The organism is Natrinema limicola JCM 13563, from assembly GCF_000337475.1.
Classification (GTDB): Archaea; Halobacteriota; Halobacteria; order Halobacteriales; family Natrialbaceae; genus Natrinema; species Natrinema limicola.
On record NZ_AOIT01000010.1, the window covers coordinates 1 to 57,671 of the forward strand.

The following is a 57,671-nucleotide window of genomic DNA, read 5'->3' on the forward strand; positions in this document are numbered from 1 at the left end:
GCAGCAGCGAACATCGCTGGTCGCGTTGACCCGTGGGGAGAGAGCGTTCCTTGGAAACCGGAACGCGATGACTCGCCACGGGATGGGAGCCGTTGTGACACGGCCACAGGACACCGCACGCCGAGTCGGCAACCCCGACAGACGACGCTTGCGCTCTTTGAGTCCTGAAATCTCCCTCGACGCGAGGCTTCCCTTGTAGGAAGCCCCGTCCTTTAGGACGGGCGAGGATGTCACNCGCTTGCGCTCTTTGAGTCCTGAAATCTCCCTCGACGCGAGGCTTCCCTTGTAGGAAGCCCCGTCCTTTAGGACGGGCGAGGATGTCACCATATGGGTTTGAATCCGTGGGAGCACATCCCGATCGTTCGCCGCCGCTATGCGCTTCGTTTTCTCGCTGCACTCGCGGTTATCCTCCTCATCATGGGTGCGTTCGGCGGCACGATCTATGCACAGACTGGTGACGAACTCGAGTCGGATGTCGAGTCACAACTCGTCACCAGCGCCGAAACGGATGCCGACCGAATCGACATCTGGTTTCGATCGACCGAGCGCTATCTGAGCTCGCTGCCCCGCTCGTCGGCGTTTCGCAGCGATGACCGGGTGGCGATCAGCGACTCGTTACACCGGATGAACGATCGCACCGCGTTCGAAGGCGCGTACTACGTCGATGCCGAGACGGGTGCCATCCACGCGAACGCAGGCACGAACACGGTCATCACTGACGACGGTCGCGTCACCGAGGCGGTCGACGCCCAGCTTTCGACCGTGCTGAAAGACGACTCCCAGGTCGTCTTCTCCGAGGCGTTCGAAACCGAGGCTGGCCGGCCGGCGGTGCTCGCCGTCAGCGGCGTCCCCGGCGAGTCAGACCACGTCGTCGTCGGGCTCGTCGACCTCGAGTCGCTGTCCCGGTACATGATCGGGGCCGACGACCACGACGACGTGGTCGTCGTCGACCGCTCGGGGACGATCGTCCTCGCCGAGGAACGATCGCTGCTGTTGCAAGACGACGTACTCGAGCCCGAAACCGTCGCGAACGGCACGGGGACGACGTCGATCGACGCCGGGTCAGCAGACAGCGAGACCGTCGTCGGCTACGCCCCACTCGAGCACGACGGGTGGACGCTGACGACCCGCGTCCCAGCGGCCGATGCCTACGCGCTCCAGTCGACGATCTCCAGCTGGCTCCTCGCGATGCTCGCGGTTACATTCGGGGGCATGCTCGTACTCGGTGCGACGGTCGGCCGGAACACGGCTCGCTCGCTGCGCGATCTCTCGGAACGGGCCGCGGCCATCGAGGATGGGAACCTCGACGACCCGCTCGAGTCGACCCGCTCGGACGAACTCGGCGAGTTGCATCGGTCGATCGATCAGATGCGCCAGTCGCTGCGCGATCGGCTCGAGGAGGCCGAGGCCGCCCGGGCCGAGGCCGAACGGGAACGCTCGGAATCCGAGCGCTTCTCCCGGAAACTCGAGCAAACGGCCGACGAGTACGGGACGACGATGCGTGCCTGTGCCGACGGCGACCTGACGCGACGCCTCGATCTCGACGCCGACAGCGAGGCGATGGCGACGGTCGCGGCGGCGTTCAACGACATGATGGACGATCTCGAGGCAACGGTGGCCGCGACGCGGGCCTTCTCCGACGCGGTCGACGAGGCCGCCGACTCGACGGCCAACGGCGTCGTGGAGGTCCAGTCGGCCTCCGAACAGGTGACGAGCTCGGTCCAGCAGATCGCCGACGGTGCCGAGCGCCAGAGCGACCACCTCGCGACGATCAGCGACGAGGTCGACGAACTCTCGACGACCACCCAGCAGATCGCGGCGACCTCCTCGCAGGTCGCGACGCTGGCCGAGCAGACCGCGACGACGAGTGCCGACGCCCGCGAGTCGGCCCGGCGGGCGATCGCCGGTATGAACGCCATCGAGGAGGAGGCCAGCGACGCCGTCGCGGAAGTCGCCCGCCTCGAGGAGGAGATCGCGGCGATCGACGACCTCCTCGAGTTCATTGCCGACGTTACCCAGGAGACGAACATGCTCGCGCTCAACGCCAGCATCGAGGCCGCCCGCTCGAGTTCGGACGACGCCCAGTTTACCGCGGTTGCAGACCAGGTCAAGTCCCTCGCCGCGGACACCCAGGAGGCCGCAACCGATATCGAAGCGCGCCTTGAGCAGGTCAGCGAGCAGACCGCCCAGGTCGCAGCCGTCGTCCGACAGACCGACGAGCGGATCGCCGACCACCGCAGCGCAGTCGAGACGACGGTCGCCTCGCTGGAGGAGATTTCGGCGTTCGCCGAAGAGACCAACGAGGGCGTCCAGGAGATTTCGGCGGCGACCCAACAGCAGGCCGGCGCGACCCAGGGGATCGTGACGATGACCGACGACGTCACGGCGATCAGCGAGGAGACCAGCGCCGAAGCGGAGACGGTTGCCGCGGCTGCCGAAGAACAGACCTCCTCGCTCGTCGAGGTCTCACACACCGCCACGTCGCTGTCCGAGCAGGCACGGGAACTATCCGACGCGCTGTCGGCGTTCGAGGTCGACGCCGAACTAGCTGGTCCCGACGCGATCGAGTCGGAAACGATGGCTCCGAACGCCGAACTCCCGGCCGCTGACGACTACGTGGTCGACTCGACCGTCTCGGACGATGCGTCGCCCGACGTCGATGGAGACACAGTTGCTGCCGATGAGGACGAACCGACATCTCCGTCTCGAGAATTCGACTGGACGACTCCACAATAGCCGCGTCGAAGCGTCGTTCGTCTCTCGGCTCCGATTTCGAGCGCAGTCATCGGCTGCGGAGATTGCATGCCTTCTCGACTCTCGTCTTACTGATCGCCGGCTAGTGGGATACGTCCAGTATGTGCCTGCACGAACCCGGAAGCGACGGAGATTCCCGTCGTCGGCAGCAGGGCTGGCGACTGTAGACGAGCAGCGTTACTCGAGCAACTGGATCTCGTCATCGCCGTTCGGAACCGCACAGATGAACGCGCCTGGCTCGTCGCCGTCGTTGCGGTACCAGTGGACCGTGCCCGCCGGAATGAGCAACGAGTCGCCGGCTTCGACCTCGTAGGTTTCGTCACCGATACCTACCGTGTACGCGCCCGCGAGGACGTACTGTTCGTGTTCGACCTCGTTGGTGTGCTTCGGGACCTCCCCGCCGGCCTCGAGGACGAACCGCCGGATCGCGAAGTGGGGCGCGCCGTGGTCGTCGTTGAGCAGGACGCCTTTCTCGAGGCCGTCGGCGGCATCGACCGGGTCGTATTCGATCTCGTCGCTCCGTCGCAGGACTGGCTCGGTCATACCTCGAGTCGGTGCCGGAGCCACAAAATTCTCCGGGATCGGCCGCTGGCTGCGCTCTCGCTACAGCAGACGTCGCAGCCTTGCAAAGAGATACCACAGGCCGCCAATGATGCCACACAAGAAGACGAGGTTGAACAACAGAACGGCGTATTCAGTGGGGCCCACCGTCGTCAGGATCGTCAGAGACGACCTGTCGCTGGACTCACCAAGTATCGTGTCGATATTCTAACCGCTAGGTACTCTCGTGGTGTATCGTGAGTATCGACAACGCTGTCGCTCAGGGGTGTAAAATACTGCAGTCAAGAGTCGATACTGTACGAATCCGCCTTACAGGCGCTCGACGTTCGTCGCGCGCGGGCCCTTGGGGGCCTGCTCGATGTCGAACTCGAGTTCCTGACCTTCTTCCAGGTCCGGGCCGCCGATGTCTTCCATGTGGAAGAAAACGTCGTCGTCCGCGTCCTCAGTCTCGATGAATCCGTAGCCGCCAGTGTCGTTGAAGAAATCAACGGTTCCTTTCGCCATTGCTTCTAAAGAGAACGGCCGGGTACTGATAAACCCTCCGAATCGGATCATATTTCGAAATTAGTTGTTACAGTCCCTCTTGGCCGTATTTCGACGATTTTCGACCGTTGATACGGACTGCTGTCGGTCAGTGCCGGTGCACCCGCGACCGTCCTGCGGGCCCACCGGGACATCGGTATAGCAGCCTGTCTCAGACGTTCTCGCCGTCTTCGAGTCGCTGGACCGAGACCGAGATAAAATACACCAGCATAAACACGAAAAACCCGCCCGCGAGCCCAACGAGTTCGACAGTGCCCACGCCGTCGGGGTCGATAATGGCAACCGCCGCCATCCCCAACACGAATACTGCGATGACGAAGATACCGACGCCGTAGTAGAAGCCGAGATCGGATTCGAGATACTGTCGCATGTGGTGTCGTTTCGACGCGATCAGCAAAACGGTACCGACGCTCGGTTCAGGGGAGACGCCGAAGTGTGGTGTCGTCGCCCGCTGTGATGCCTGCTTACGCGAGCAGCCGACGAACCGCGTCGGCGTACTCGTCGGGGATCTGCTCGGCGATCACGTCCGTCTCGGTCTCGCCGTCGTAGTTGACGAGATACGTGCGGCCGCCGTCGTCGCCGTAGATTCCCTGGAAGTCGTAGACGAAACCGTAGACGGCGATGTCGTCGGGGACGTCCGCGGCCTCGCGAAGGAACTGGACCTGTGTGTCGACGTTGTACTCGACGAGTTGGTTGATGACCGTCTCGTCGTCAGCGTCGGTGTCGACCTGCCCGCTCTCGATGGCCTCCTCGACGACCGGCACGAGCAGGTCGACCCATTTGTCGACCCCCTGCGGGCCGGGCATGTCGCTACCGGTCGCAACGTTGTAGGCGGCGGTGACGGCCCCACAGCCGGTGTGGCCGACAACGGCTGCGACCTCGGTGCCGGCGTGTGCGATCGGGTACAGCAGCCCGCCGTTGACGATCTGGTCGCCGTCGACTTCGTCCCAGACCTGGTTGCCGATGTTACTGGGTGTAAAGACTGTCCCGGGCTCGTTAGCGTCCCACATATCGACCTGCGGGACACGTGAGTCCGAGCAGCAAATCGAGACGACGTCAGGCTGTTGTCCGTCCTGTACGTCGGCGAAGTGGTCGTCGGCGAGACCGGCAACGTGGCGCTGGTTCCCGGCAAGCAAGTCTTCGAGGACGTCTTGATCCGTGCCCATATGAGACACAGGCGCAATGGTCATCAAAACGGTTACGTTCCATTCCGCCCCAACTGTCAACCCTTCAATCTGTAGACAGTCTTGAACAGATCGATGTCGATCCCCACGACGACAGTGAGCGCGGCGAGCGACACCAACGGGATGATCCTCTCATACGGTCTGCTGTAACGATGTACCGGTGCAACCGCAGTGCGGGTCGCGGGTGCACCGGAAATGACTGACAGTAGTCCGTATCATAGCTCGCTGGTACGATCCGAACCAGATCCAAGTCGTCGAGGAAGCCATCTCGGACGCTGTCGACGATCAACACCAGGGGGGTAACAGTGAACCCTGCTGCCAGCACCCCAGCAGCGTCTCGAGGCAGTAAAACATCGCGCCGAAGCAGACCAGCGGGCGGCTAATGAACTGGTTCATGACGGTTAGATCGTCGAAGTCCAGTGCGACCAGCCCACCGATGATCCCGAAGCTGGCGACCAGCGCCGTAATGACGATCAGCGTGACAAGCAGGTAGAGTGGGTGCTCGACGGAGATCGCCGTGAATAGTGGGAAATTTAGAGAGGGTGTTGTCTACGTATCATGCTCGCAGCGTAGACGACTTGCTAATCAGTGATTCCAACCCCTCGCTTGAATAATAACAGATTGATGAAAAGAACGACTACAGTCGCAGCTGTAAGCACGACGAGAGACGTATTCGGGTTTATCTCACTCATTCCCAGCATTCCGTATCGGACCCCATTGACCATGTAGACCATTGGGTTGAGCAGTGAGGCGGTGTAGGCCAGCCCGTCGAGCTGGTCTAATGAATAGAACACTCCTCCAAAGAACACCAGCGGTCGGAGCAGGAACTGGTTCATGACCGTCAGATGGTCAAAGTCTTCTGCGAACAGCCCACCGATAACTCCAAGCCCGGCAAAGAGGGTCGTCGTTACGACACCGAAACTAACCAGGTAGAGCGGGTGAGCGAACGGAATTGACGTAAAGAGAAAGCCAACACCGATGATCAGGCCACCAATGATGAAGCCGCGAAGTGCGCTTGCTAGCACGTATCCGGCAACCGTATAACTGTGTGACAGGGGAGATGTTATGACTTCGTGGATGTACTCGTTCCACCTCCCGTGGAAAATACTGAACGACGCGTTCTCGAAGGCATTCGATATGGCACCCAGTACGACCAGCCCGGGCAAAACGAACTGGATATAGGTCACATCACTGATCGTCCCGATTCTACTTCCGAGGATCACCCCAAAGACGGAGAAATAGAGCACGTTTGTTATCAATGGGGGGAGGAACGTGTTGTACGGACGTCTAACGAATCGGAGTACTTCGCGTCTGATTAGCGACTGTAGCTGTCTACTGGCAACGCTCATGCTTGATCACCTTTGAAGAAATCTTGAATGTTCTGTTTTTCTTATATACTCGTTCCAGCGACCGTGACAGATCGAGAACGCAGCGTTCTCGAGGTCGTTCGAACACCTCGCGTCGGAAAGGCACGCGGAAGCCGACCGCGGACATCAGGCGACTCCCTCCTGTTCTCGCTTCGGCGGGGTGTCCGTCTCGCTCGTTTCGGACTCGTCACCGTCGCTCGCGCTCTCGGCCGTCGAGCGGGTCACGGAGCGGTCCTCGCGCTCGGTCAGGTCGACGAAGATCTCCTCGAGCGAGGTCCGGGTGATCTCGAGGTCGGCGATCTCGTAGCCTCGCGCTTCGAGGTCGTTGAGCAAGCGCGGGGCGATCGAGCCGCCGTCGTCGACACGGACCTCGAGTCGATCCCCGGAGAGCGTCGTCTCGTGTGCGTAGGGGCCGAGTTCGGGTGCGCTGGCTGGCGTGGACTCGAGGCCGACGGCGATCGTGTCGGTTCCGCGTCCTTTCAGTTCGTCCGGGGTCGCGACGGTCACTTTCCGACCCTCGTTCATGATTGCGACGCGGTCACAGAGGCGTTCGGCCTCCTCGATGTAGTGGGTGGTCAGCAGGATCGTCGTCCCCTCCTCGTTGAGTTCGGTCACGAGCTCCCAGAGGTCGTGGCGAAGCTGGACGTCGACGCCGGCGGTCGGCTCGTCTAGAATCAGCAGATCGGGGTCGGTAACGAGGGCTCGAGCGAGCAACAGGCGTCGTTTCATCCCGCCGGAGAGCCAGTCGAAGCGCTCGTTTCGCTTGTCGTAGATCCCGACGCGTTTGAGCACTTCGTCGGCCCGGTCGGCGGCCTCGTCCGCGGGAACGCCGTGATAGCCGGCTTTGTGCTCCAAGACTTCGCGGATCGGGAAAAACCGGTCGACGTTGAACTCCTGTGGAGCAACCCCGATCGCGTCGCGGGCTTGCTGGTAATCGTCTTCGACGTCGTAGCCGAAAACGCGTGCCTCGCCGCCGGTCTTGCGAACCAGTCCGACCAGCGTGTTGATAAAGGTCGTTTTCCCTGCACCGTTCGGACCGAGCAGGCCGAAGAACTCGCCTTCCTCGACGGTCAGCGACAGTTCCTGGAGGGCGCGTAGCTCTCCGTACTCTTTAACGAGATCGACGGTCTCGATGGCCGGTGGCATCGATACAGGGTCAGCCCTGGTTACGGTTAAACCGTTTGTTCGCAGCGTTCCCCACTGTAACGGTGTGTTTCAGCCCCTCACGATCGGTGGCGAATCGGTTCGCCCGACGGTCTCAGTTCGCCGTTCGCGGCCGACCGGAGAAGGCGGATGCACCGCTTTGCTGAGCAATATCGAGCGCGGTCATCACGTCGGTTCGCGAGATCAGCCCAACGAGATCGTCGTCTTCGACGACGAGCAGGCGGCCGATATCGTGTTTCTGCATCCGCTCGATTGCCGTCATCGCGTCCGAATCTGGCGTGATCGTCTCCAGGTCCGTCGTCATCACGTCCTCGACGGTGTATGCATCGCGCTCGACCGGCTCGACTGCACGGGCGTCGCTCAGGGTCACGAGACCGACGAGGCGCTCGCCATCGAACGCATCGTTCTCGACGACCGGGTACCCCGTATGGCGCTCGGTGAACATTCGCTGGATTAACTCCGCGACAGTCGTCTCGGGATCGACTGTGTGGAGGTCACTCACCGGCGTCATGATATCGCTGACGGTGATGTCCTGAAAAGCGGCTTTCATCGTCACCTGCTGGGCCTCGCTCGAGGCGGCGATGAACACGAAGAAGGCGACGCCGATGAGGATGATGTTGAACGAGAGGAGACCGAACAGGCCCATGGCGATGGCAAACAGCTTGCCGATGCTGGCGGCTTGCTGGGTTGCCCGCGCGTATGGTTGATTGCGGGCCAGCAGCGCTCGCAGCACTCGGCCGCCATCCATCGGGAACGCGGGCAGCATGTTGAAGATCGCGAGTGCGACGTTGAGGATAGCCAGATACCCCAAGACGAATCGCGCACCGCTGAGACTTGCAGGGATCACGGAGAAGAGTGCGTAGGAGCCGATACCGAGCAGGACGCTGACGATCGGGCCAGCGATGGCGATGGTGAGTTCCTGTCGCCAGTTCTCGGGCATTTCCGAGAAGGCGGCGATGCCACCGAACAGCCAGAGCGTGATCGAGTCGATCGGAAATCCGAACCGCTGGGCGGTCAACGAGTGTCCGAGTTCGTGGAGGATGACGCCGATGAATAGGCCGACCGCCGCAGTCAGCCCGAGGATCCATGGCATCAAGCCGCCGCTAATCGCACCGATATTGATTCCTGCGGTGAGCCCGTCGTTGAGCAATCCCGCGACCTCTTCGATCTGTGACCCGATGAGGTACGCGAACAGCGGGAGCACTAGCAGGAACGTCAGATCTAGCTTGATCGGAATGCCGAACAAGGATCCGATCCGGAAGCTTCTCATACAATCCCCTTGCGGCGGCGAACCCTTAAACACGCCGTCGAACCGACAGCACAGCCGCTATCTGCAGCGCGGTGCTCGCATGATCAGATTCACTCGAGTCGAATTGAACCACTCACTATGACACAACCATCCATGATACTAGTGACCACGAACCTTTGATGAGTATAATCCTCCTAGTATCTACTAACCACTATATACTCTCTACCCCATAGACTTATACGGGAGTTCATGGATTCTGTTGGTACGATGATGGAACTGACCCACGACACCGCTCACCCGGCTGGCCTCCCGTCCGAACTCGACTCCGCGCAGGCGAAACTCGTCTACTTCTATCTCGAGGCATCCGAAGGTGCGACCGCGACCGACCTCCACCAGTCGCTGGGGCTGCCGAAACTGGCGATTCTGAGCGTCCTCAACTCGCTTGCGAGTCAGGGACTCGTCGAACAGACCGATGCCACCTACGTCGCGACCGACTCGACCCGTCGGAACAACTGAGACTACCGGCCAAACCGGTTCATACGCCGCTTGCAGGGAGAGATGCGATCCGGTGGTCGGTAGTTTCATCGCTTCGTTCTCTCGCTGGCTGCTGACCTGCCCAGCGACATGGTTCGCGGGGTCGCCGGCATTCAGGAGGGACGCGACAGCGGACCTGATTTGCGGACAGTCTCGGAACGGCCGACGCGGCGCTTCGAAGCCTTTATCCGCGCGGTGGGCTTCCGTTTTCACAAGTAACCACAACCATGTCAGACAAGCCTGCCTCCATGTACCGGGAGATCAGTAAGCCGGCCTATACGCGCCGCGAATACATCACTGGCATCCCGGGCTCGAAGATCGCACAGCACAAGATGGGCGACACCTCGGCGGACGCCGAAGACTACCCCGTCCAGATCAGCCTCATCACCGAAGAAGAGGTCCAGATCCGCCACGGGAGCCTCGAGGCGTCGCGCCTCTCCGCGAACCGTCATATGCTCAAGAACGCTGGCGAGGGCAACTACACGATGATCCTGCGCAAGTTCCCCCACCACGTCATTCGGGAGAACAAGCAGGCGACGGGTGCGGGTGCAGACCGTGTTTCCGACGGGATGCGTCAGGCATTCGGGAAGATCGTCGGCACCGCCGCCCGCATCGACGCCGGCGAGCGCATCTTCACGATCTGGTGTGACGTCGACGACGCTGACTTCGCCAAGGACGCGCTTCGGCGTGCCTACAACAAGATCTCGCCGCCGTGCCGTGTCGTCGTCGAGAAGGGCGAAGAGAAGCTGATCGCGTAAAACCACCTTTTACACTGTCGTTCGGAAGACGCAACGCGTCTTCCGTGACTGAGCGGATCTGAGATCCGCGATGTCCGCGAAACCTTCGGTTTCGCTTGATGACGAAACGCCTTCGGCGTTTCGGACCACGTTCGTTTCACGTCGGCAGCAGCGTTGCTGCTGCACGACGCGCTGTCACTCGGTAAAAGCTGGACCAAAAGCACTCCTCTCTCCGCTCTCTCGCTCCTGAGCGTCGCTCGTTCACATCGGTCGTCGGCCCGCTCGCTCACTGATTCACGGCCGTCGGCCGTTCGTCTTTGCGCGGCGCGTAGCGCCGCGCCTTCGGTCGCTCGCGGTGAGTTTCGGTGAGCGGCCTGCCCTCCCCCGGGTTGTGCGTCTCTCGCAGTGCTCGAGTCGCACTCCCGGCCACCGCAGCTCGAGTTCGAGAGTCTCGTCTCGAGCACCTTTTTGCCGATCTACTCCCGAATATGCCTATGATCGATCTCGCGGTCGCCAACGACCAGGAGACGTTCCGGCGGATGCGGGAGCCACTGGCCGAGCGAGATATAGATGTTCACCACGTGCCCGTGCGCGAGCGTACGGTCGCGCTCGGCGACCCGCCGTGGGACCCCGACGACTACGACGTCGGCTTCGTCTATCCCGGCCGACTCATGGAAGGGGGGGTTGCTGACGCGTTGCTCGAGATTCCGTGGCTCAACGACCACGAGGCCGTGTTGACCTCGCGGAACAAAGCCGAGGTGTTGGCCCGGCTCGAGCGAGTCGGGCTCCCGGTTCCTGACTCCGTCTACGTCTCGAACGACGTCTCGGAGACCGAACTGATCGAGGTCTTCGAGCGCTTCGAGCCGCCGGTCGTGGTCAAGCCGAACTCGACGACACGAGGCGTCGGCGTCGCGAAGGCCCACGACCTCGATTCGTTTCTGGGGATCTGTGACTACCTCTCGCTGGTCCACGACTATCGGGCGACTGGCGACCGGTCGTTTCTGGTTCAGGAGTATCTGCCCGCGGCGACCGACTATCGCGTGATGGTCCTCGAGGGCGAGTACGTCGGCGCGGTCGAGCGCCAGCTATCCGATGTGGCAGTGAGCGATGGCCAGTGGAAGCACAACGTCCATCGCGGGGCGACGGCGACCGGTGTTGACCTCCCCGAGGCGTGGCGCGAGCTCGCCGAATCAGTTGCTGACGAACTCGCGATTCCGTTTCTGGGGGTCGATCTGCTCGAGACAGGCGATCGGTTGGTGGTCAACGAGACGAACGCCCGGCCGACGATCGACGAGAAAACGAAGTACGACGCGGGGTTTTACGACCGGCTGGCGGCTGCGATTCGCAGCGTTGCTAATCGAGCGTGAAATCGAAATCAAAACTGCGACCGCGACGGCTCGGTTACTCGAGGCTGATATCCGAGGAACTCTCCGCGCGATCGAAGACGACCTCGAGGACGCCGTTGTTGTAGGTCGCGGCGGCGGTGTGTTCGTTGACGCGGGTCGGCAGGGAGACGCGTTCGTCGTACTGGCGGTGTTCGCTTTCGGCGGAGATGGTCAGGGTCTTGCCGTCACACTCGAGGTCGATGTTGTCCTTTTCGACGCCTGGCAGGTCGGCGACGACGCGGATTTCTTCGTCGGTCTCGTGGATGTCGACGTGAGTGTCCATGCCGAAGCCGCTGTCAGGGTCTCGCGCGGAGTCGAAATCCATGTTGGCGTTCGTGCTGTTCATCATTTCGTTCATCATTCGTTCGATCTCGCGAAACAGGTCGTCGAAGGGTTCGTCGCGGTCGTCTCGGCGCATGGGGATGCCTAGGGTATCGGATGGCAAAAACTTTCTGTCGTTACTATAACTCTGTCCGTTGATTCGAGAGCAAACGGCGTCTATAGTCCGATGCCGAGCGTCTCGTTGGTCCGCTCGATGCTCTCTTCGGCGTCGGCGCTGCCGGTGACGGCACGGATCGCGTCGACGTTCTCGGGGACGACGTCGCTTTCCTGGTGGATTCCCTGGAAGAGATACAGGTCGTTCCCGACGGTCGAGATCGACTCCTCCCAGATGCAGTTCTCCCAGAGGTCGCCGCGGGGTCGACCCGCGTCGAGGGCATACTCCTTGAGTTTCCCGCTGCCGTCGATATTCATCCGCTCGGGGATCAGGAACAGCCGCGACTCGTCGGCGAACAGCTCGCGGACGTCGTCGGCGTCGACTTCCTCCTCGAGCGTGACATTGAGGCTGTGCATGTGCATCTGCGTCGCGGGTACCTTCATCCCGAGCGTGTCGATATCGAGGTCGGGGAAGATGGTCTCGACGTCGGGACCGTGGTGAGAGGGGATCGTAACCGGGTTCGGCAGGATGTCGTTGATCGGGCCGCGGTCGGTCTGGCCGGGGTCGCCGCCACGCCGGACCAGCGTCGCACGGACCTTTTCGACGCCGTAAGCCTCTCGCAGCGGCGAGATGACCCGCGAGAGCCCGGTCGTGTTACAGGAGACGACGCGGACGTGATCGGCGTCGGCGGCGTCGGCGAAGTTCGAGCGTGCGTTGAAACTCACGTCGACGAGGTCAGCGTCCTCGCCACCCTGATAGAGCGCCGGGGTGTCGTATTCCTCGTACAGTTCCTTGTTCTGGGCCCCGATCCCCGACGGCGTGGCGTCGACGACGACGTCGGCCTCGTCGACGAGGTCCTCGACTGGCCCTGCGATCTCGAGCCCAGCCTCATCGAACAGGTGTTCGCGCTCCTCGACGGCTGCATAGAGCGGGAATCCCTTGTCGATCGCTGTTTCGGCCTCGAAGTTCGGACGCGTCTTCGCGACGCCGAGTACCTCCATGTCGGGTTGTTCGCGGACGGCGTCCGCGACGCGTTTGCCGATCGTACCGTAGCCGTTGATGGCGACCTGTAGCATATACCCGGGAGTGGACCACCGAGCGGGATAATCGTTTCGAGGACTCGCGGTCGATTCTTACTCGAATCGAAGTTCTCAATCGCTCTCGAGCCCGATCTCGGGAGCCGTTCACACTGCTCGAGACGCCGCGAGCGCGATTGAGATGGACTCCTGTCAGTCCATTCTGGTGGGACTGCGACCGCTCTGTGGTCCCTCCGGAACATGGCAGAGCAGACCGTATGAGGGCAAGACATATCGGCCCGCTCGCCACACACGCACGTATGACAGCACTTCGAACCGCGGCGGAGACGGCCGTCCGCCAGTGTCTGGGTCTCGAGGCGGGAGAGTCGTGTGCCATCATCACCGACGACGAACGGGTTCCGATCGGGGAAGCGCTCTACGACGTTGCGAGCGAGGTCATCGACGATGCCGTGATCGTCCGCTATCCGCCGGGTGAAACCCACGGTAGCGAACCGCCCGAACCGGTGGCAGCGGCGATGGCCGGCGCTGACGTCGTGCTCGCGCCGACGACAAAGAGCCTGAGCCACACCCGCGCTCGAACCGATGCCAACGAGGCCGGGGCGCGGGTCGCGACGCTGCCCGGCATCACGGAGGACGTCTTCACGACCGGGCTGGACGCCGATTACGACTCGATCGCTGCCCACTGCGAGGCGGTCCGCGAGCAGGTTGCCGACGCCGACGAGATCCGTGTCACGACCGACGCCGGCACCGACATCACCTTCGGCGTCGGTGACCGCGAGTGGCTCGCCGACACCGGGATCGTCCACGAACCCGGTGAGATGTCGAACCTGCCGGCCGGCGAGGTGTTCATCAGCCCCACGACCGCGGATGGCACGTTCGTCGTCGACGGGACGATGCGACCACACGGGTTGCTCGAGGACGGCCACCGGCTCACCTTCGAGGTCGAGGACGGCCTCGTCACCCACATCTCGGACGACGAGATCCGCGAGACGGTCGGGAACGCGGCAGACGAGGTCGGCGACGCCGCCTACAACCTCGCGGAGCTGGGCATCGGGACCAACGTCGCCGTCACGGAACTCGTCGGTTCAGTCCTGTTAGACGAGAAAGCCGGCGGCACGGTTCATATCGCGATCGGCGACGATGCGGGCATCGGCGGCGACACGGACGCGCCGATCCACCTCGACGGCATCATTCGCGAGCCGACCGTTCTCGCGGATGGCGAGCCCATCGACCTGCCGGTTGCAGCCGACTGATACGATCGGCCTCGCAAGTCGTCTCGTTCGGTAAGTGGATTCCACACGAGTACGAAATCACGGATCGAAACGGCGCTCACATCGGGACCATCGACGGCAAACTCCGCTCACTGCGGGACCGCTACGAGATTACTATCGACGACGCCAGTTCCGTCCCGAAAGAGTCCGTCGTGGCTGCTGCGATGGTCATCGACGCGATTCAGGACAACTATAGTAGCCACTGAAAGTCAATGCACACTCGATCGCACGACGGCTGTGCGATCGGTGTGTAAATCGTTTCAGTTGTTACTATAGTGACACGGCGACGACGACGGCTTCAATCGCCTTTTCAGTGCGTAGCCTCTATGACGGGCTATGAGCGATATACCGGATCGGGTTCCGACCCCCTGTCCTTCCTGCTCGCCGGACCTCGAGACGGTCCACGAGGTACTCACGACGGGCGGCGGCACCCTGACCGTTCGTTGCAGCGAGTGTGGTCACGTCCACAAGATCCAACCCGACACCGAACGCGAGGTCACCCTCGACGTGGTCGTCTCCCAGGGTGGCGAGTCGTTCACCGCGAACGTCACCGCCCCCGAAGACGAGACCGTCGAAGTCGGCGACGAGTTCATTCTCGAAACCGAGGAAGTGCTCTCGACCGTTCGCGTCACGAGCGTTGAACTCGACGGCCAGAAGCGGGTCGACGAGGCACCTGCTGACGAGATCGAGACCGTCTGGACGCGCGAGGTCGACAACGTGGCGGTCAACGTCACCGTCCACCCACAGGACGGCTCGCGCGACGACAGCCGGAGTATTACGGTCCACGTCCCCGGCGATTACGAGTTCGAGGTCGGCACGGTCGAGACCTTCGGCGACGACGAGTTCGAGATCGACGCCTTCGTCGTCCGCGACGACGCGTCGGGCTACCGGCGGGACCGCTTCGAGGAGCCAGGCGATACCGCCTTCGCGAAGGATATCAAGCGCGTCTACGCCTACGACGAGCAAAGCAGCGCCTGGTCGGCCTGGTAAGACCAGCCCGACGTGAGGGCCCACGAGCCCCTGAACGCTCTATTCACGGTTGGGACACGACGGTTCTCGAGCAGCTCTTTGATCCCGTTTCGTCTTCGACAGTGACGAGATCCTCTACGAGCGGGGTACCAAGCCTGTTATGCCGCACGTCGATGCGATGAACCGGCTGGGGAGCTCACGTGAGCGAATCGACCACAGTATGATCGATTCGTTGAGATGTATGCGATCACCGAGGCCGCACAAGCGCGCCATTGATTACTGCCGATCCGATAGCTAGCCCATGGACCTCGCGGTACTGCGAGAGGACATGGTCGACGGCCTCGAGGCCGCGCCAAAGAACGTTCTCACGGACGAAACCGTCTCCGTCGCGATGCGTGACGTTTCTCGCCACGCCTTTCTCGACGATGAACAGACGGCCTACGCGGACCGCGAGCACGAAGCGCTTGGGACCCGTGTTCTCTCGCCCAGCACGGCCGCTCGCTTGCTGCAGGCGCTGGCACTCGAGGACGACGAGACGGTGTTGATCGTCGGCGTCGGCGTCGGCTATACGGCCGCCGTCGCAGCCGAAATCGTCGGCGAGACCAACGTCCACGCCGTTGATATCTCCCGCCCGCTGGTCGCCGAAGCGCGCCGAAACCTTGCGGCGGCCGGCTACGATGGCGTTCTCGTCGACTGCCGCGACGGCGCAAACGGCCTTCCCGAGTACGCGCCGTTCGACCGAATTCTCCTCGAGGCGGCCGTCGTCGACCCGCCACGTGCGCTCCGCGAGCAACTCGCCGAGGACGGGCAGCTGGTCTTCCCGCGTGGCACGCAGCGACAGCGACTTGCGGTCATCTCGGCCGCTGGTGAGCTCGAGCAACTCGATCCCATCACTCTCGAGCCGCTGCTCGTCGAGGGTGAGCAGTCGGGGGCAGTCGAGCGAAACCGGATGGCCCGCGAGGACCGCGAACGAGCGCAGCGACGCGCCGAATCACGTCGCGGCTGGGAACAAGACTGGATCGAGTGGGACGAGACACTCGGGACGCAGTCACAGCGACCTCGAACTCGATAGCACGGCTGTTCGCTCAGGCCGGCAACTCTCCTGTATCACGCATCGTTCGAGTGCGAGAGTGACAACTGAGCCTCAAAAGCGAGTCAAAAGGGGGTGAGAACGGGGATAGCAACAGTCTGTCTCTGATCGCCGGCTGTCGATATAGACTGGTCGGATTAAATATGACTTCTAATCACATATCTCGTTAGACTATCCACTAACTGAATCGAAGAACCGCTCGAGGCAGGATTTCTCGACGTCAGGATACTCGCGACACAGCAAGCTGGCTACTCGCGATGTTGAATTTCGAGAAAGCGCCCGAGGCGGGATTTGAACCCGCGTCACAACCGTGACAGGGTTGTATGATAGGCCACTACACCACCCGGGCTTGCAATGCTTTCTTTCCCGGTGATAGTATTAAGGGTTGTGTTCTCGACTCGCTCTTCTGCTCTGTTAACATAACGTCAGGCCTCGCCTCGAGTTCGACCGCTGACCATTGTTCAATTATGCTGAGAGTATACACGCCACAATATCCACCAGAAATTACTGGTAACGGAACACAACTGCGATGGGCACTCCAGTCTGCTCACAAACGAGCTCGTTTCCTTTCCTCTCCCTCGAACGATTGCCACTCCGGATACTGCTCGAGTATGACTGTTTGGCAGACAACAAACCCAGTTGCTCAGGAGTTTGAATTTCTCGAAGCCAGGATACTCGCAACACAGCAAGCTGACTGCTCGTGACGTTGAATTTTGAGAAAGCGCCCGAGGCGGGATTTGAACCAGAGCCAGACGTGCTCGCTCACTCCGTTCGCTGTGCGCGACTGGCAGGATTCAAATCCAGATTCGCCGTTCTTCGATTTCGGATGGTTGCGACACAGCAAAGCTGGTCGCTCATGGAATAGAAATCGAAGAAGCGCCCGAGGCGGGATTTGAACCCGCGTCACGACCGTGACAGGGTCGTATGATGGGCCACTACACCACCCGGGCTTGCAATGCTTTCTTTCCCGGTGATAGTATTAAGGCTTTTCAATCGGATGCCGTATGGTACGGCCCGCCGCGCCACGATTTCGGCCACTCCGACACACATTCATGTCATAAACTCACACGACCCATAAGGAATATAACTGAGAACCGGATACATTCGAGTGTGATCGACGATTCCGGTCTGGTTCGTCTGGCCGGGTAGCCCTGCTTGTGCCTCGAGTTAGTAACGGTTAAATGCCTCCCACCGCTACTTGCCTGTAGTATCTCGTGACAGCCGCTTCTCTCCAGATAGCCGACACGCACACGCACACCCACACATGGTAGACGTAAGCCAACACGAACTGGTTCCGGAGCACACCGTCCTCGAGGAGGACACACTCGAGGAGGTGCTCTCCGAATACAACATCGATCGTACAGACTTACCGAAGATCAAGCGCAACGACCCTGCCCTTCCGGACGAGGCCGAGGTCGGCGACGTGATCAAAATCGTCCGAGACTCACGAACAACCGATCAGGCAGTGGTATACCGACTTGTGGTAGAATAAATGGCAATGGAACTAGATCGCGACGAACGTCGAGAGATCTCGCGCGAATACTTCTCGAAGGAACGGATCGCCGAACACCACTATCGCTCGTTTAACGCCTTCCTCAACCGAGGCATGCAGGAGGTCGTCGACGAGAAGGCGACGATCGACACGGACATCGGCGACAAGGAAGGCGAAGAGCCGGTCCACGTCGAACTGGGCGACGTCCGCGTCGTTACCCCCCGCGTTCGCGAGGCCGACGGCTCCGAGGAGTTGCTCTATCCCCAGGAGGCTCGCCTTCGCAACATCACCTACTCCGCGCCGGTGTTCATGGAGATGTCCATCGTCAAAGGCGAGGAGGGCGACCAGCGGGTCGTCGACTCGACGGAGACGAAGATCGGTCGGATGCCGATCATGGTCGGCTCCGAGAAGTGTAACATCGCCGGCTTCTCCGACGAGGAACTCATCGAGATCGGCGAGGACCCCGCAGACCCCGGCGGTTACTTCATCGTTAACGGCTCCGAGCGAGTGCTCATGACCAGCGAGGACCTCGCTCCGAACAAGATCCTTGCCGAGTACGACACCAAGTACGGCGACGAGATTCAGGTCGCCAAGACGTTCTCGCAGCGCCGTGGCTACCGCGCGCTGGTCCTGTGTGAGCGGACGCGTGACGGCCTGCTCGAGGTCTCGTTCCCCTCGGTGTCGGGTTCGATTAACTTCGTGACGCTCGTGCGTGCGCTTGGTCTCGAGTCGGACGAGGAGATCGTCCACAAGGTCTCGAACGACCCCGAGGTCGTCAAGTACATGCTCGAGAATCTGGAGGAAGCAACGGTCCAGAGCGAGGAGGAAGCCATCGAAGCGCTCGGGAAACGGGTCGCCTCCGGGCAGGGCAAAAACTACCAGCTCAAGCGGGCCAACTACGTCATCGACCGGTATCTCCTGCCACATCTCCACGAGGACGGTGTCGAGGAAGAGGACGTCCGGATCAACAAGGCCCATTACCTCTGTCGGATGGCCGAAGCCTGTTTCGAGCTCGCACTCGGACGGCGCGAATCCGACGACAAGGACCATTACGCGAACAAGCGCCTGAAGGTCTCCGGCGACCTGATGAAAGACCTGTTCCGGACCGCGCTGAACAAGCTGGCACGGGACGTGAAATACCAGCTCGAGCGCGCGAACATGCGTAACCGACAGCTCTCGGTGAACACGGTCGTTCGCTCGGACGTGCTGACCGAGCGACTCGAGCACCCGATCGCGACGGGGAACTGGGTTGGCGGCCGCTCCGGCGTCTCCCAGCTCGTCGACCGAACTGACTTCATGGGCGTGCTCTCTCACCTCCGACGGCTGCGCAGCCCGCTGTCGCGCTCGCAGCCCCACTTCGAGGCGCGGGACTTACACGCGACCCAGTGGGGTCGCATCGGCCCCTCCGAAACGCCGGAGGGACCCAACTGTGGGCTGGTGAAGAACTTCGCCCAGTCGATGGAACTCTCTCAGAACGTCGAGGACGAACAGGAGCTCAAACGCGAACTGGCATCGATGGGGGTCGAGGGTATTCCCGGCCTCGAGGGAATCGAACGGACGACTGCAGCAGGGGACGATTAAATCATGAGCAGCCAACAACGAGAGGCGAAAGTCTACGTCAACGGGTCGCTGGTGGGGACCCACCCAGATCCACACGAACTAGCCGAACAGATCCGCGAAGCGCGACGTATCGGCGATGTCTCCGAGATGGTCAACGTCTCGGTCAAAGAGCGCACTCGCGAAGTAATCGTTAACGCCGACGCCGGCCGCGCACGCCGGCCGCTTCTGGTCGTCGAGGACGGCGAACCCCGCATCTCCGAACAGGAGATCGAGGCGCTCAAAGACGGTGACCTCGAGTTCGAGGACCTCGTCGATCACGGCTATATCGAGTTCATCGACGCCGAGGAAGAAGAGGACATCCTCGTGGCTGTCGACGAGGACGATCTCACCGAGAAACACACCCACCTCGAGATCGACCCGTCGCTGATCTTCTCGATCGGTGCGGGGATGATTCCGTATCCCGAACACAACGCCAGTCCCCGCATTACGATGGGGGCAGGGATGATCAAGCAGTCGCTCGGGCTGCCCAGCGCGAACTACCGGATTCGCCCGGACACGCGCCAGCACTTGCTGCACTACCCGCAGCTCTCGATGGTCAAGACCCAGACCACCGAGCAGATCGGCTACGACGAGCGGCCGGCTGCACAGAACTTCGTCGTCGCCGTGATGAGCTACGAAGGGTTCAACATCGAGGACGCGCTGGTCATGAACAAAGCCAGCGTCGAACGCGCGCTCGCACGCTCGCACTTCTTCCGCACCTATGAAGGCGAGGAACGCCGCTACCCTGGTGGCCAGGAAGACCGCTTCGAGATTCCGAGCCAGGACGTCCGCGGTGCCCGTGGCGAGGAAGCCTACGCCCATCTTGACGAGGACGGCCTCGTCAACCCCGAGACGAAAGTCGACGAGAACTCCGTGCTGCTCGGGAAGACCTCGCCGCCGCGATTCTTAGAGGAGCCCGACGACATGGGCGGGCTTTCGCCACAGAAACGGCGTGAGACCTCCGTCACCATGCGCTCCGGTGAATCGGGCATCGTCGACACCGTCACGCTCATGGAGGGCGAGGACGGCTCGAAGCTCTCGAAGGTCTCTGTCCGCGACGAGCGGATCCCCGAACTCGGGGACAAGTTCGCGTCGCGACACGGCCAGAAGGGGGTCGTCGGCCACCTCGCACCCCAGGAGGACATGCCGTTTACCGAGGAGGGCGTGGTGCCGGACCTCGTGCTCAACCCCCACGCGCTGCCGTCGCGGATGACCGTCGGTCACATTCTCGAGATGATCGGCGGCAAGCTCGGCGCGATGGAGGGCCGGCGCGTCGACGGGACGCCGTTCCTCGGCGAGGACAAAGACGAGCTTCGTGAGGGACTCGAGGACGCCGGCTTCGATTCGGCTGGCAAGGAGACCATGTACTCCGGCGTTACCGGCGAGAAGATCGAGGCTGAGATCTTCGTCGGCGTTATTTTCTACCAGAAGCTCTACCACATGGTCTCGAACAAACTGCACGCCCGCTCGCGCGGGCCGGTGCAGGTGCTGACTCGCCAGCCGACGGAAGGTCGTGCCCGCGAGGGTGGCCTCCGAATCGGGGAGATGGAACGCGACGTGTTCATCGGCCACGGGGCGGCCATGACGCTGAAGGAACGACTCTTAGACGAGTCCGACCGCGAGTTCATCCACATCTGTGCGAACTGTGGCATGAGCGCGGTCGAAAACGTCGAACAACGGCGTGTCTACTGTCCGAACTGCGACGAGGAGACCGATATCCACGAGATCGAGATGAGCTACGCGTTCAAGCTCCTCTTAGACGAGATGAAAGCGCTGGGTATCGCACCGCGACTCGAACTGGAGGACGCCGTCTAAACCATGCAAGATACGACACCCAAAGACATCGGGCAACTCTCCTTCGGGCTCATGGAGCCCGAGGAGTATCGGGAGATGAGCGCGACGAAGATCATCACGGCCGACACCTACGACGACGACGGCTTCCCCATCGACATGGGGCTGATGGACCCGCGGCTGGGCGTCATCGACCCCGGCCTCGAGTGTAAGACTTGCGGGAAGCACTCGGGTTCCTGTAACGGCCACTTCGGCCACATCGAACTGGCCGCGCCGGTCATCCACGTCGGCTTCACGAAGCTCATTCGGCGACTCCTGCGAGGGACCTGTCGGGAGTGTTCCCGGCTGCTGTTGACCGAAGACGAGCGCGACGAGTTCCGCGACCAGCTCGACGAGTCCCGAAAGCTGAGTCGCGACCTCAATGACGTGACGAAGGCCGCGATCCGGCAGGCACGCAAGAAGGATCGCTGTCCGTTCTGTGGCGAGATCCAGTACGACATCGACCACGAGAAGCCGACCACCTACTACGAGGTCCAGCAGGTGCTGACCAGCGAGTACTCCCAGCGCATCGCCGGCGCGATGCAGGGCGACGAAGAGGCAGGCGTCGAGCGAACGACGCCGGACGAACTCGCCGAGAAGACCGAGATCGAACTCACCCGGGTCAACGAGATCCTCTCGGGTTCGTTCCGCCCGCGTGAGAGTCAGCGCAAGGCCATCGAGAAGGCCCTGGATATCGACCTGACCGAGGAGGACACGAACAAGCTGATGCCCAGCGACATCCGGGACTGGTTCGAGAACATTCCGGACGAGGACATCGAGGTCCTGGGCATCAACCCCGAACGCTCCCGTCCGGAGTGGATGATCCTCACCGTCCTCCCCGTCCCGCCGGTCACTGCACGGCCGTCGATCACGCTCGACAACGGCCAGCGCTCCGAGGACGACCTGACCCACAAGCTGGTCGACATTATCCGGATCAACCAGCGGTTCATGGAGAACCGCGAAGCCGGTGCGCCCCAGCTGATCATCGAGGACCTCTGGGAACTCCTGCAGTACCACGTCACGACGTTCATGGACAACGAGATCTCGGGCACGCCGCCGGCACGGCACCGCTCCGGCCGGCCGCTCAAGACCCTCTCCCAGCGCCTGAAAGGTAAGGAGGGTCGCTTCCGTGGCTCGCTGTCCGGGAAGCGTGTGAACTTCTCCGCGCGTACTGTGATCTCGCCGGACCCGACGCTGTCGCTCAACGAGGTCGGTGTCCCGGATCGGGTCGCCAAGGAGATGACCCAGACGATGAACGTCACCGAGCGCAACCTCGAGGATGCCCGCCGGTTCGTCTCGAACGGCCCCGAGGCTCACCCTGGTGCGAACTACGTCCGTCGACCGGACGGCCGCCGGCTGAAGGTGACCGAGAAGAACTGCGAGCAACTCGCCGAGAAGGTCGAACCCGGCTGGGAGGTCAATCGGCACATGATCGACGGCGACATCGTCATCTTCAACCGGCAACCGTCGCTCCACCGGATGTCGATCATGGCCCACGAGGTCGTGGTTATGCCGTACAAGACGTTCCGCCTGAACACCGTCGTCTGTCCGCCGTACAACGCCGACTTCGACGGCGACGAGATGAACATGCACGCGCTCCAAAACGAGGAGGCTCGTGCCGAAGCGCGCGTGCTCATGCGGGTGCAAGAGCAGATCCTGAGCCCTCGCTTCGGCGAGAACATCATCGGCGCCATCCAGGACCACATCAGCGGGATGTACCTGCTGACCGCGGACAACCCACGGTTCAACGAGACCCAGGCGCTCGACTTGCTGCGGGCGACCCGGATCGACGAACTGCCCGAACCCAGCGGCGTCGACGACGAGGGCAAGCCGTTCTGGACCGGCTACGACGTCTTCTCCGAGTTACTGCCCGACGATCTGAACCTCGAGTTTACCGGCACCGTCGGCGACGAGGTCGTCATCGAGGACGGCCAGTTGCTTCAGGGGACCATCGCCGAGGACGAGGTCGGCGAGTTCGGCGGCGAGATCGTCGACACGATCACGAAGATCTACGGCAACACGCGCGCCCGGATCTTCGTCAACGAGGTCTCGACGCTGGCGATGCGTGCGATCATGCACTTCGGGTTCTCGATCGGGATCGACGACGAGACCATCCCGGAGGAAGCCGAGAAACGCATTGACGAGACTATCGCGGACGCCAACGATCGCGTCGAGGAACTGATCGAGGCCTACGAGAACAACGAACTCGAGAGTCTCCCCGGCCGGACGATCGACGAGACCCTCGAGATGAAGATCATGCAGACGCTCTCGCGTGCCCGTGACAACGCCGGGAACATCGCCGACGAGCACTTCGACGATGAGAACCCGGCCGTCGTCATGGCCAACTCCGGTGCGCGTGGGTCGATGCTCAACCTGACACAGATGGCCGGCGCGGTCGGCCAGCAGGCAGTTCGCGGCGAGCGCATCAACCGCGGCTACGAGGATCGGACCCTCAGTCACTACGAACCCAACGACCTCTCGGCGGAGGCCCACGGATTCGTCGAGAACTCCTATACGAGCGGCCTGACCCCGCGGGAATTCTTCTTCCACGCGATGGGTGGCCGCGAGGGGCTGGTCGACACGGCAGTCCGGACCTCCAAGTCCGGCTACCTGCAGCGCCGGTTGATCAACGCCCTCTCCGAGCTCGAGACCCAGTACGACGGCACCGTCCGGGACACCTCGGACACGATCGTCCAGTTCGAGTTCGGTGAAGACGGCACCTCGCCGGTCAAGGTCTCCTCCGGCGAGGAGAACAACATCGACGTCGACCAGATCGCCAGCCGCGTGCTCGACTCCGAGTTCGAGTCCGAAGCCGAAAAACAGGAGTTCCTCGGCTCGCGGCCGCGGCCGACCAACCTCTCGGAACACGCAGACGATCGCCTTGCCGAGGGTACGGAGGTGACCTCCGATGACTGAAGTCGACTACGACGTCGACGACGACACCATCGCGGTCGTCGAGGACACCGATCTGCCACGGCGACTCAAAGACGAGGTCTACGAGACGCTCGAGGCTCGCGAGGACGCGACGGTTGAAGATGCCGACGAACTCGCGAAGGCCGTCGAGACTCGCTACCTCGATACCCGTGTCGATCCGCTCGATCCCGTCGGCACCGTCAGCGCCCAGTCGATCGGCGAACCAGGGACTCAGCTGACGATGAACACGTTCCACTACGCGGGGGTCGCCGAGATCGACGTGACCCAGGGGCTGCCCCGGCTGATCGAGCTGGTCGACGCTCGAAAGACCCCGGACACGCCGATGATGACCGTCCACCTCGAGGGCGACTACGCTACCGAGCGCGAGCGCGCCCACGAGGTTGTCTGGAAGATCGAAGCCACCAAGATCCTCGCGCTGGGTGACGTCTCGACGAACGTTGCGGACATGCGCGTCCAGATCTCGCTCAACGAGGACACGCTGAAAGAGCGGCTGATCACGCCCGAGGAAGTCGCCGAGATCATCGAGGATTCGCTGGGTGTCAAGACGATCCAACAAGGAACCCAGATCGAGTTTGGCCCGGAGGAACCTTCGTATCGGGATCTCCTCCAGCTTGTCGAGGAGCTGCGCGATATCACGTTCAAGGGCATCGAGGACATCTCCCGGGTCGTCATCCGCCGTGAGGAGATGGACGACGGCAGCGAAGAGTTCGTCCTCTACACCGAAGGGTCGGCCTTCGGTGACGTCTTAGAGATCGAGGGCGTCGACGCTTCGCGGACGACGTGTAACAACATCCACGAGATCCGGCGCAACCTCGGCATCGAGGCAGCCCGCGAAGCCATCATCGAGGAGACGAACAACACGCTGGCCGAACAGGGGTTAGACGACGTCAACGTCCGCCACCTGATGCTCGTCGCGGACATCATGACCAACCGCGGCGAGATCGAGTCGATCGGTCGCCACGGCATCTCGGGCTCGAAGGACTCGGTGCTCGCTCGTGCGGCGTTCGAGGTTACGGTCAACCACCTGCTCAACGCTGCGATCCACGGCGAGATCGACGAGTTAGACGGCGTGACGGAGAACGTCATCGTCGGGAAGCCGATCAAACTCGGAACCGGCGATGTCGACCTCCGGATGGGGTCGACCACCTCCGGGAGCAGTCAGGCCGACTGATCGATGGGAGTTACGCTCGCCGACGACGCCCGGCAGTATCTCGCCGCATTCGAGGACGTCACCGGTGTCGCCGGCCGCGACTGTCTCGTCACCGACGGCGGTGACAGGCTCCTGATCGTCGTCGAACGCGGCGGCATGGGCGAAGCGATCGGCCCTGACGGCCGGACGATCCAGCAGTTTGAGGATCGCGTCGACGCGCAGGTACGACTCGTCGAAGACGCGGCCGATCCCGAGACGTTCGTCGCGAACGCGCTTGCGCCGGCAGCCGTCTACAACGTCACGATCAGCGAGAACAACGACACTGTCGCCTACGTTGAAGTCGCCGAAGCCGACCACGGGGTCGCGATCGGAACCAACGGGCGGACAATCGAGGCCGCCCGCACCCTTGCAAAGCGCCACTTCGGGATCGACGACGTGCAGTTGCTGTAGGCACGCGCTTGGGTCCGTCGGTCCACAGATTCCACTCATTCTGCGTGTCGATCGGACGTCTCCGACCGTCGGCCAACCGTCGTCTCGTGTTCTTCAACGCGGGTGAATTCCGATTCGTTCAGCGACTGGATCACCACTGGATTGACCTCGATCGTCGCCGACGGCTGGTGGCTCACGTCGGAAAGCTGTGACCACAGCGACAGTAGCTCGTCGACTGGTTCGTCGACGATCGAAATCGAAAGCGGTTGCTCCTGGCCGAGCGGGGCGGGAGCGTCGGCAGGCTCGATCCGACTGTTGTCGTGAAACAGCTGGAGGGCTGCGCCGAGACGCTGTTGACGTTTGAAGGGGTTCGTCTGCCTCTCGCCGTCGTCACTCCCGCCGCCGACAGCGTATGCGGTCACGAGATAGCGTACTGAAAGCGCCAGCGGCCGGTCCTGTCGCGCCGTCCCGGAGATCGTTCGGCTGCCCGATCCCATCGCCGTGTCCGTCTCGATCTGATATGGATACAGCGTGAGATCGACGCTCGAGAGGGAGTCGACATCGGCAGGGGAGGCCACTTCGACTCGATTCGAATCGATGGGACTCCGTTCGTCGGCGTTCGCTTTTATGAGTTCGATCAACACGTTGCTGACGTCTGCAATGGCGCTGTATGTCATCGTTCTGTGGAGCCGAAATTGCGACCGGTGTTCATTCCGCTTTTTTCTGTTTTGTGACGTCGACTGACGCGGCACGACGACCGGTTCGTTCCCGTCCTCATCCAGCGCGGCGCTTCTGGTGGAGCCGTTCTTTCGCTTCTCGCTCAGTTGGGCCCTGTAAGTACTCGAGGTAGGGTTCGAAATCCTGCTCGCGGACCCGGCTGTTGCGATTCCGTTTGTATCGCTCGAGCGCCTCGACGACGTGGCGCATGGTGATCGTCTCGTTTCCCTGACCGGCGACGTAGATGGCGATATGCATGGCGAGTTTCTCGATGGTGCCGCCGCTGTAGTCGAACCCGGCGAGCCACTCCCAGTCGATCCCCTCGAGGGGGCAGTCATCGGGGAAGACGCCTTTCCAGATCTCCTTGCGCGTGTCCGCGTCGGGTTCGTCGAACCGGATCGAGTGGGTAATCCGGCGAGTGAAGGCCGTATCGATGTTCTGGGCGTAATTCGTCGTCAGGAAGATGACGCCGTCGTAGGTTTCGACCCGCTGGAGCAGGTAGTTCACTTCGGCGTTGGCGTAGCGGTCGGTCGCGTCGGAGACTTCCGCGCGGTCGCCGAAGAGTGCGTCGGCCTCGTCGAACAGCAAGATCGCGTTCGATTGTTCGGCAGCCTGAAAGAGCTGTTCTAAGTTTTCCTCGGTCTCGCCGATGTACTTGCTGACCATGGATGAGAGATCGATCTTGTAGATGTCCATCCCGACGGCGTTGGCAAGTACCTCCGCTGCGAGGGTCTTTCCAGTGCCGGGACGGCCTCTGAATAGCGAGACGATGCCCGCATTGCCGGTCTGGTCCCTGAATCCCCAGTCGTCGTAGAGCAACCCGCGATTCGTGATATGGGTCTCGAGGGTTCGCAGCTGCCGTTCGGTGCGGTCGTCGACCTCGATGTCGGCCCGGGTCTTCGTGGGGTCGACGTGCTCGGCGAGCTCGTCGAGGTCGTCCGACGACTGGGCGCGACAGCCCGCCCGAACGTCCGCGAGCGTGCGGTCGTCACCATCGGCAAGTGCGTCGGCGGTCGCAAGCGCCGCCTCGAGTTGCCCCGGGGTGAGATCAAACGTGCTGGCCATGGTTTCGGGCTCGAGGTCGTCCGGGAGGTCGTCAGCGCGGTCCTCCCAGAACTGCCGACGGCGCGCGATCGAGGGGCGGTCGAACTCGTAGATGGCGTCGACGCTGGCGCGGCGGCTCTCGGTGGGCACCCACGTGCGCTCGCCCGTGAGGAACAGATCGTTGTCGAACTCGCGAAAGCGGGCGAGGACGCCCTCGAGGGAGTGGTCTGTTTCCCGGTCGGCGACGGTGGCGTCGGCGTTGCGGAGCTGGACGGGAACGTCGAGAATCGTCGCTTCGCGTACGAGCGCCTCGAGAGCGTCGGCAGCCAGGATGGCCCGGAGGTCGGCCTGCAGATAGCGATCGCCCGTACAGCAGGCTTCGACGGCGCGGTCGACGCCGGAGCCGGGCGGGCCATAGAAGTAGACACGGCGGCCGGTTCCGGTCTCGTCTTCGGGGAGCGACGCCAGTTCCGCCCGGAGCGTGTCGTCGATCGGCACCTCCGCGAGCGTCGCGTCGGCGGTCGTTTCGGTCAGCGGCTCCTCGAGTTCGATCGGACTGTGGTCCGCGACGGTCGCCTCGAGATGCGGGTCGATACCGTCGTGACCGAGCAGATACGCATAGATGCGGTCATCGACACGGAGCTCGCGCTCGAGTTTCGATCTCGAGTCGGTCACGTCGTCGACGACGATGAGGCCGTTTGCTCGCAGTGGCGACTGCTCGCCGACGAGCGCGGTTGCAGTGACGAACTCGGCGTTCGTCCGCGAAAACAGGTCTGCCACGAGTGCAACGGTTGGGCGCGGGTTCGTGCGGTCGTTCGTGGCTCTCGAAAACAGGTCTGCGGTCGTCGGATCGACATCGGGAAGAAGGGCGATGAGGAGGATCTCACGATGGAGGTCGTCGAGTTCGAATCCGTCGACCAGCGTCTCGAGCCGACGTTTGCCATCGTCTTCGAGCGCCTCACGCCTGGTGTGTCCGCTGTCGTCATCGAGTGTATCGAAGCCGCTCTGATCGACACTGGGAATCGAATACGTGAGTGCAGTCGGATCGGCTGTGCCACGTCGGTCGTCGCGTCCGTTCGCGACAGAAGCAGTCGTGCCAGGCGTGGTGTCGGATCGACTCTCGAGGTACCGCTCGAGAATGCCGTGAATCCGGTCCAATTCAGCGAGTAGATGCTCGCTCGTAGCGGTGTCGCTCATCGGCGTGAACTCCTCCCCTGCATTTGCGTGACTAGCTGTTATCGGCCGTTTGAACACGGACTATATTTATCTTTTCTAATTAGTGTACGATAATTATATGTGTATTGCAGGGAAGAATCAGGGTAGAGACGGAATGGGATACACGGGTATACGAGCGAACTCGGAGTCGAGGGCGGAACAGACCGACGGCTCCGCGAGTTATCGGTCCCGATCGCCGATATCGGATTCGAGAGCGCAGTCGAACGCGAGGTCGACTGGCACGTCGCCGACGCCGGCTCGAGCGGACATCGAGAGTCGGTACGGCCTCGAGTTGTATGCGCCCGGGCAGGAAGTCCAGCTCCAGCGGTTGGAGCAGGCCTGCGGTCCCGCGGAGGTCCAGAGTTGGGTCGACGAGGGAATGCCGGTCGAACTCATGGGAAAGCCGGTGGATATGGACGCGTTCCGGGAACGCCAGGCCGAGCGACCGGCGGCGGTGCCACGAGATATCGAACGCCGGAACGCGGCGTCGGTCCAGCGCAGCCGCGAGGCACAGTACGACACCGACCGAGCCGGGGACGCTGGTGTGCCCGCGTCAGTACGAGACGTACTGAGCACGCCGGGCCAGCCGCTGGACGGCGGCATCCAGCGCGCGATGGAAGAGCGGATGGGCGATTCCCTCGGCGACGTACGGGTTCACACCGGTGCAACCGCCGCCAGAGCCTGCGAGGACATCAACGCGCGGGCGTTTACGGTTGGCAATCACATCGCGTTCAACCACGGCGAGTACGATCCCGAATCGCCAGCGGGACAGCACCTCCTCGCCCACGAACTCGCACACGTCCGCCAGCAAACCGGGGCTGCGATCAGCATGATGCCCCAGGAAGACAGTGGCCTCGAGATCGATCCTGATCCGCGACTCGAGCGGGAAGCTGAAGACGCAGCACAGCAGGCGATGGCCGACGGCCCGGTAACGATCAACCGACTGGGGACAGCGGTGCAGATCCAGCGGCTGCCCGAGGCCGAGCAACTCGAGCAGGCTCGCCAACAGGCGTCCGACCGTTTTGGATCTGCGGACGAGACGAGCGTTCCAGCCGATCCCGAGGTGTTGGCCACGGAGGTCGAACGGCTCAAATCGAATCAAGCGGAGATGATGGCTGCCTTCGTCGAGGCACGCCCCGGCGCAGCCGACTCGAGTCCCGATGTCGCCGGTGCCGTAGGCAAAGGACTGGCCGGCGGCGTCACCGGAGCGCTCGTCGGATCGGTCCTCGGTCCTGGCGGCACTGTAGCTGGCTTCGCCGTTGGACTCACCAGCAGCGTCGCCACCGATGTCTCCAAAGAAAGCATGGACTGGCTGATGGACAACAGTCCCGGCAGTTCCGCACTCGAACTCGAAGCTCGAATCGAGTCACTCGAAGAACGGCTCGCCGAACTGCGGGACGAACAGTATAGCCATGAGCGTCTCAAAGGCGTTGCTAATTCCCGAGGTGATTGAATATGGACGGAATGATTACCGGAGAAACCCAAGAACTGATCGGTCTTAGCATCATCGACAATAATGATGCAGAGCACCTTATCGAAATGAAGTTTGACGGTAATATAACTGGCCATCAATGTGAAGCGTACGCTGACGACCCAGCCAACAGGACCGATGAAGAAAACGAACACAACAATCAGGCTCGGCGCTTCGCGAAGTACTACGTCTATGCCGAACGCGGCTACGACACGGTCGCACACGTCAACCATCCCGATTACATCGAAGCCGTCCGCCAGGCGATCGTCTCGTTGTCGGACGCGCAGTTCGAGCAGTTTTTCAGCCCAATTCACCAGCAACTGCGCAGCCATCACGATTCGACCGTCGAGCGCCCACGGTCGCTTCCCTCGGCCGTTCGATATCCCGATGACGTGATTTACAAGCAGGACCTCTACCTGGGGATCGATCCTCGAGAGAGCGACTTCGCTGACGAGGCGCGGGCGATTGCTGCCGACCGCGGGCTCGACCTCGAGGCTGGCATGACGTCTCGAGCGCTCACGGACGTTTCAGCGAGCGAACTCGAGAAGTGGCAGTCGTTCGCCGACGAGTTGGCCGACACAATCGACCCGGAAGCCGTCGATGCCGAGTTAGGACTCGAGGACGGCGCCGTCTCGGGGATCCACGTCTCCTATCCCGACGAATACGGCGAACTCGTCACTGAGTCCGCCGAGGATCCGCTGGAACGCCAACCCGACGCTCGCCTCGAATTGCTGACTGCTGATCCTGGCACTCTCGAGGAGTTCAACCCGTATCTCGACCACCACCTCCGGTGCCAGATCCGCGATTGTCTCGTCGGAATGGGGCTAACCCCACCGGCGAAGTATCGTGTTCTCGGCCCCGGCAAGTTCATCTACACCCGTCGATACAATCACTACAACATGTATCCCGAACTCCACAGCACTCGATCCAATTCAGCGCGACTGTTCGGCTACGACAGCTAGCAGTTCCCGACAACCAATGGATGGCCTCATTCCAGGAAGATCTGTCATCCGACACCGCTCTCTTGAGGAGTGGATGGACGCCGATTTCTCGGACGTGTGCATTCACACGGGTGGGCGGACAGCGAAAGCCACCGAGGAAATCGACGCGAAGGTCTTTTGCTGTGGCAACGGGGTCGTGTGCAACAGCGGCGCGTGCGATTCCAAGTCGCCCGAAGGTCAGCACCTGCTGGCTCACGAACTCGCACACGTCACACAACAGAACAGCGATGCGCCGACCAGTATGATCCTCAAAGAGGAGGTTAACCTCGAGACTGACCTCGATTCACATCTGGGACTCGAGAGTGACGAGGTGGCCGAAGAGGCACTGTCGGATGGGCCGGTGACGATCACCCGGATGGGGGCGGAGATGCACATTCAGCGGTCGGCGCTGGGTAAACTGAACCCGTTTAGTAATACGGACGAGCAGGACAGTGGGGAGTTGGTTCTTGACGAGGTGAAAGCCGAACCGGAGGCGCTGGCCGAGGAAGTTCGCCAGATCAAGGTCAATCAGGCAACGTTGTTTAACGAAGTCCGTAACGAACAGGGTCTCCTTGATGCTGTCGGTGAAGCGACTGGGAAAGGGATCGTCGGAGGTGGAATCGGACTGGCAGTCACCGCTGCAACTGCCAACCCAGTGTTCGGTGCGATGGCCGGTGGTGCCTTCTCTGATGTTGCCAAAACGCTCTATGGCAACGTCTACGAACGCGGCCGTGATTCCATCTCCGAAGTCGAACTCGATACCCTTGCTGAGAAAGTCAAACAGCGGATCAAAGGCACCGAATACGGCGGCGAAGCAAAATTTGAGGAATAAAAATGAAGGCGAAATTCATCGGAGAAGATGAAATAGATATTGGGATGAAAGTTTCAGACAATGCTGGATTTGAACACCACATAGAAATGCATAAGGAAAATGGTGAAATTTATGCCCATAAATGTGACGAATATTCAGACAAACCGGTAGATCGAACGACGGAAGAAAACGAACACAGCAATCAGGCGCGCCGCTTTGCGAAATACCAGGTCTATCGCAAACGGGGCTACGACACGCTTGACACATACCGAAACCCTGACCGAATCGCCATGGTGATGCTCACGATTGCAAGTCTTACTCCCAAACAGGTTCAACAATACTTCACAGATCCCCGCCAGCAGTTGCAGAGTCACATTGAGACTACCGATCCAGTCATCGTCGAACCACGTGGCGCTCGGAAGGCTGATTTACGACGCGTCGGTCAAGACATATATCTTAACGACGAGGAAGACTTCCTCTCATCTATTGAAAAATTGACCGAGACGGATCTCTACCAGAAACTCGAGACAGCGGCAACGACGGGGACCAGCGATGAGGCCCAACTCGAGGAATTACAGACCTCTCTCGCCGAGATGGATGTCGACTTTACCGATTGCGCTGCGCATCTCGGTGACGGCCTCATCGACGCAGTCGGTCCTGTCACCGTCCGCTGGGAGGTATCCCAAGAGAGCGAGAAGACGTTCAGTGCTCGTCCAAGTCAACCACTACCGGATCGGGAACCAGACGCCCGCCCGCAAATGATCGCGGACTTCTACGAGTTCGATACGATCGAGGGCTTTCAGGCGGATCTCGTTCACCATCTGCGGTGTCAGGTTCGAGATTGCTACGTCGAGATGGGTATCGCACCACCGACGCCCTTCCGCGTGCTCGGCCCCGGTTTCTACGAGAATATCGGCTGGTACAGACATCACGATTTCTATCCTGAGTATTACAATTATCACGCCGATATCGACGAGTGGCAGGAAGAACACACACCAACCGATCTTCTGAGTTGATCGACGCTGATACGGTTTGCTGTCCCGATTTACCGGTGCAACCGCAGGGCGGTCGCGGTCCCACCGGCACCGACTGACAGTAGACCGTATGATTTGCTCGAGAAAGGACGAGGCAGATGCCGGAAACACGACTGACCTCGCTGTCGCAAGCGTAATCCGTGCCACTGCCGGTGGACCAGTTGCACTTGCGGGAATGAGGTTCAGCGAAACGAAGCGTTCGAGGGTGGAGACGGACGGGCTGCTAGTTGATCGCCTGATCGACGTTCGGAAACCTCTCGCCTGCCGAGCGTCGCTAACCCGTGCTCCAGCCGTAACTCGAGTCCTCGAAACGGCCGCAGATTCGGCGAGCGATGTATCTAAAGCGATCTCGAGCCGTCTCGCTAATTCGAAACGGGTCGTTTAAGTGGCTTCGACGGATAGCGACTGGTACTATGGCAAACGGCAAATATGCCGCGCGCAAGCTCAAGAAGGACCGCCAGAACCAGCGGTGGTCCGACTCTGACTACGCGCGCCGCGCCCGTGGACTTCGCGAGAAGTCCGACCCCCTCGAGGGAGCGCCCCAGGCTCGCGGTATCGTACTCGAAAAGGTCGGCATCGAGGCAAAACAGCCGAACTCGGCGATCCGAAAGTGCGTCCGAGTCCAGCTGATCAAAAACGGCAAGCAGGTCACTGCGTTCTGCCCCGGTGACGGCGCAATTTCGTTCATCGACGAACACGACGAAGTCACCATCGCCGGTATCGGTGGGGCGAAGGGTCGTGCGATGGGTGACCTCTCGGGCGTCAACTACAAGGTTGACAAGGTCAACGGCGTCGCGCTGAAAGAACTCGTTCGCGGGAACGCGGAGAAACCGGTGCGATAATCATGGCTGCAGAAGACCAACCGGACCCGGACGCGCCAGCTGGCGGCGCAGACGTTTCAGCGAAGCTCTTCGGCGAGTGGGAAATCGGCGAAATCGAATACGCCGACCCCTCGACCGAGCGCTACATCACGGTTTCGCCCGTCGCTCACACCGCGGGCCGCCACGCTAGCAAGCAGTTCAAGAAGTCCGAAATCTCGATCGTCGAGCGCTTTATCAACCGCTTGATGCAGACCGAGGAGAACACGGGCAAGAAACAGCAGACGCTCAACTATGTCCGTGATGCGTTCGAGCTCATTCACGAGCGCACCGAAGACAACCCGATTCAGGTACTCGTGACGGCCGTCGAGAACGCGGCCCCGCGAGAGGAGACTGTCCGCCTGAAATACGGTGGAATCTCGGTCCCGAAGGCCGTCGACGTCGCTCCCCAGCGTCGTGTCGACCAAGCGCTGAAGTTCCTCTCCGAAGGTGTCTACAACGACTCGTTCAAGACGGCGACGCCCGTCGAAGAGGCCATCGCTAGCCAGCTTATCGGCGCGGCCAACTACGACGTCCAGACCTACGCGGTGAGCCAGAAAGAAGAAAAAGAGCGCGTCGCGGCAGCCGCACGCTAACGCGATCCGTCGAGTCCGTTTTCGACGGTGTTCTCGTTGTGCTGTCTCCCGAAGTATTCTCGTCGCGGTTACTCCGGGAATTTCCAGCGCCACCCCGATCTATCAGCGCCATCGTTGCTTCCCCATCCAGTCGATACACGACCCCACCCGATTCCTGTCACTAGTTACCAGTATACATGCGACCGTCCTGCGGTCCCACCGGCACTGACTGACAGCAGACCGTATCAGTCTGCGGCAAGACGCTCGCTGCTGGTGTACGATCGCGTCGCGTCGACGAGCACCTGTCGGTAGGTACTCGTGTCTGGTTCTCGCGCGAGTTCCCGAAAGCGCCGTTTGAACTCCTGAAAATCGACTTCTGGTGCGTCCATCGCGGCCACGTGCGCGAGATCGTAGAGTCGATGTTCGTCATCGACAAGGTCGTGTCGTTCCGCAAGTGCGAGTGCGAAGGCTGCGTTGACCGCTGTAATCTCGGGATCGGTACCCGGTGAGAGTCGCTCGAGACCGTGCCGTGGTGGCGTCTCGGGTCGGTCGACGACCGCCGCGGCGAGACTCGACTCGAGAAAGGAGAGCAGTTTCTCGCCGGGGCCGACCGAGAGGGTGATGTCGTCGGCGTAGATGTCTTTCATGTGATTTGCGATCTGGTAACAGTGTGAGAGCTTGCGCCGCTCGACGCGTTTACCGGCCAGTGCAAGATAGAGGACTTCCTCGGTTGACTGGGTGTGTGACGGATGTTGCTGTTCGTGGCGGACCATGTGGGCGAACTCGTGGAGGGCGAGTTCGCGGGCCATCGCTGATGAGGCGGCCTGCCTCGAAATGTTCAGGACGTGGTAGTCGTCGTAGTGGGCGGCCCACGTCCGTTCGTCAGGGTCGTCTTGGAGACGAACTCGAACCGGGAGCGAGAGGTCGTGCTCGGTTTGGAAGAGGTCTTTGGCGCTGAGGAATGGAGCGGTCGGTCCTGGTCCCTGTACTCGTATATCCATGCGTAGAGATACCAAGGGCTGTTGCTGTATGTCTCTTACGCCCGTCTCCAGTTGTCGGCTTGCTGCGTGGCATTCACTCACGTAAATTAGACATTCGGGCGCTCGAACCGTGAAACACGACGAAATCCGGCGGCGACGAAACACTACCCTTTTGACCCCGCTGGCGGTAACAGGGTGTATATGGGCCGACGCAAAAAGATCGTCCAAGAGTGTGAACGGCTGATGGACGAACCGGAGAACATCCGGAACATCGCCATCGCCGCTCACGTCGATCACGGGAAAACGACGCTTTCTGACAACCTGCTGGCTGGTGCCGGCATGATCTCCGACGAGACTGCCGGCGAACAGCTCGCGATGGACACGGAAGAAGACGAACAGGAACGTGGGATCACCATCGACGCGGCGAACGTTTCGATGACCCACGAGTACGAGGGAACCAACCACCTCATCAACCTCATCGACACGCCGGGCCACGTCGACTTCGGTGGCGACGTGACGCGTGCGATGCGCGCCGTCGACGGTGCGCTCGTCGTTGTTGACGCCGTCGAAGGGGCAATGCCCCAGACCGAGACGGTGCTCCGGCAGGCGCTTCGTGAGGGTGTCAAGCCGACCCTGTTCATCAACAAGGTCGACCGCCTCATCTCCGAGCTGCAGGAAGGTCCCGAAGAGATGCAGAAACGACTCCTCGCCGTCATCCAAGACGTCAACGAACTCATCCGTGGGATGACCGAGGACATGGACGACATCGACGACTGGACTGTCTCCGTCGAAGACGGTACCGTCGGCTTCGGCTCCGCACTGTACAAGTGGGGTGTCTCGATGCCCTCGATGCAGCGGACCGGCATGGACTTCGCCGAGATCATGGAACTCGAGCGCGCCGACAAGCGCCAGGAACTCCACGAGAAGACGCCGCTGTCGGACGTCGTTCTGGACATGGTCTGTGAGCACTTCCCGAACCCTGTCGACGCTCAGCCCCGCCGTATCCCACGCATCTGGCGTGGTGACGACGAATCCGACCTTGCCGAGGAGATGCGTCTCGTCGACGAGAACGGCGACGTCGTCTTCATGGTCACCGACATCGCGATGGACCCACACGCTGGCGAAGTCGCTTCCGGCCGTGTCTTCTCGGGCTCCCTCGAGAAGGGCCAGGAACTGTACGTCTCGGGCACTGCGGGCAAGAACCGCGTCCAGAGCGTCGGCATCTACATGGGTGGCGAACGCGAGGAAGTCGACCACGTCCCTGCCGGGAACATCGCGGCCGTTACCGGCCTGCGCGACGCGATCGCCGGTTCGACCGTCTCGAGCATCGAGATGACGCCCTTCGAGTCGATCGAACACATCTCGGAGCCGGTCATCACGAAGAGCGTGGAGGCCCAGACGATGGACGACCTCCCCAAACTCATCGAGACGCTCCGACAGGTCTCGAAAGAGGACCCGACGATCCAGATTACGATCAACGAGGACACCGGCGAGCACCTGATCTCCGGACAGGGTGAGCTTCACCTCGAGGTCATCACCCAGCGTATCGAGAAGAACCAGGGCATCCCGGTCAACACTGGTGAGCCGATCGTCGTCTACCGCGAGGCCATCGACCGTGCAAGCGATGAGGTCGAAGGTATCTCGCCAAACCGCCACAACCGGTTCTACATCTCCGCCGAGCCGCTCAGCGAGGAGATCGTCGAGACGATCCGGATGGGAGAGGCGTCGATGAACATGCCCGAACTCGAGCGCCGTGAAGCGCTCCAGGAAGCCGGCATGGACAAAGAAGACTCCCAAGTCGTCGAGCACATCCACGGCACGAACATCCTGCTCGACCAGACCAAAGGGATCCAGCACCTGAACGAAACGATGGAACTGTTCATCGAGGGACTCGAGGAAGCCCTCGACAACGGTCCGCTTGCCAACGAGCCGGTTCAGGGAACGCTCATCCGTCTGCACGACGCCAAGCTCCACGAGGACACCATCCACCGTGGTCCCGCACAGGTCATCCCCGCAACCCGCGAGGCTGTCCACAAGTCGCTCATCGACGGCCACATCAAGATGATGGAGCCGATGCAGGACGTCCGTATCGACGTGCCAAACGACCACATGGGCGCTGCCTCCGGCGAGATTCAGGGCCGCCGTGGTCGCGTCGACGACATGTACCAGGAAGGTGACCTCATGGTCGTCGAGGGTATCGCACCCGTCGACGAGATGATCGGCTTCGCGAGCGACATCCGCTCTGCGACCGAGGGTCGTGCCTCCTGGAACACCGAAAACGCCGGCTTCGAGTTCATGTCCGACTCCCTCCAGCGCGAGAAGATCATGGAGATCCGCGAGCGCAAGGGCATGAAGCTCGAGCTGCCGCCAAGCATCGACTACATCTAAGCCACCGACCTTTTTCCTCTCGGGTTCACTCACTCCGTTCGTTCACCGCTCGAGCAAAAAATCTCGACCAAAAACACTGGAAGAGCGTAGCTCTTCCAAGCCCTCGTTCACTGCGTTCACGAGGAAGCCGCTCGCGTCTTCGACGCTCGCGGCAGAACCGCTAGACCGTCAGCCGCGCCTACTATTGGCTATTTAGTTTGAAGTCCCCGATTCGTAACGTAGCTCTGACTTGAGGGCCGGTGCCAGAAGGATTGGCGAACATCCTCTCTCGGACGTGGCCGAAGACGCACGAAACGCGGCCGAGCAGTTCGGCGGTCGTGACGAAGAGCGATGGAGACAGGCGCGAACCGCGCTCGAGGAGTACGTCGCTGCAGTGGTGGCTGGTCGGTTACTCGCGCTCGCCCGCACCTAACGCCGACTCGCCGACCTTCTCGTGGCCCTCGATGACTTCTTTGCCACCCATGTACGGCTGCAGGGGCTCGGGGATGGTCACCGTGCCGTCCTCGTTCTGGTAATACTCGAGGATCGCCACCATCACGCGCGGAATCGCAAGCCCCGAGGCGTTCAGGGTGTGCAGATACTCGGCCGATTCGTGGCGCTCGGGTCGGTAGCGCAGTCCGGCCCGTCGTGCCTGGAAGTCCTCGAAGTTCGACGCCGAGGAGACCTCGAGCCAGCGGCCGCCTTCGTCGGGACCGTCGTCCATGTCGTCGCCGGGGGCCCAGACCTCGATGTCGTAGGTTTTCGCGGAGGCAAAGGTGAGATCGCCGGTACAGAGCTCGAGAATGCGGTAGGGGAGCCCGAGGCGTTTGAGGACCTCTTCAGCCTCGCCGAGCAGTTCCTCGAGGCGGTCGTAGCTGTCCTCGGGTTCGACGAAGTTGACGAGTTCGACCTTGTTGAACTGGTGGACGCGGACGATGCCGCGGGTTTCGGTGCCGTGTTCGCCGGCTTCGCGCCGGAAGTTGGGCGTGTACGCCTGGTGTTTGAGCGGGAGGTCGTCGTCCAGCAGGATCTCGTTGGCGTACATGTTAGTGACCGGTACCTCCGCGGTCGGGCAGAGCCAGAGATCGTCGTCGTCGTACTCCTCTTCGTTGCTGCCGCCCAGTCGGTAGGCGTCGTCGGCGAACTTCGGCAGTTGGCCGGTGCCGCGCATCGAGGCGCTCTTGACCGGAATCGGCGGGAAGACGTCGACGTAGCCCTGCTCGCGGTGGATGTCCATCATGAACTGGATCAGGGCGTGCTCGAGCTGTGCGCCCTCGCCTTTGAGGAAGTAAAAGCCCGAGCCGGTCGTCTTGGCGGCGCGTTCCTCGTCGATGATATCCAGATCTTCGCCGAGGTCGTAGTGGGGAGTGACCTCGTCGGGCAGGTCACGCAGGTCGTCGAAGCCCCAGCGCCGATCCTCGACGTTGTGGCGCTCGTCGAGTCCCAACGGGACGCTCTCGTGTGGGACCTGTGGAATCTCGTGGATGCGTTCTCTGAGTTCCTCCTCGAGTTCGACGCCTTCTTCCTCGACCTCTTCGATCTCGGCTTTGAGTTCCCGCGAGCGCTTGATGGCTTCCTCGCGCTCCTCTTCTTTGCCCTCTGCGACGAGCTTGCCGATTTCTTTGGTGATCTGGTTGCGCTCGTGGCGCAGGTCGTCGCCGCGTGCTTTCAGCTCGCGCCAGCGTTCGTCGAGTTCGAGGAACTCGTCGAGATCGACGTCGGCCCCGCGGTTCTCGAGGGCGTCGCGCACCTCCGCTGTGTTCTCGCGTATATAGGTCCGGTCGAGCATTGGTCTTGCCAGTGCGTTCTTTGTGCCCGGGCAAAACCGTGTCGGAAGGCTGCGTCTTCCGAGCGTCTGGACGGCGGCGGGAAACGTTTTTTTCGTCGGCGGGCCGACTCTCGAGACATGGACCCGCTCGAGGGCGAGACGTCGTCGGCGTCGATCGAGTACGAGCCCGTTAGCGTCAAGGACGTACTCGTAGAGATGAAAGACACCGCGGAGCTGTTGATCGACCTCTCGTACTCGGCGGTCCTCCACCGCAGCGAGCAACTCGCCACCGAGGTTCTCCGACTCGAAGAGCGCATGGACGTCCTCGAGCTCCGCGCGCGGATGAGCCTCCTGATGGCTGCACGGAAGCCGGCCGATGCCGAACAGCTCGCGCCCGTGTTGGGGATCGTTGGCGCGGCCGACGGGATCAGCGACGCCGCTGGCGATATTGCCAAAATCGTCCTCGAGGACATGGGGCTGCCCGAGGCAATGCGGGCGGCGCTGCCGGAGGCGGCGGGGACGCTGGTCCGTGGCGTCGTCGACCCGAACTCACCGTATACAGGCCGGACGCTCAAGGACATCGACCTCGAGTCCGAGACGGGCGTGCGCGTGATCGCGCTTCGGCGTGGCACGGACTGGCTACTCAACCCAGGGCCGAACACGCGCGTTGAGGCCGACGACGTGGCGTTGTTGCGCGGCCCTGACTCGTCGATCGGCGACGTTTACGAGACGTTGACTGGGGAGGGCTACGAGGCACCGACCGTCGAGGCACCCGATATCGACGATCTCGAGCGGGCCGTCGATACGATCATCCACATGAAAGACTTCTCCGAGTTGGCGGTCGACCTGGCTTACAGCAGCGTGCTGTTCGACAGCGAGGAACTCGCCGAGGAGGTCCGCAATCTCGAGGTCGAAGTCGACGCGATGCAGTCGCGGTTCGAGGCCTGGACGCTTCGGGCGGCCGCCGACGCGAGCGATCCGGTCGTCTTACGGGGGCTGATTCAGCTTGGCAACTCGACCGAGCGGATCAGCGACAGCGCGATCGAGATCAGCGAGGGCGTCCTGCGCGATATCGATGTCCACCCAGTCGTGCAGTTGGCCGTTCAGGAGAGCGACGAAATCATCACCCGCGTCGTGGTCGATCCGGACAGCGACCTCGACGACACCGCAGTGACCGCTGGCGTGCCCGATGCCGACTCGATGATGTCGGTGATCGCCATCCGCCGACCCGGCGAGGGATGGCTGCTGGTCGCCGACGCCGACGCCGAGTTACGCGGCGGCGACGTGCTGATCTCGAAGGGGACCCGAACGGCCGCAGCCGACTTCCGCGAACTCGCGTCCGCGTAACGTTGATTCGGGTTCCGTTCGTCATTTAAGTGCCTCTAGTCACAAGGTGGAGCTATGACGGGAGATCGTCCGTTCTCGCGTATTCTCACTTCCTAGCATAGTGGCCGGCTTCGCCACGGTCTCGACACTCGAGGTTGGCTGTGATCGCTCGGCTATTTACGATTCATACGGTCTGCTGTCAGTCAGTGCCGGTGCACCCGCGACCCGTCCTGCGGACCCACCGGGACATCGGGACAGCAGACCGTATCAGTTCAGCACGACGATCGCGACACCCGAGAGGACGACCACGCCGAGGATGTCACAGAGGTTCGTAACCACTGGGATCGTGGTGTCGTCCGGATCGAGGCCCTGCGTGTAGGAGACGTAGGTCGCAGCGAGGCTCAGCCCGATCGCGATCACTGCTAGGGACATGCCACTACTGATCGAGATGAGCAACAACTCGCCGAGTGCCATCGGCTCGGCGATGACCTGGCCGACAACCCAGGCGGCGACGCCAAGCGCTGAAAAGACCGTCGCCGCCAGCCCCAGGATCGCGATTATGTTCGTCCACAGCACCTCGTCGCGAACGTCGAACTCGAGGACGCCCAGGTGAAGTCGCGTCGAGAGCCGCGAGGAGAGGATCGCACCGAGATTTCCCCCCATCCCGATCATCACGGGGACGAGCACCAGCAGGGTCGGATTCCCGAGGTAGGTCTCTTGGAGTTCCTCGAGGACGTAGCCCGACCCCATCTCGAGAACGGAGAGCCCGATCAGGATAGGGAACATCGTGCCGACGATGTTTCGGATCGTCCAGGAGTTCAGCGCGTCGTCGGCGTCGGCGGCCCCCATTAGAACACCACCTCTGCGATGGTGAGTGCAATAAAGAGGAAGACGACGCCGAAGACGTCGCCGAGCGTGGTGACGATCGGGCCGATCAGGTTGTCGGGATCGAGGCCGTATTCGTAGCTCGCGAATACAAGCCCCAACAGGCCGAAAATCAGCGTCGTGGACGTGAGCACGCCTGAGACGAGCATAATCGAAAGCAGTTCGACGAGCCGTGCGGATTCACGTCCCAGCACGTGCAAGATCCCCCACGAGAGGACGGCGATGAATACTGAAACGCTAATTCCGTTGATAAAAGAGGCGGCGACGGCGTTGACCAATCGTCGGTCCCACGAGAATTCGGGGTCGATCATCCCCTGATGGAGGCCACTCGAGATCCGCGCGCCCAACGCGCCGTAGACGTTCCCCCGGGTCGCGAGGAAGGCAGGCAGCAACAACAGCATGCCGGGAAAGCGCTCGAACCCTGCCGTCATCCCGTCGGAGCCGAGCACCGATCCCGCGAAGATGCCGCCGGCGAGACTCACCACGAGGATCGGCAGCGACTCGCGGTAGATACGCCACGCGGATTGGCGACCCTCCATAGCGGCGAATGACGTAGTCCGAACATAAACCTACCGCGGGTCAAGGCGAGCGAACCGCTCGAGTCCGTTCGGGTTGCTATCAGTCCTGAACGAACGCGAACGTGTTTTGATACGGTCTGCTGTCAGTCATTTCCGGAGTGACCACGAGCCGTCCTGCGGTCCCTCCGGTAAACAGTTACAGCAAACCGTATGACGCAAGCGAGCGGAGACGCGTCCTCACAGAGGGGTCACAGCGACAAGCGCCCACGCAAGCCCGATCGCCGCGAGCGAACACACCAGATTGCCGGCGGCGTTGGCGATCGCGCGGGCACGGTCGCCGCGTTCGTACAGTCGGACGGTTTCGACCGAAAACGACGAAAAGGTCGTAAACGAGCCACAGATTCCGGTGCCAACCAATTGCAGTGTCGACTCGCCTGCGCCCGCGAGCACCACGAGTCCGAGGGCGAAACTGCCGATGACGTTGACAGCGACCGTCGACAGCGGGAACTGGCTGCTCGGTACGCGACTCGAGACCTGCTGGCCGACCCAGTAGCGCAACAGCGCACCGATCGCCCCGCCGGAGCCGACGATATGAGCCGGATCGGGATCGACGGTGACGAGACTGCCGGCGAGTGCGTCCGCAACGATCGTCGGACTCGCACTCATGCGGTCTCACCGCCGGTCGGTTGTGGCGTCTCGAGTCGACGGGCGAGTGCGCGACCCATCAAGACCCCGGCGAATCCAAGCCCGTAGTTGGCGACGACGATCCCGCCGATCGCGAGTGGACCCGCCGCGAACGCGGTCTGGAGTGCAAACGTGCTGTAGGTCGTCAGTGAGGAAAGAAAGCCAGTCGCGAAGACGGTCCGCGTCCGTGAGCCGATGTGATCCGTATACTCGGCTTCGTAGACCAGAAAGCCAAGCACTGTGCTCCCGACGGCGTTGACGAGGACAATCGACGGCACGTCCGCGAACAACTCCATTGCGAACAGCCGGAGGTTCGAGCCGGCGAAGCCGCCGACGGCGATCAGTGCGAGCGTCTCGAGTCGAACGAGGGGATGATCGGCTGCCATAGCGAGGTGTGTGGCAGGGACCGTCAGCCGGCCGTCATGGCGTCTCCGTGGGAATATACCCGCAGCGCGGTCGGCAGTTGGGTCAGGCGGGCCCCATCGCCCAGCTGTCTCGACACTCTCCGTTGCCCCACAATGAGGATTCCGAAAGCCCGCCGGCGGGTCCCGACCAGTTCGAAAACCGGAAAGAAAAAGACCAAGGTTAGACTGCCTCTAAACCGAGCTATGGCCGAAGACGGTGCCACCGACGGCGGGCGAAACGGGTTCGCGCGAGCGTCGTGGGTGAACGTCCTCGGGAACGTCGCCAAGATCGTCGCCGAGGGGGCGGCGGGCTATGCCTTTGGCAGCGTCGCCTTGTTGGCGGACGCGGCCCACTCGGTGGCCGATCTCGTCGCCAGCGTCGTCGTGCTCGTCTGGGGACGAAGCGCGTTCGACGAACCCGACGAGACACATCCACACGGGCACGATCGAATCGAACCGCTGACGGCGCTGTTCGTCGGTGCCGTCATCGCGTTGCTCGGGTTGAACCTGCTCTACCGGTCGCTCGAGGGGATCATCTCCGGAACCAACGTCGAGTTCAGTCCGTTGTTGCTCGCGGCGCTCGTGCTCTCGATCGTGGATATGTATCTCGTCTACCGCTACACCGTCCGGGTCAACGAGCGGCTGGAATCGACCGCGCTCACTGCGCTCGCGGTTGATTGTCTGAACGACATCTATACGTCGATCGCCGCGATCGTCGGCGTCCTGGGTGTGCTGGTCGGTGTCCCGCTGCTCGATCCCATCGCCGGCGGGCTGGTCAGTCTGCTGGTCGTCTATCAGGGCGTCGAGATCGGCAAAGAAAACGTCGAGTACCTCATCGGTGCTGCACCCGGTTCCGAAAAGCGCGCGGAGATAACCCGTGCCCTGCGGTGTCACCCGGCCGTCCAGGGCATCCACGACCTGACCGTCTTCTACGATGGGACCGTCCTCGAAGTCGAAGTCCACGCCGAAGTCGACGGCGACATTCCCTTCCGGGAGGCTCACGACGTCGAATCGGAGCTGGTTACCCGGCTGCGCGGGATCGACGATGTCGGTGATGCACACGTCCATCTCGATCCGTCCGGGATCGGCGAGTGGAAGGAGTCGATCGACGACGACTGAGACCGGTTGCAGTCACTGACTGACAGGTGTCGTATGAAATCTGACCGCCGGTTGGCCGCGACGCGAGCTTTTATGCTACGTGACGACAGGCTACCCGGTATGGAAGTCGGAGACGTCCGCGAGGTCACGACTGGAGACTGTTCGGAGCTCTACTATCTCGATACGGGGATGTACGACACGAACGAGTACGGTGCCGTCTACATCATCGACGACGACCGTCCTGCCGTCGTCGACACCGGTATCGGCACCAACTACGAGCTAGTCCGCGAGGCACTGGCCGAGATCGGCATCGACGAGGACGACCTCGAGGTCATCGCACTCACCCACATCCACCTCGACCACGCCGGCGGCGCGGGCTTTCTCGCCCGGGATTATCCGAACGCCGACGTCTACGTCCACCCGATCGGAACCGACCACATGGCCGACCCCTCGCGGCTGGTCGCCGGCACGAAAGCAGCCGTCGGCCAGCAGTGGCAATACTACGTCGAACCCGAACCCATTCCGGACGAGCGGATCGTCGAAATCGAGGATGGCGACAGCATCGATCTCGGCACCCACGAGCTGCGCGTTCACGCGGCACCGGGCCACGCGCCACACCAGGTGGTCTTCGAAGATCCCCAAAACAACGCGGTCTTTGTCGCTGACGCCGCCGGGATCTGGGTGCCCGAAATCGAAGAAATCCGAGAGACATCGCCGCCCTCGAACTTCGACTTCGAGCAGTGTCTCGCCGACCTCGAGACGCTCGAGGCGCTCGGTCCCGACGTACTCTGCTATCCACACTTTGGCCCCCGATTCGTCGGCGACGACCTCGAAGCGGCACTCGAGGAGTACGCGACTGTCCTCGAGGAGTGGGTCGACGCGGTCGCACAGAAACGAGACGAACTCGAGGACGACGAGGCGGTCATCGAGCATTTCGCCGCGGCGACCGATATGGCCGACGTCTGGGGCGAGGAGAAAGCCAGCGAGGAGGCGAAGCTGAACACCCGCGGTGTCCTGGGTTATCTCGAGCACCGGGAGTGACCAGCGCCCAAGTGGGTGAGTGGCACCGTCTCGAGTGACACAGTCGAATCGATTCCTGCCGAGCGGTGAATAAACGTGTCAACACTTGCCAACGGTTTCATCACGTTTTATCTCCATGGCTGATATTCTCACGCAGTATGGGCTGGCGGGACGCCGAACGAGAGTACGTGGACGCGGTCATCGGGGATACCCCACTCGGACAACTGTTCGAAGACGCCGCCGCGCGCAACGCGAATCGGCCGGCACAGCAGTACAAAGGCGGTGTCTACGACCGATCGCTGACCGGATCGGCGTTGCCCGCTGGGACACCCGGCGAGTTCCGCCCGATCTCGTATGCCGAGATGCGTACGATCGTCCGCCGGCTCTCGGCCGGCTTTCGCACGCTTGGCATCGAGCGCGGCGATCGGATCGCCATCTTCTCTGCGACGCGTATGGAGTGGGCGCAGACGGACTTCGCCCTGCTGTCGGCCGGCGCGGTCGTCACGACCGTTTACACGGGCTCTTCGCCCGAGCAGGTTCGCTACCTGCTCGACGATCCCGATGCCGACGGCGTCGTCGTCGAGAACGAGGCCTTGCTCGAGCGGGTTCTCGCCGTCGAGGACGACCTCGATCTCGAGTTTCTCGTCTCGATCGACGCTCTCGGGGGCTACGATGACCGTGACGATATCCTGACGCTCGGGGAGGTCTACGACCGCGGTGAGGCGGCCTTCGATCGCGAGGCCTACGAGACACGGCTCGCGGAGACAAGCCTCGATGACTTGGCGAGTCTGATCTACACCAGCGGGACGACAGGCCAGCCCAAGGGTGTTCAACTGACTCACGGGAACTTTCGGGCGAACGTCAACGGGGTTCGGAAACGCTTCGGCCCACGACCGGACAGGGCCGACGACGTCCCGACGCTCGACGCGGAGTCGGTGGCGGTGTCGTATCTGCCGCTGGCACACGTCTTCGAGCGGACTGCCGGCCACTTCGTCATGTTCGCGACCGGTGCCTGCGTCGCCTACGCGGAGAGCCCGGACACGCTCAAGGAAGATTTCGGTGCCGTCGAGCCGACGACGGCGACGAGCGTCCCCCGCGTCTACGAGACGATCTACGATACCATTCGCGAGGAGGCACAGACCTCGAGCGTCACAGCACGCCTGTTCGAGTGGGCGACCGACATCGGCGTCGCGTACCAGCAGACCGACTCGCCGGGTCCCGTGTTGCGTGCCCAACGAGCGATCGCCGATCGGCTGGTCTTCTCGTCGGTTCGGGATGCACTCGGTGGCAACCTCGAGTTGCTGATCAGCGGCGGCGGCAGCCTCTCGGCGGAGCTCTGCCGGCTCTATCACGCGATGGGGCTGCCGATCTACGAGGGCTACGGATTGACCGAGACTGCACCGGTCGTCTCGACGAACCCACCGGACGCCGTGAAAATCGGGACGATCGGGCCGCCGCTGTCGAACGTCGAAGTGACCGTCGACGAGACCGTCGTCGATCAGGCAGCCTTTACGGACGATCCCGGCGCAGTCGGCGAACTCCTCGTGTGCGGGCCGAACGTCACGCAGGGCTACTGGAACGACCCTGTGGCGACACAGCGTGCCTTTACTGACGACGCTCCCGAGAGCCGCACGGAATCCGAGGCACCGAACCGCTCGAGCGGCTCTCTCTTGCAAGAAGCCAAACCGGCTGGGGAGTCGGGCGATGCGCCGGCCGGCCGATGGTTCCGAACTGGCGACATCATCCACATCCGCCCCGACGGCTACCTCGAGTTTCGTGATCGACTCAAACAACTCATCGTCCTCTCGACGGGGAAAAACGTCGCACCTGGGCCGCTCGAGGACGCGTTTGCCGCCAGTGAGGTCGTCGACCAGGCGATGGTCGTCGGCGACGGCGAGAAGTTCGTCGGGGCGTTGCTGGTGCCCAACGAGGAACACATCCGGTCGTGGGCCGACGAGGAAGGTATTGAGCTCCCGGCGAGCTCGCAGGCGATGTGTGACGACGAGCGTGTCCGCGCGTACGTCCAACGGGAGGTCGACCGGATCAACGAGGACTTTCAGCCACACGAGACGATCAAACGGTTCGAACTCGTCCCCCGGGAGTTCACCGAGGAAAACGACATGCTCACGCCGACCATGAAAAAGAAACGCCGAGTCATTATGGACCGGTTCGAGGACCGAATCGACCGACTGTACGCGAGTGCGTGACCGGCTGCCGTCCCTCGGTCGGTGTCGTCCGGCACTCGGTGAACGGCTCGTTATGTCCGTGTCTCGACGTGTCTCATAGGAGTTATCCTATTCGAGTGTCTTCGTTGAAACGAATGGATAGCGCTGACGTATCGGTCTCCCGACTGGCCGCAGCCCGGGAGCTGAAGCCATGAGTGTGGCCGGTGGCGGTAATCTCCTTGTCCTCGTCGCCGTGATCGTCGGGCTCGGTGTGGTTTCACAACTCCTCTCGGCGAAGTTTCGGGTTCCGAGCGTCCTCTTTCTCATCGTCGCTGGCGTCGCCATCGGCCCGGAGGGTCTCGGCGTCCTGTCGGTCGAGTCGTTCGGCGGCGGCAGCGGGCTCTCGACGATCGTCGGACTGAGCGTCGCGATCATCGTCTTCGAGGGTGCGTTCCACCTCAAGATCGACAAGATCAGGAAGGCACCGGCTGCCGTGTTGCGATTGACCACAGTCGGCGCGGCGATCGCGCTTGTGGGGACCGCCGCCTCAGTTCGCTTTTTCCTCGAGGCCCAGTGGGACATCGCGCTGTTGATCGGCGCGTTGCTGATCGCGACCGGGCCGACGGTCGTCACACCGATCCTGAAGGTCGTCCCCGTCCGCGATCGGGTCGCGGCGACCTTAGAGACGGAGGGGATCGTCAACGACGTGACGGCGGCGATCATGGCGGTCGTGCTGTTCAAGGCGATGACCGTCCGGGAGCTGACCGCCGACGTCTACCTCCAGTTGTTCGCCGAGCGACTCGGGACGGGGCTGCTCGTCGGCGTCGTCGTCGCGGCGATCGTCTGGGCACTGTTACAGTACGTCGACATCTCGCCAGACAACGCGCCACAGAACGCGCGATTGCTCACGCTTGCGGGGGCGATCGTCGCCTTCGGCGCGGCCGACTACGTCTTCGCCGAGGCGGGCGTCGCGGCCGCAGCGACGGCTGGGTTGATCCTCGGCAATGCTGATCTTCCATACGAGGAGGATATCGCGGCGTTCAAAGGCGACATCACCTTGCTCGTCCTTTCGTTTGTCTTCATTACGCTCGCGGCGTTGCTCGAGTTCGACCAACTGTTCGCACTCGGGCTCGGCGGCGTGGCGGTCGTCGTCGCCGTAATGTTCGTTTTGCGACCGCTTTTGGTCTTCCTCTCGACTCGAGGCGACCGGTTTACGGTCCGTGAGACGCTGTTTATGAGCTTTGTCGGGCCGCGGGGGATCATTCCAGCCTCGGTCGCGACGCTGTTTGCGATCCGGCTGCAGACTGCCGAGCCACCGACGAACCCGGCGGGCGCGGATCTACTCGTCGGCACGGTCTTTCTCGTCATCCTCGTCACGGTCGTCTTGGAGGGCGGGTTTGCCAGACAGATCGCGGAGAAACTCGACGTGATACCCATGCGTGTACTCATCATCGGCGGCGGCCGCGTCGGTCGCTCGCTGGCAGAACGACTCGAAGCGCGCGGTGAAAACGTGGTCCTGATCGAAAACGACCGGACTGCCCTCGAGGACCTTCGCAACGACGGCTTTACCGCCCGCGAGGGCGATGGGACAGACATCGACGTGTTACAGGGGGCGGGTGCGGAGAACGCTCGCACCGTCGTCGCGGCGACCGGTGACGACGACGTCAACCTCCTCGTGGCACAACTCGCCCAGTCGAAGTTCGGCGTCGAGACGGTCATCGCTCGGGCGAACAACCCCTCGAACGTCGACGCCTTCGAAGAGCTCGACGTCGAGACGATCTCGGCCGCCGAGTCGACCGCGTGGGCGATCGACAACGTGATCGAACGCCCTGCGCTCTCGAACTGGATGTCCGAACTCGGCCGGTCGGGAGACGTCCAGGAGATCGAAGTCACCGACGAGGACCTCGTCGGCAAGCGGGTCGTTGACATCGGCGACAAACTCCCAAGCGGCGTCCTCATCGCACTCGTGAGCCGGAACGGGACCAACGAGGTTCCGTCAGCCGATGTCGAACTGCAGAAAGGCGACCATATCACGCTCATCGGCCGGACCGACGCGGTCCGTGAGGCTATCGAGCAGTGTGGCAAACCCGTCTAATCGCATTCGAGGGCAAACGAAGCGGTAATACGGGCTGCTGTCACTGGTCCCCGATGCACTCGCAAACGGGGCGGGTGTGTCGGTATCCACCGACAGGAGTCCGTCTGACGACCTGCATAACCGACACCGTTTTGCACCCGTGTCCATCAGTGTGGTAGTATGAACCACGCACGGGGCCCATTGTGTTCGATCGACGTGGGCGAGCGCACGGCTGAGTCTGTCTCGATCGACGACGTCCTCGAGTCCTCGATCGGCGGTCGGGCACTTGGGACGCGACTCGCCCACGACCGGATCCCGTTCGACGCCGATCCACTGGGGCCGGACAATCGGCTCTACTTTGCGACGGGGCCACTCCAGCACTCGACAATGAGTTTTACCGGCCGAATGTCGGCGACCGGCGTCTCGCCGCTGACCGACGGGCTGCTCTCGTCGAACGCCGGTGGCTTCCTCTCGCGGAACTTCACCGGGACGGGCTACAGCGCCGTCGAGATTACCGGTGCGAGCGATGAGCTCGTGATCGTCCACGTCAGAGACGAGGGCGACGAGTCACACTCGCCGGGCAGCGAGACGGCGTCTCGCCCACGTGTCGAGTTCGAACCGGTCCCCGAACTCGCCGAGGCGACCGTCCCCGAGACCTGTGCGTACATCGAAGACGAACACGGCCTCGGCTCGGAGCACACCGTCGTCATCGGCCCGGCCGGCGAAAACGAGGTTCGGTTCGCCTCGATCATGACCTCCGAAGAGCGCGCGTTCGGTCGCGGTGGGCTCGGTGCGGTGCTGGGCGCAAAAGGCGTCAAGGCGATCACGTTCGACGGCGACTCGACCCGCGAGGTCGAGCTTCCGCCGCTGCAGATGGAGATCCACGGCGAGGCCGCCCAGTCCGAGAACCCGATGAAAGCCCAGGGAACCACTTCGGTCACGGAGTACGCGAACATGGTCGAAGCCCTGCCGACTCGCTACTTTTCGGAGCTTTCCTTCGAGGGTATCGAGGGCGTCAACGGCGATCGCGTCGAGGAAAAAAAGTACAAGAAAGGCACCTGCTCGTCGTGTGCCTTTGCCTGCAAACTGCCGACCAGAGACGAGGAGTCGGGCCTCGAGACCGAGGGCCCCGAGTACGAGACGCTGATGGCCTTCGGCCCCAACTCGGGCGTCGACGATATCGTCGACGTGATGCAATCGAACAAGCTGTGTGACGAACTCGGGCTCGACACGATTTCTGCGGGCGACACCGTCGCGGCCTACCTCGCGAGCAAGGACGAGTTCGGTAACGCCGCGTTGATCCACGACCTCGTCGAGCAAATCGCCTATCGCGAGGGCGTCGGCGACCTGCTCGCAGAGGGTATCGATCGGATTCACGACGAGTTAGGCGTCGAGAACTGGACCGCCAAGGGCATGGAGTTCCCCGCCCACGACGGCCGCACGCTGAACGGTCAGGGACTTGCCTTTGCGACCTCGAATCGCGGTGCCGACCACATGTACGCCGAGTTCTACCCATACGAGTACCCGCTGGTCGACGCCGACGACGCCTTCGACAAAGCCGGACTCGAGGGGAAACCGCCGAAAATCGTCGAACTCGAGAACATCAACGTGATCAAAGACAGTGCCGTCCTCTGTAAGTTCTCGCGGAATTTCATCACCGAAGCCCGCCTCGAGACATTACTCGACGCCGACTACGACGAGTTGCTCGCCATTGGCAGTGAGATCGTCTCGCTCGAGCGTCACTTCAACACCCAGCGCGGCTTCGACCGCGAGGACGACACGGTGCCCTACGATATTCCGGACTTCGAGCAGGGTCTCGAGGAGTACTACGACGAACGCGGCTGGAACGACGACGGGACGGTCCCCGACGCGGCACTCGAGGGGAGTACAGACATCGTCGCCGACGACTGATCTCAGCGACCCGACGCGAATCGTTGCGTTCTGTCACTTCCCGCGCCGAGCGTCGTCGCTGTCGTCCTCGAGGTCGTCCGCCGTGAGCCGCTTGTCACCGCGAGATGGGAGCGTGGTGTCGTCGGCCCGTGAGGGGTGGATGTTGACGTTATTCCCCCGGTAGGGGTCGGTCTCGGGATCGTAGGACAGTTCGCTGCGCTCGAAGAGGTAGATAAAAAAGCCGATCACCGGAACGAAAAAGGTGATTGCCGCCCATTTCTTCGGCGGCTCGAGCCCGACCCGTCCGGCATCGTAGTAGGCGACGCCGGTCAGGCCCAGATGCCAGACGAGCGGAATCCCCACGAGTATCGCCAGCAACAGCCGTTCCATACGCGTGCTGACGCGCTCGAGCTACCTAAATCGCCGGTTCTCGCTCACTGTGACCGGGGCCGTATCTGCTCATACTACTGGACAGCAGTCAATACGAAGCCGGTCGCGACTTCGCGGCCGTCCCCATAGGTGGCCGCATACGTGCGGCCGGCTTCACGTCGTTCTGTCCAGCAGTATCAGTTAACCTCGAACTCGATCGCCGCACCTTGTCCAAAGCCGACACACAGCGTCGCCAACCCGAGGCCACCGCCGCGTTTCTCGAGTTCGTGGAGTAGCGTGACCGGCAGGCGGGCACCCGAAGCCCCCAGCGGGTGGCCGATCGCGATCGCGCCGCCGTTGACGTTGAAGATCTCCGGATCGATGCCGAGCTCGTCACGGGAGTACAGCGTCTGACTGGCGAATGCCTCGTTGAGTTCCACGAGGTCGTAGTCGTCGATATCGCGACCGTTGCGCTCGAGCAGGCCCCGCGTCGCCGGGACCGGGCCGATCCCCATCACGGTGGGGTCGACGCCGGCGACGTTGTTCATGCCGACTTCGGCCATGATCTCGAGGTCGTGTTCGTCGGCGAAGGATTTGCTCGTGACGAGCAGCGCGGCTGCGCCGTCGGATATCTGGGAGGCGTTACCGGGAGTAACCATGCCATCGGATTTGAAAACGGTCGGCAACTCGGCGAGTTTTTCGGGGGTGGTGCCGGGACGGAGTCCCTCGTCTTCGGTGACAGCGCCGTCCTCAGTTTCGATCGGGACGAGTTCGTCGTCGAAGCGGCCCGATTCGGTGGCGTCGACTGCGCGTTGCTGGCTGCGGGCGGCGTACTCGTCCTGTTGCTCGCGGCTGATACCGTACTCCTCGGCGACCTTCTCGGCGGTCATCCCCATCTGGAGTTCGCCGATGTTGTAGAGGTCGGCCAGCCGCGGGTGGACGTTACCCATGTTCTCGCCCATCGGGACGCGGCTCATGTTCTCGACGCCGCCGGCGATGATGGCGTCGCGGTTGCCGGCCGCGATGGCGTCGGACGCCGAGATGATCGCCTGCATCGAGGAGGCACACCACCGGTTGATCGTCGCCGCGGGAACGTCTTCGCCCAGTTCAGAGAGCAAGGCGATGACGCGAGCGACGTTGTTCCCCTGCTCGCCGCGTTGCTGTGCACAGCCCCACATCAGATCGTCGATTTCGGCACTCGAGAGGCCCGTTTCCGCGAGGATCTCGTCGATCAGGGGAATCGAGAGGTCTTCGCTGCGGACGTCAGCGAACACCCCGTCTTCTTTCCCCTGCGGCGTTCGGACTGCCGTCACGACGACTGGCGTCTGTGTCATGTCCTACCGAATGCCGTACACGGTCTTAAATCCGGGCGAACTCGAGTTCATACGCGAGCCGTTTACGGCCAGTGATATCCCTCGCTGGGTCGATTTCGACCGCGATCGGTCGCGGATCGCTGTCGGCCGATGAGCGGACTCGCTCGAGAACAACCCTTATCTCGGATTGTTGGGAATACGCGGACATGGACGAGGACGGAGCGAACGCCGCGCGAGTCGATGGCGACACGGAATCGGGAGCCGACGACGCGGGAGCCGACGACACCGGCGGTCCCGACGCGACCGACGACGCATCGATGCCGGGCGTCCCGGACCCCGATCCGCAGGAAAACGACGTGCCCGATGATGTCCAGAAGTACGCCCGCTTCAAGAAGATGGATGGTGCCCAGTACGACCGGGTTAACGACTTCCTGCGCGAGCGGACCTACATCACCGCTCGCGAGTGGGCCATTGCCCGCCTCTGTTCTGACTTTCGAACCGAGACCGGCGTCGAGATGACCAAGATCGGCGAGAATCTGCCCGACCTCGTCCCCTTCATGACCGACACCTACACCCCGCAGGCGGTCAACCAGGCCCGTGCGTCCTTCGAGGAGAAGGTTCGGATGGCCGGCGCAACGTTCCTCTACGGCGCGATGTGTGATTTCTTCACCGCCGAGGAACTCGACGACGTGATGTACGAAGCCACCGAGGTCGCCAAGTTCCTGCTGGAAGTCGAGGGCGTCGACCTCTCGGTCGAGGACGAACTCGAGGCCGAAGAGCGCATCTCGAGTGTCATGCGCGAGGTCCGTGAGGCAAGCGCGGAACTCCGCGCGGAGGACGTCACCGAGGCCGACGAGTAGGCAAATCAGCCTCCCGCTCACGAGACCCTTCTTGAGCGGGTTCGCCTGCGACCGGTTGTCCGTCGTCGGAGAAGAGTCACAGTCGGTGCTGGCCCGCCCGTTTCGCAACGCTTGAGAGCCGCTGTCGGCAACAGTATTCGTGTCCCGCGCTCGCCTCTTCGGGTCCCTCTGTGGCCTCGTCTTTCTGCTCAATCTCGCCAGAATCGTCTTTGCACCGCTGCTGGACGTGTTCATCGCCGAGTTCGCGATCGGCGAGGCGACCGCCGGACTCATCGCGACATTGGTATGGGTCGGGAGTGCGTCCCTTCGGCTCCCGACCGGGTGGGTGCTCACGAAGGTCCCGCGACACCGCGTCGTCGTCGCGTCGGGTGTCGTGCTCACAGCGTCTTCGGCCTTTGCTGCGACCGCGATGACGGTTCCACATCTCATGGCCGGGGCCTTGCTCATGGGTGTCGCCTCCGGCATCTACTTCGTCTCCGCGAATCCGCTCCTGAGCGAACTCTATCCGTCTCGCATCGGCCGCATCATGGGAATCCACGGAGCGGCCAGCCAGATCGCCGCGGTGATCGCCGCGCCGTTCGTCGCGCTTTCGATGCTCGTCGACTGGCGGCTCGCGCTGTGTGCAATCGCCGCCGGCGCGGCACTCGGGACGGCCTACACCTGGCACGCCGCGAAGGGAACCGAGATGCCGACGGCAGGACGTGCGGACCGCGAGTTCGTCGCCGGCGCACTCTCGGAGTGGCGCATCATCGTCACCGCGCTGGCACTCGTCGGCGCGGCGGTGTTCGTCTGGCAGGGCGTGTTCAACTTCTACGAACTCTACATGCAATCGAAGGACCTCTCCGACCGGACCGCGGGCACGATGCTCACGCTCGTCTTTGCCGCCGGCGTGCCGGCATTTTACGTCGGCGGTGATCTGGCCGACCGGTTCCCACACGTCCCGTATCTGCTCGGCATCGTCGGGGCGTTCGCCGCGTGCCTGCTTGCGCTGACGCTCGTCGACGGCCTGCTCGCGCTTGTCGTGCTGACCGCCCTCCTCGGCTTTATCATCCACGCGCTGTTTCCGGCCGCGGACACGTACCTCCTCGATACGCTCCCCGACTCGACCCGGGGCAGCGCCTACGCCGTGTTCAGCTCCGTCTGGATGCTGACCCAGTCGCTTGGCTCCTCGGTCGTCGGGCTGGTCCTCGAGCGTGGCTACGCCTACGACACGGTGTTTGCCACCGCCGCGCTCTGCCTCGGTGCCACGATCGTCGTCCTCGCCGCCCTTGAGCGAGCCGGCCGGCTTCCGAGTTGATACAAGATGTCGGACTGGAGTCAGTGAGAAGCCGCTCGCGAAAGCCGGCTGTCTCTATCGATGACAGCCGACCCTGATACGGGCTCCTGTCAGTCAGTTCCAGTGCAACCGCGACCGTCCTGCGGTTGCACCGGTAACTCGTTACAGCAGACCGTATGAGCGAGTGATCTTCAAATAGGTCTGTTGGACAGTATAAGAGGTCTCGAGGCCGATTGTGAGGGCTGGGATTTGAACCACGCGAAGACGGTCGCTCTCGCGTCGCTCGAGCGCTGTGACTTCTCTCGTTCAAATCCCGCGTCTCGCAGACACGACTCTCACTGTCGTTCGAGTCGGTATGCGAGGGCTGGGATTTGAACCCAGGGACCCCTACGGGAGCGGGTCTTAAGCCCACCGCCGTTGGCCTGCTTGGCTACCCTCGCACAGAAGGCAATCAGTCGTTGTCCCGGGGTGGGGATGTGCGTTTCGGTGTGCGCTCGAGCCACCTACGAAAGTTGCCTACCAGTCGACGCTCAGCGTGCCGTCGCCGTGGGGGTCGGGTGCGATTTCCTCGTCAGTGCGGCGGTCGACGACGTGGATACAGCCATCGTCTTTCTTTGCGGGACAGACCTCCGCGGCGCGGACGTTGTGCTCGAGGTCCTCCTCGCTAATGAAGTATTCCTCGGGCTGGGCCATGCCCGAGGCGATGGACATCTCCCAGTTGTCGCTGACTTCGGCGCATTTGCCTGCGCCGAAGCATTTGTTGGCCTCGAAGATGATCTTGTAGGGTTTTTCTTCGATCGGTGGCGCGTCGCTCGAGCCGACGTCGCTAGCGCGTTGAATGCCGTCGTCGCTCATTGGGTCATACTTCGACTGAGCCGTCTTTCGCGTTACGGTTGGGACGAATGAGAGAGACGACCTACGCTGAGACCTCGGCTTTCGGTTTCGGCAAGTCGTAGTTGACGCCGGTCAGTTCCCTTGAGACGGCCCACAACCGACGGGCCGTCTCCTCGTCGTAGGAGCGCTCCGAGGAGGCCTGGCGTTCGGGCGTCCCGCGCATGTTCATGAATCCGCCGGGGCCGTAGTACGCGCCACCCTCGGCCTCGGGCGCGGTCGCAGCGTACAGCGTCGGGAGCGCGCCCATCGCGGCCGGCTGGGCCAGCACCGTGTTCATAACCCACATCCCGGCTTTTCGAAGGGGGCTGCCGCGCTGTTCGGGGCCGTGAAACTGCAACTGCGTGTCCGCATAGCCCGGATGGACAGCGATACTCCTAGCGTTTGCATCTGCCGTCAGCAGTCGGCGCTCGAGTTCGTACGCAAAGAGCACGTTCGCCAGCTTCGACTGGGCGTAGGCATCCCACGGGTCGTAGGACTCCTCGTGCTGGAGATCGTCGAAATCGATCTCGCCGCGCTCGTGGATGCCGCTCGAGACGGTGACGATCCGCGACTCGGATGTGTCGTGGGGATGGAGGTTCTCGAGCAGCAGCCCGGTGAGCGCGAAATGTCCGAGGTGGTTGACGCCAAACTGGGTCTCGAAGCCGTCTGCGGTCTCCGCGCGCGGGATCGCCATGACGCCCGCGTTGTTGATCAGGACGTCGAGGGCCGTGTCGCCGAGTCGGTCGGCGAACGCACGGATCGACTCGAGATCGCCCAGATCGCACGCCTCGACGCGCAGGTCGGCGTCGGGGACGTCCGCGCGCACGTCCTGCGCCGCATCCTGGCCCCGCTCTGTGCTCCGGCAGGCCATAATCACCGTCGCGCCGTTGCGTGCGAGTTCCCGGGTCGCCTCGAGGCCGATGCCGCTGTTCGCGCCCGTGACGACGACTTGGCGGCCCTCCTGGTCGGGAATGTCGTCGGTCGTCCAGCCCATACACGTGGTATGCTACCGCTGCCCTAAAGGCGTGTGCCAACGATCTCTCTCGGTGTGTGCGGCTTCGGCGGGATTGAACGGGCTGCTGACGGGTATTCCAGCGATAAAACAGCGGGTTCGGCAGTTACTCGTAGTTGACCGAGACGGACTCGAGGACGACGTCCTCTTTCGGACGGTCGTTGGCGTCGGTGTCGACGCTGCCGATTTCGTGGACGACGTCCATCCCATCAGTGACCGTGCCGAAGACTGAGTGGCGGCCGTCGAGGGGGGGCTGGGCGTCGAGCGTAATGAAGAACTGCGAGCCGTTGGTGTCGGGCCCGGAGTTGGCCATGCTCAGGATGCCCTCGTCGTCGTGGCGCAGGTCGTCGTGGAACTCGTCGTCGAACTG

Annotated in this window: 51 protein-coding genes, 3 tRNA genes and 2 pseudogenes (1 of these 56 running past the window's edge); 31 read left to right on the top strand and 25 right to left on the bottom strand. The window is 62.3% G+C overall.

Features of this window, described 5'->3' with window-relative positions; genetic code table 11:
• Together C476_RS19240 and C476_RS00160 are read left to right on the top strand one after the other, a co-directional pair.
• Window positions 1-168, top strand: a pseudogene (locus C476_RS19240) (RNA-guided endonuclease TnpB family protein); the annotation flags it as partial.
• Window positions 169-327: 159 nt separating this feature from the next.
• The gene (locus C476_RS00160) at window positions 328-2,736 is read left to right on the top strand and encodes a methyl-accepting chemotaxis protein (RefSeq protein WP_008008630.1); all 2,409 of its coding nucleotides are present in this window, start codon (window positions 328-330) and stop codon (window positions 2,734-2,736) included.
• A gap of 195 nt (window positions 2,737-2,931) precedes the next feature.
• Here C476_RS00160 and C476_RS00165 read toward each other — a convergent pair whose 3' ends face one another.
• The 7 genes from C476_RS00165 to C476_RS00195 form a co-directional block, all read right to left on the bottom strand.
• The gene (locus C476_RS00165) at window positions 2,932-3,297 is read right to left on the bottom strand and encodes a cupin domain-containing protein (RefSeq protein ID WP_008008632.1); all 366 of its coding nucleotides are present in this window, start codon (window positions 3,295-3,297) and stop codon (window positions 2,932-2,934) included.
• Window positions 3,298-3,624: 327 nt separating this feature from the next.
• Entirely contained in the window at window positions 3,625-3,819 is a 195-nt protein-coding gene (locus C476_RS00170; protein ID WP_005554588.1) for a cold-shock protein, read from the bottom strand.
• Between the two features lie 190 nt (window positions 3,820-4,009).
• The gene (locus C476_RS00175) at window positions 4,010-4,228 is read right to left on the bottom strand and encodes a hypothetical protein (RefSeq protein WP_008008659.1); all 219 of its coding nucleotides are present in this window, start codon (window positions 4,226-4,228) and stop codon (window positions 4,010-4,012) included.
• A 94-nt stretch (window positions 4,229-4,322) separates the two neighbouring features.
• Window positions 4,323-5,024, bottom strand: coding sequence for a carbonic anhydrase (locus C476_RS00180; RefSeq protein ID WP_008008661.1), 702 nt, complete (start codon window positions 5,022-5,024; stop codon window positions 4,323-4,325).
• A 599-nt stretch (window positions 5,025-5,623) separates the two neighbouring features.
• Window positions 5,624-6,391 (bottom strand): ABC transporter permease, encoded by a 768-nt coding sequence (locus C476_RS00185; RefSeq protein ID WP_008008663.1) that lies wholly within the window; start codon window positions 6,389-6,391, stop codon window positions 5,624-5,626.
• Between the two features lie 144 nt (window positions 6,392-6,535).
• Window positions 6,536-7,555: an ABC transporter ATP-binding protein gene (locus C476_RS00190; protein ID WP_008008664.1), complete on the bottom strand. Its 1,020-nt coding sequence runs from the start codon at window positions 7,553-7,555 to the stop codon at window positions 6,536-6,538.
• 112 nt (window positions 7,556-7,667) lie between these two features.
• Window positions 7,668-8,843: a CBS domain-containing protein gene (locus C476_RS00195; RefSeq protein ID WP_008008665.1), complete on the bottom strand. Its 1,176-nt coding sequence runs from the start codon at window positions 8,841-8,843 to the stop codon at window positions 7,668-7,670.
• A gap of 228 nt (window positions 8,844-9,071) precedes the next feature.
• Here C476_RS00195 and C476_RS00200 point away from each other — a divergent pair, with 228 nt between their 5' ends.
• From C476_RS00200 to C476_RS00210, 3 genes are all read left to right on the top strand, one after another.
• Window positions 9,072-9,338 (top strand): helix-turn-helix domain-containing protein, encoded by a 267-nt coding sequence (locus C476_RS00200; protein ID WP_241430453.1) that lies wholly within the window; start codon window positions 9,072-9,074, stop codon window positions 9,336-9,338.
• A gap of 245 nt (window positions 9,339-9,583) precedes the next feature.
• Window positions 9,584-10,114 carry a 50S ribosomal protein L16 gene (locus tag C476_RS00205; RefSeq protein WP_008008667.1) on the top strand — a complete coding sequence of 177 codons (531 nt, stop codon included), beginning with the start codon at window positions 9,584-9,586 and terminating at the stop codon, window positions 10,112-10,114.
• A 473-nt stretch (window positions 10,115-10,587) separates the two neighbouring features.
• Window positions 10,588-11,460: an ATP-grasp domain-containing protein gene (locus C476_RS00210; protein WP_008008668.1), complete on the top strand. Its 873-nt coding sequence runs from the start codon at window positions 10,588-10,590 to the stop codon at window positions 11,458-11,460.
• 34 nt (window positions 11,461-11,494) lie between these two features.
• Here the strand turns inward: C476_RS00210 and C476_RS00215 are convergent, their stop codons facing one another.
• Entirely contained in the window at window positions 11,495-11,896 is a 402-nt protein-coding gene (locus C476_RS00215) for an Hsp20/alpha crystallin family protein (RefSeq protein WP_008008669.1), read from the bottom strand.
• Between the two features lie 80 nt (window positions 11,897-11,976).
• Window positions 11,977-12,990 carry a type II glyceraldehyde-3-phosphate dehydrogenase gene (locus C476_RS00220; protein WP_008008670.1) on the bottom strand — a complete coding sequence of 338 codons (1,014 nt, stop codon included), beginning with the start codon at window positions 12,988-12,990 and terminating at the stop codon, window positions 11,977-11,979.
• Window positions 12,991-13,250: 260 nt separating this feature from the next.
• Between C476_RS00220 and C476_RS00225 the strand changes: the two genes are divergently transcribed.
• The 4 genes and pseudogenes from C476_RS00225 (at window position 13,251) to C476_RS00235 (ending at window position 16,263) form a co-directional block, all read left to right on the top strand.
• A complete protein-coding gene (locus tag C476_RS00225) occupies window positions 13,251-14,204 on the top strand; it encodes an aminopeptidase (RefSeq protein ID WP_008008671.1) in 954 nt (317 codons plus the stop codon).
• 8 nt (window positions 14,205-14,212) lie between these two features.
• Window positions 14,213-14,428 (top strand): annotated as a pseudogene (locus tag C476_RS19250) (hypothetical protein); the annotation flags it as partial.
• A gap of 130 nt (window positions 14,429-14,558) precedes the next feature.
• Window positions 14,559-15,212 (top strand): HVO_0476 family zinc finger protein, encoded by a 654-nt coding sequence (locus C476_RS00230; protein WP_008008673.1) that lies wholly within the window; start codon window positions 14,559-14,561, stop codon window positions 15,210-15,212.
• A gap of 280 nt (window positions 15,213-15,492) precedes the next feature.
• The gene (locus C476_RS00235; RefSeq protein WP_008008675.1) at window positions 15,493-16,263 is read left to right on the top strand and encodes a protein-L-isoaspartate O-methyltransferase family protein; all 771 of its coding nucleotides are present in this window, start codon (window positions 15,493-15,495) and stop codon (window positions 16,261-16,263) included.
• Between the two features lie 294 nt (window positions 16,264-16,557).
• On the opposite strand, the gene C476_RS00240 is transcribed toward C476_RS00235, so the two are convergent.
• A tRNA-Asp gene (locus C476_RS00240) sits at window positions 16,558-16,630 on the bottom strand.
• 528 nt (window positions 16,631-17,158) lie between these two features.
• A tRNA-Asp gene (locus tag C476_RS00245) sits at window positions 17,159-17,231 on the bottom strand.
• Window positions 17,232-17,545: 314 nt separating this feature from the next.
• On the opposite strand from C476_RS00245, the gene C476_RS00250 reads away from it, so the two are divergent.
• The 6 genes from C476_RS00250 to C476_RS00275 are packed head-to-tail and all read left to right on the top strand — an operon-like array spanning window position 17,546 to window position 25,736.
• Window positions 17,546-17,773: a DNA-directed RNA polymerase subunit H gene (locus tag C476_RS00250; protein ID WP_008008677.1), complete on the top strand. Its 228-nt coding sequence runs from the start codon at window positions 17,546-17,548 to the stop codon at window positions 17,771-17,773.
• A complete protein-coding gene (locus C476_RS00255; RefSeq protein ID WP_049911512.1) occupies window positions 17,774-19,354 on the top strand; it encodes a DNA-directed RNA polymerase subunit B'' in 1,581 nt (526 codons plus the stop codon).
• 3 nt (window positions 19,355-19,357) lie between these two features.
• Complete coding sequence (gene rpoB, locus C476_RS00260; RefSeq protein ID WP_008008684.1) at window positions 19,358-21,187, top strand: DNA-directed RNA polymerase subunit B; 1,830 nt, start codon at window positions 19,358-19,360, stop codon at window positions 21,185-21,187.
• A 3-nt stretch (window positions 21,188-21,190) separates the two neighbouring features.
• Window positions 21,191-24,118, top strand: a complete 2,928-nt coding sequence (locus C476_RS00265; protein WP_008008685.1) for a DNA-directed RNA polymerase subunit A' — start codon at window positions 21,191-21,193, stop codon at window positions 24,116-24,118.
• Complete coding sequence (rpoA2, locus tag C476_RS00270) at window positions 24,111-25,307, top strand: DNA-directed RNA polymerase subunit A'' (RefSeq protein ID WP_008008686.1); 1,197 nt, start codon at window positions 24,111-24,113, stop codon at window positions 25,305-25,307. Before C476_RS00265 ends, rpoA2 begins: the two co-directional genes overlap by 8 nt.
• Window positions 25,308-25,310: 3 nt before the next feature.
• Window positions 25,311-25,736 carry a NusA-like transcription termination signal-binding factor gene (locus C476_RS00275; RefSeq protein ID WP_008008688.1) on the top strand — a complete coding sequence of 142 codons (426 nt, stop codon included), beginning with the start codon at window positions 25,311-25,313 and terminating at the stop codon, window positions 25,734-25,736.
• A gap of 35 nt (window positions 25,737-25,771) precedes the next feature.
• On the opposite strand, the gene C476_RS00280 is transcribed toward C476_RS00275, so the two are convergent.
• The gene (locus C476_RS00280; RefSeq protein WP_008008689.1) at window positions 25,772-26,392 is read right to left on the bottom strand and encodes a DUF4255 domain-containing protein; all 621 of its coding nucleotides are present in this window, start codon (window positions 26,390-26,392) and stop codon (window positions 25,772-25,774) included.
• 97 nt (window positions 26,393-26,489) lie between these two features.
• Window positions 26,490-28,673 (bottom strand): ATP-binding protein, encoded by a 2,184-nt coding sequence (locus tag C476_RS00285; RefSeq protein ID WP_008008691.1) that lies wholly within the window; start codon window positions 28,671-28,673, stop codon window positions 26,490-26,492.
• 346 nt (window positions 28,674-29,019) lie between these two features.
• On the opposite strand from C476_RS00285, the gene C476_RS00290 reads away from it, so the two are divergent.
• From C476_RS00290 to C476_RS00315, 6 genes are all read left to right on the top strand, one after another.
• Complete coding sequence (locus tag C476_RS00290) at window positions 29,020-30,144, top strand: eCIS core domain-containing protein (protein WP_394295552.1); 1,125 nt, start codon at window positions 29,020-29,022, stop codon at window positions 30,142-30,144.
• 2 nt (window positions 30,145-30,146) lie between these two features.
• Window positions 30,147-31,124, top strand: coding sequence for a hypothetical protein (locus C476_RS00295; protein ID WP_008008694.1), 978 nt, complete (start codon window positions 30,147-30,149; stop codon window positions 31,122-31,124).
• A gap of 16 nt (window positions 31,125-31,140) precedes the next feature.
• Window positions 31,141-31,974 carry an eCIS core domain-containing protein gene (locus tag C476_RS00300; protein ID WP_083857013.1) on the top strand — a complete coding sequence of 278 codons (834 nt, stop codon included), beginning with the start codon at window positions 31,141-31,143 and terminating at the stop codon, window positions 31,972-31,974.
• A 2-nt stretch (window positions 31,975-31,976) separates the two neighbouring features.
• Window positions 31,977-32,969 (top strand): hypothetical protein, encoded by a 993-nt coding sequence (locus tag C476_RS00305; RefSeq protein ID WP_241430455.1) that lies wholly within the window; start codon window positions 31,977-31,979, stop codon window positions 32,967-32,969.
• Between the two features lie 431 nt (window positions 32,970-33,400).
• Window positions 33,401-33,829, top strand: coding sequence for a 30S ribosomal protein S12 (locus tag C476_RS00310; RefSeq protein WP_004267302.1), 429 nt, complete (start codon window positions 33,401-33,403; stop codon window positions 33,827-33,829).
• A 2-nt stretch (window positions 33,830-33,831) separates the two neighbouring features.
• Entirely contained in the window at window positions 33,832-34,440 is a 609-nt protein-coding gene (locus C476_RS00315; protein WP_008008721.1) for a 30S ribosomal protein S7, read from the top strand.
• Window positions 34,441-34,664: 224 nt separating this feature from the next.
• Here C476_RS00315 and C476_RS00320 read toward each other — a convergent pair whose 3' ends face one another.
• Window positions 34,665-35,420 (bottom strand): DUF5781 family protein, encoded by a 756-nt coding sequence (locus tag C476_RS00320; RefSeq protein ID WP_008008724.1) that lies wholly within the window; start codon window positions 35,418-35,420, stop codon window positions 34,665-34,667.
• Between the two features lie 180 nt (window positions 35,421-35,600).
• Between C476_RS00320 and C476_RS00325 the strand changes: the two genes are divergently transcribed.
• The gene (locus tag C476_RS00325) at window positions 35,601-37,787 is read left to right on the top strand and encodes an elongation factor EF-2 (RefSeq protein ID WP_008008726.1); all 2,187 of its coding nucleotides are present in this window, start codon (window positions 35,601-35,603) and stop codon (window positions 37,785-37,787) included.
• A gap of 274 nt (window positions 37,788-38,061) precedes the next feature.
• Window positions 38,062-38,199, top strand: a complete 138-nt coding sequence (locus C476_RS18640; RefSeq protein WP_160162883.1) for a hypothetical protein — start codon at window positions 38,062-38,064, stop codon at window positions 38,197-38,199.
• Here C476_RS18640 and serS read toward each other — a convergent pair.
• Complete coding sequence (gene serS, locus C476_RS00330) at window positions 38,176-39,555, bottom strand: serine--tRNA ligase (RefSeq protein ID WP_008008728.1); 1,380 nt, start codon at window positions 39,553-39,555, stop codon at window positions 38,176-38,178. The two genes, C476_RS18640 and serS, sit on opposite strands and share 24 nt — an antisense overlap.
• Before the next feature lie 117 nt (window positions 39,556-39,672).
• Here serS and C476_RS00335 point away from each other — a divergent pair, with 117 nt between their 5' ends.
• Window positions 39,673-40,881, top strand: a complete 1,209-nt coding sequence (locus C476_RS00335) for a potassium channel family protein (RefSeq protein WP_008008730.1) — start codon at window positions 39,673-39,675, stop codon at window positions 40,879-40,881.
• Between the two features lie 246 nt (window positions 40,882-41,127).
• Here C476_RS00335 and C476_RS00340 read toward each other — a convergent pair whose 3' ends face one another.
• The 4 genes from C476_RS00340 to C476_RS00355 form a co-directional block, all read right to left on the bottom strand.
• Window positions 41,128-41,709 carry a magnesium transporter gene (locus tag C476_RS00340; RefSeq protein ID WP_008008731.1) on the bottom strand — a complete coding sequence of 194 codons (582 nt, stop codon included), beginning with the start codon at window positions 41,707-41,709 and terminating at the stop codon, window positions 41,128-41,130.
• Window positions 41,709-42,284 (bottom strand): magnesium transporter, encoded by a 576-nt coding sequence (locus C476_RS00345; RefSeq protein WP_008008732.1) that lies wholly within the window; start codon window positions 42,282-42,284, stop codon window positions 41,709-41,711. Before C476_RS00345 ends, C476_RS00340 begins: the two co-directional genes overlap by 1 nt.
• Window positions 42,285-42,500: 216 nt before the next feature.
• A complete protein-coding gene (gene crcB / locus C476_RS00350) occupies window positions 42,501-42,929 on the bottom strand; it encodes a fluoride efflux transporter CrcB (RefSeq protein WP_008008733.1) in 429 nt (142 codons plus the stop codon).
• The gene (locus C476_RS00355) at window positions 42,926-43,333 is read right to left on the bottom strand and encodes a CrcB family protein (RefSeq protein WP_008008734.1); all 408 of its coding nucleotides are present in this window, start codon (window positions 43,331-43,333) and stop codon (window positions 42,926-42,928) included. The genes crcB and C476_RS00355 overlap by 4 nt, the downstream gene beginning before the upstream one ends.
• 222 nt (window positions 43,334-43,555) lie before the next feature.
• Here C476_RS00355 and C476_RS00360 point away from each other — a divergent pair, with 222 nt between their 5' ends.
• From C476_RS00360 to C476_RS00380, 5 genes are all read left to right on the top strand, one after another.
• On the top strand, window positions 43,556-44,470 hold the full coding sequence (locus C476_RS00360) for a cation diffusion facilitator family transporter (protein ID WP_008008735.1): 915 nt from the start codon (window positions 43,556-43,558) through the stop codon (window positions 44,468-44,470).
• Window positions 44,471-44,569: 99 nt separating this feature from the next.
• Window positions 44,570-45,490: an MBL fold metallo-hydrolase gene (locus C476_RS00365; RefSeq protein ID WP_008008736.1), complete on the top strand. Its 921-nt coding sequence runs from the start codon at window positions 44,570-44,572 to the stop codon at window positions 45,488-45,490.
• 137 nt (window positions 45,491-45,627) lie between these two features.
• Window positions 45,628-47,676, top strand: a complete 2,049-nt coding sequence (locus C476_RS00370; RefSeq protein WP_008008737.1) for an AMP-dependent synthetase/ligase — start codon at window positions 45,628-45,630, stop codon at window positions 47,674-47,676.
• Window positions 47,677-47,845: 169 nt separating this feature from the next.
• Complete coding sequence (locus C476_RS00375; RefSeq protein WP_008008738.1) at window positions 47,846-49,729, top strand: cation:proton antiporter domain-containing protein; 1,884 nt, start codon at window positions 47,846-47,848, stop codon at window positions 49,727-49,729.
• 159 nt (window positions 49,730-49,888) lie between these two features.
• Window positions 49,889-51,619, top strand: a complete 1,731-nt coding sequence (locus C476_RS00380; protein WP_049911513.1) for an aldehyde ferredoxin oxidoreductase family protein — start codon at window positions 49,889-49,891, stop codon at window positions 51,617-51,619.
• A 33-nt stretch (window positions 51,620-51,652) separates the two neighbouring features.
• Here C476_RS00380 and C476_RS00385 read toward each other — a convergent pair whose 3' ends face one another.
• Window positions 51,653-51,988: a hypothetical protein gene (locus tag C476_RS00385; RefSeq protein ID WP_008008740.1), complete on the bottom strand. Its 336-nt coding sequence runs from the start codon at window positions 51,986-51,988 to the stop codon at window positions 51,653-51,655.
• Window positions 51,989-52,164: 176 nt separating this feature from the next.
• Window positions 52,165-53,301, bottom strand: a complete 1,137-nt coding sequence (locus tag C476_RS00390) for a thiolase family protein (protein ID WP_008008741.1) — start codon at window positions 53,299-53,301, stop codon at window positions 52,165-52,167.
• A gap of 185 nt (window positions 53,302-53,486) precedes the next feature.
• On the opposite strand from C476_RS00390, the gene C476_RS00395 reads away from it, so the two are divergent.
• Window positions 53,487-54,140 (top strand): DUF5806 family protein, encoded by a 654-nt coding sequence (locus tag C476_RS00395; RefSeq protein ID WP_008008743.1) that lies wholly within the window; start codon window positions 53,487-53,489, stop codon window positions 54,138-54,140.
• Between the two features lie 139 nt (window positions 54,141-54,279).
• Entirely contained in the window at window positions 54,280-55,437 is a 1,158-nt protein-coding gene (locus tag C476_RS00400) for an MFS transporter (RefSeq protein ID WP_008008745.1), read from the top strand.
• Between the two features lie 335 nt (window positions 55,438-55,772).
• On the opposite strand, the gene C476_RS00405 is transcribed toward C476_RS00400, so the two are convergent.
• From C476_RS00405 to C476_RS00420, 4 genes are all read right to left on the bottom strand, one after another.
• Window positions 55,773-55,856 (bottom strand) — tRNA-Leu (locus C476_RS00405).
• Between the two features lie 76 nt (window positions 55,857-55,932).
• Complete coding sequence (locus tag C476_RS00410; RefSeq protein WP_008008747.1) at window positions 55,933-56,271, bottom strand: ferredoxin; 339 nt, start codon at window positions 56,269-56,271, stop codon at window positions 55,933-55,935.
• Between the two features lie 61 nt (window positions 56,272-56,332).
• On the bottom strand, window positions 56,333-57,283 hold the full coding sequence (locus C476_RS00415; protein WP_008008749.1) for an oxidoreductase: 951 nt from the start codon (window positions 57,281-57,283) through the stop codon (window positions 56,333-56,335).
• Window positions 57,284-57,407: 124 nt separating this feature from the next.
• Window positions 57,408-57,671 carry the 3' portion of a peptidylprolyl isomerase gene (locus C476_RS00420; RefSeq protein ID WP_008008750.1) on the bottom strand. The gene runs 255 nt beyond the window's last position, so only the last 264 of its 519 coding nucleotides appear in the window; its start codon lies beyond the right edge, outside the window; the stop codon is at window positions 57,408-57,410.

Coding starts and splice junctions, on each gene's coding strand:
- C476_RS00195 (WP_008008665.1), bottom strand. CDS start 8,843: ATGAGAAGCTTCCGGATCGGATCCTTGTTCGGCATTCCGATCAAGCTA.
- C476_RS00275 (WP_008008688.1), top strand. CDS start 25,311: ATGGGAGTTACGCTCGCCGACGACGCCCGGCAGTATCTCGCCGCATTC.
- C476_RS00205 (WP_008008667.1), top strand. CDS start 9,584: ATGTCAGACAAGCCTGCCTCCATGTACCGGGAGATCAGTAAGCCGGCC.
- C476_RS00235 (WP_008008675.1), top strand. CDS start 15,493: ATGGACCTCGCGGTACTGCGAGAGGACATGGTCGACGGCCTCGAGGCC.
- C476_RS00395 (WP_008008743.1), top strand. CDS start 53,487: ATGGACGAGGACGGAGCGAACGCCGCGCGAGTCGATGGCGACACGGAA.
- C476_RS00375 (WP_008008738.1), top strand. CDS start 47,846: ATGAGTGTGGCCGGTGGCGGTAATCTCCTTGTCCTCGTCGCCGTGATC.
- C476_RS00170 (WP_005554588.1), bottom strand. CDS start 3,819: ATGGCGAAAGGAACCGTTGATTTCTTCAACGACACTGGCGGCTACGGA.
- C476_RS00390 (WP_008008741.1), bottom strand. CDS start 53,301: ATGACACAGACGCCAGTCGTCGTGACGGCAGTCCGAACGCCGCAGGGG.
- C476_RS00370 (WP_008008737.1), top strand. CDS start 45,628: ATGGGCTGGCGGGACGCCGAACGAGAGTACGTGGACGCGGTCATCGGG.
- C476_RS00210 (WP_008008668.1), top strand. CDS start 10,588: ATGATCGATCTCGCGGTCGCCAACGACCAGGAGACGTTCCGGCGGATG.
- C476_RS00285 (WP_008008691.1), bottom strand. CDS start 28,673: ATGAGCGACACCGCTACGAGCGAGCATCTACTCGCTGAATTGGACCGG.
- C476_RS00365 (WP_008008736.1), top strand. CDS start 44,570: ATGGAAGTCGGAGACGTCCGCGAGGTCACGACTGGAGACTGTTCGGAG.
- C476_RS00180 (WP_008008661.1), bottom strand. CDS start 5,024: ATGGGCACGGATCAAGACGTCCTCGAAGACTTGCTTGCCGGGAACCAG.
- C476_RS00250 (WP_008008677.1), top strand. CDS start 17,546: ATGGTAGACGTAAGCCAACACGAACTGGTTCCGGAGCACACCGTCCTC.
- C476_RS00280 (WP_008008689.1), bottom strand. CDS start 26,392: ATGACATACAGCGCCATTGCAGACGTCAGCAACGTGTTGATCGAACTC.
- C476_RS00215 (WP_008008669.1), bottom strand. CDS start 11,896: ATGCGCCGAGACGACCGCGACGAACCCTTCGACGACCTGTTTCGCGAG.
- C476_RS00410 (WP_008008747.1), bottom strand. CDS start 56,271: ATGAGCGACGACGGCATTCAACGCGCTAGCGACGTCGGCTCGAGCGAC.
- C476_RS00255 (WP_049911512.1), top strand. CDS start 17,774: ATGGCAATGGAACTAGATCGCGACGAACGTCGAGAGATCTCGCGCGAA.
- C476_RS00415 (WP_008008749.1), bottom strand. CDS start 57,283: ATGGGCTGGACGACCGACGACATTCCCGACCAGGAGGGCCGCCAAGTC.
- C476_RS00315 (WP_008008721.1), top strand. CDS start 33,832: ATGGCTGCAGAAGACCAACCGGACCCGGACGCGCCAGCTGGCGGCGCA.
- rpoB (WP_008008684.1), top strand. CDS start 19,358: ATGAGCAGCCAACAACGAGAGGCGAAAGTCTACGTCAACGGGTCGCTG.
- C476_RS00295 (WP_008008694.1), top strand. CDS start 30,147: ATGGACGGAATGATTACCGGAGAAACCCAAGAACTGATCGGTCTTAGC.
- crcB (WP_008008733.1), bottom strand. CDS start 42,929: ATGAGTGCGAGTCCGACGATCGTTGCGGACGCACTCGCCGGCAGTCTC.
- C476_RS00300 (WP_083857013.1), top strand. CDS start 31,141: ATGGATGGCCTCATTCCAGGAAGATCTGTCATCCGACACCGCTCTCTT.
- C476_RS00265 (WP_008008685.1), top strand. CDS start 21,191: ATGCAAGATACGACACCCAAAGACATCGGGCAACTCTCCTTCGGGCTC.
- C476_RS00190 (WP_008008664.1), bottom strand. CDS start 7,555: ATGCCACCGGCCATCGAGACCGTCGATCTCGTTAAAGAGTACGGAGAG.
- C476_RS00340 (WP_008008731.1), bottom strand. CDS start 41,709: ATGGGGGCCGCCGACGCCGACGACGCGCTGAACTCCTGGACGATCCGA.
- C476_RS00385 (WP_008008740.1), bottom strand. CDS start 51,988: ATGGAACGGCTGTTGCTGGCGATACTCGTGGGGATTCCGCTCGTCTGG.
- C476_RS00360 (WP_008008735.1), top strand. CDS start 43,556: ATGGCCGAAGACGGTGCCACCGACGGCGGGCGAAACGGGTTCGCGCGA.
- C476_RS00175 (WP_008008659.1), bottom strand. CDS start 4,228: ATGCGACAGTATCTCGAATCCGATCTCGGCTTCTACTACGGCGTCGGT.
- rpoA2 (WP_008008686.1), top strand. CDS start 24,111: ATGACTGAAGTCGACTACGACGTCGACGACGACACCATCGCGGTCGTC.
- C476_RS00185 (WP_008008663.1), bottom strand. CDS start 6,391: ATGAGCGTTGCCAGTAGACAGCTACAGTCGCTAATCAGACGCGAAGTA.
- serS (WP_008008728.1), bottom strand. CDS start 39,555: ATGCTCGACCGGACCTATATACGCGAGAACACAGCGGAGGTGCGCGAC.
- C476_RS00160 (WP_008008630.1), top strand. CDS start 328: ATGGGTTTGAATCCGTGGGAGCACATCCCGATCGTTCGCCGCCGCTAT.
- C476_RS00380 (WP_049911513.1), top strand. CDS start 49,889: ATGAACCACGCACGGGGCCCATTGTGTTCGATCGACGTGGGCGAGCGC.
- C476_RS00220 (WP_008008670.1), bottom strand. CDS start 12,990: ATGCTACAGGTCGCCATCAACGGCTACGGTACGATCGGCAAACGCGTC.
- C476_RS00325 (WP_008008726.1), top strand. CDS start 35,601: ATGGGCCGACGCAAAAAGATCGTCCAAGAGTGTGAACGGCTGATGGAC.
- C476_RS00310 (WP_004267302.1), top strand. CDS start 33,401: ATGGCAAACGGCAAATATGCCGCGCGCAAGCTCAAGAAGGACCGCCAG.
- C476_RS00225 (WP_008008671.1), top strand. CDS start 13,251: ATGACAGCACTTCGAACCGCGGCGGAGACGGCCGTCCGCCAGTGTCTG.
- C476_RS00200 (WP_241430453.1), top strand. CDS start 9,072: ATGGATTCTGTTGGTACGATGATGGAACTGACCCACGACACCGCTCAC.
- C476_RS00165 (WP_008008632.1), bottom strand. CDS start 3,297: ATGACCGAGCCAGTCCTGCGACGGAGCGACGAGATCGAATACGACCCG.
- C476_RS00355 (WP_008008734.1), bottom strand. CDS start 43,333: ATGGCAGCCGATCATCCCCTCGTTCGACTCGAGACGCTCGCACTGATC.
- C476_RS00345 (WP_008008732.1), bottom strand. CDS start 42,284: ATGGAGGGTCGCCAATCCGCGTGGCGTATCTACCGCGAGTCGCTGCCG.
- C476_RS00305 (WP_241430455.1), top strand. CDS start 31,977: ATGAAGGCGAAATTCATCGGAGAAGATGAAATAGATATTGGGATGAAA.
- C476_RS00320 (WP_008008724.1), bottom strand. CDS start 35,420: ATGGATATACGAGTACAGGGACCAGGACCGACCGCTCCATTCCTCAGC.
- C476_RS00335 (WP_008008730.1), top strand. CDS start 39,673: ATGGACCCGCTCGAGGGCGAGACGTCGTCGGCGTCGATCGAGTACGAG.
- C476_RS00230 (WP_008008673.1), top strand. CDS start 14,559: ATGAGCGATATACCGGATCGGGTTCCGACCCCCTGTCCTTCCTGCTCG.